The following is a 57,671-nucleotide window of genomic DNA, read 5'->3' as shown; positions in this document are numbered from 1 at the left end:
ACTAAAGGTGTACGATAATAGAGAAAACACGGAACCGATTTGCAGTAATCCAGTAGATCGACTCAAAAAAATTTATGCGCTACGAAGGAGTAACCAGAATGACAGATTTAGTTAAAACAGATTTTTATGATCATGTAAATGGCGAATGGGTCAAAACGGCTGAAATTCCTGCCGATAAACCAGCTACCGGCGGTTTTCAGGATCTGGTCCAAGACATCGAACAATTATTGATGGCAGAATTTGCCGAAATGGCTGTAGGAACCAAAGAAATCCCTGCCGGACGTATGAAAGATGCGATTGAATTTTATAAACTTGCCAACGATTATGAGACCCGTAACAAATTAGGCGTTGAACCAGTCAAACCGTTATTGGCAAAAGTTGCTGCATTAAATTCACTTGAGGAATTAAATCAGCAATTTCCAGAATGGGTACTGGAAGGAATGCCGTTGCCTTTTGCTTTGGACGTTGACCAAGATATGAAAGATACACAAACCAACGTGGTTTACGCATATCCAGCATCCACGTTCTTACCTGACAAAACCTATTATGAAGAAAATCATCCCCAAGGACCTGAATTATTAAAAGTCTTTTCTGAAATGACCGTCAGTATTCTAGAAAAATTTGGCAAAACCAACGAAGAAGCAGCTGCAATCGTTGCTGATGCTTTGGCCTTTGACCGTTCAATTGTTCCCCATGTCCGCAGCTCGGAAGAAAATGCCGATTACAGCAAAAATTATAATCCAAAAAGTATTGCCGAATTTGCTGCCTATTCGAAAGAACTTGATTTAAAAAAATTAGTCAATGACCTCGTTCACGACACACCTGGAGAAATCATTGTCACCGAACCAGAATACTTTGCTGCATTTCAACAAATCGTTAATCCCGAAACCTTTGCTTTGATGAAAAATTGGCTTTTGGTTCAAGTCAGCCTTTCTTATACCAGCATTTTAAGCGAAGACTTACGTCAGCTTGGCAGTACTTACAGCCGCTATCTTTCAGGAATCGATGAAGCGGCCCCTCAACAAAAAGCGGCGTATTATTTAGCTACCAATCGCTTTAGCCAAGTAGTAGGTGACTATTACGGCAAAAAATATTTTGGAGAAAAGGCGAAGCAAGATGTGGAACACATGGTAGAAGCCATGATTGCAATCTATCAAAATCGGTTGAAAAACAATACTTGGCTAAGTGAAAATACACGGGAAAAAGCGGTGGTTAAACTGGGGACATTGGGAATCCAAGTTGGCTATCCGGAACGAATTCCTGAACTTTACGATGCCTTTATCACAAAACCGGCAGAAGACGGCGGTACGTTAGTGGAAAATGCGCGCTTTTTCAGCCGTTTGGTCAGAGAAGACAATTTCAGCCGTTTCCATAAACCAGTAGATCGCAAAGAATGGGAAATGAGCGCTGCAACAGTCAATGCGTATTACCATCCCTTCAAAAATATTATCGTCTTTCCAGCAGCAATCCTGCAAGCACCATTTTATAGCTTGGAGCAATCCTCCAGTGCCAACTATGGTGGAATCGGTGCGGTAATCGCCCATGAAATTTCCCACGCCTTTGATAATAATGGCGCAAAATTTGACGAATTCGGAAATTTGAATAATTGGTGGACAAAAGAAGATTTGACCCACTTTGAAGATCTATCCAAAGCCATGATTGCTGAATTTGACGGCATCTCTTTTGCTGGGGGTAAAGTCAATGGAACCTTGACCGTTTCAGAAAATATTGCAGATGCGGGCGGTCTAAGCTGTGCATTAGAAGCTGCAAAAAAAGAAGCGGATGTTTCTTTGGAAGATTTCTTTACCAATTGGGCAAAAATTTGGCGGACCAAAGCACGGGAACAATACCAACAATTGTTGTTGTCCATTGATGTCCATGCACCAGCCAAATTACGGGCCAACGTTCAAGTGAAAAATTTGGATGACTTTTACACTACCTTCAATATTACAGAAGAGGATGCCATGTATCTGTCTCCAGAAAAACGGGTCCACATCTGGTAAACCATTGCTTTACAAAAAAGTGCTGCAGGAAATTCCAACATTTCCTGCAGCACTTTTTTATTATTGTTTCATCGCCTTTTTGATCATCTCTGCCAATGAAGAAAATTGCGAATGGTCGTTGACCACTTGATCCGCTTCTTCCTTTTTCTTAGGGTTTTGCAAAAAAGCAGGTAGTTGACTCGCATGTTGAATGCCAAGTTTTCCTAATAAATCATCCAATTGACTAAAATCTGTGTACTTTTTCAAAAAATTATTGTTCAGTAAATTTCCTAAATCAATGTTTTCCTTTTGCAAGTCAGAAATAATCCCGGTGATATCGGACATATCAAAGCCATCTTTTAAGCGATCAAGAATACTCATTTTGATTCCCCCTTTTCTTTTAAGTATACGGGAGAAAAACGATTTTCTCGAAAATAATGCTTAGACTAATCAATGATCTCAGCGCCAAGAGTTTGCGCAAAATGCCGCAAAGCCCACTCATGACCGACTGGATCAAAGCTGGCAACCGCCTCTTTAAAAATATGCAGTTGATAACCTAAGTTATAGGCGTCCACGGCAGTATGCAGCACACAAATATCTGTACAAACACCGGTTAAATAAAGATCGGTAATGCCCCGTTCCCGCAAGCGAATATCTAAATCCGTCCCGCTGAAAGCAGAATAATGCCGTTTATCGATCCAATAAACCTGTTCCTTGTTTTCTTCATAAACCTCAGCCAATTTCCCATAAAGTTGCCGTCCACTTGTGCCAATCACATTGTGTGGCGGAAACAAATGGTTTTCAGGATGATACTTGTCTGTAGGATCATGGGCATCGATGGCAAAAACAACAAACGCCTGCTGGCGGATAAATTCTTGGGTTCGAGCAACGAGGGTGGCTTCGATTGCCTGCCCAGCAGCTCCGGTGGTCAATTTTCCATCTGTCGCAACAAAATCATAGGTATAATCAATCGAAAGTAACGCCTTCATTGCAATTCCTCCTAAAAAATTTTTTCGTCTTGTTTCTTGCCCCACTGGTTACATTTTTTTGTTAAATTATTTCAACTGCTTTACAAAGTCAATCACTAATTCGGCAGAACGTTTGCCGGCTTCTTCAATAAATTCATCAAAACTTTGAGTGGCTTCGTGATCGGCGGTATCGCTGATTGCCCGCAACACTAAAAAGGGAATATTAAATTGCTGTGCCGTTTGAGCGATCGCAGCCCCTTCCATTTCACACGCCAATGCATCTGGAAAGATCGATAAAATCTGCTTGATTTTCTCTGGATGATCCACAAAACTGTCTCCTGTCACAATCAGTCCTTTTTTTACCCGCTGCTGTCTTGCCTCTGCAACTTTAGTCATTTCAGCAATCAAATAGCGGCTGGCTTCAAAATACAGAGGCATTCCGCCTGGCAGTTGCCCAAGCTCATACCCAAATCCAGTGACATCGACATCAAAGTAAGCCAATTTTTCAGAAACAACTAAATCTCCTACGGCTAATCCTTGACCGATTCCGCCGGCAGAGCCTGTGTTGATTACCATATTTACTCCGTACTGCTGAATCAGCAGGCTGGTGGTGATTGATGCAGCCACCTTGCCGATGCCGGAGCGAACAACGATCACTTCATGAGGTCCTAAGGTTCCTGAAATAAACAAAGCATTCGCCCGTTCCCAAAAGATTGGTGCCTCCAATTTTTCCCGTAGTCCCTTGATTTCCTCTTCCATTGCTCCGATAATCCCGATTTTCATTCTGTCCTTCTCCTCCGTCTTCTCGATTTTCCTAAAATAAAAAGACCAGCAACATGACAACTACCAATAGTAAAAAAACAATGATGATAGCTTTCATCAAAAAATTGTTCCATTCACGGGATTTTTGTTTTTCCCCCGTTCGTGTTTTGGTAACTGGTTTATTTTTTTTGTTTTCCTTGCGATAAAAATTTGAGATTTCCTTCTCTTCTTTTTTGTACTCTTTTGCCGCCTGTTTGCTGGTTTTTTGTGGCTGAGGTGTTTCCTCTGTTTCCAGTTCCCGTCGTTTGCGTAATTCCGTGCGGGTAATCAAGGGCTCTTTTGGCATCGTTTTATTTCCCCCTTAATTGTTCAAGTTCCCAGTATTGAACAGCAAAAAGTGTTTTGGCATCACAAATTTGTTCCTCGGCAATCGCCTGCTTGGCTTCATCCAAAGTCAAAAAGTATAATTCCAGCACTTCATCTTCATCTTGCGGTAAAGGATTCGCAATCTTTGTTAAACCTTGTGCGTGATAAAGATGCAGCAGCTCATCGGCAAATCCCGGTGATACATACATCGCCGCCACAGGTACCATTTTTTCCGCACGATAGCCGGTCTCTTCTTCCAATTCCCGTCTTCCAGTCTCTTCAGGATGAGCGCCTTCTCCCGGATCAATTTTCCCAGCCGGAATTTCCAGAATCACCCGTTCCAGCGGTTTACGGAATTGTTTGACAAAAAGCATTTTCTCGTCAATGATGGCAATGATTCCTACGCCGCCGGGATGAAAAACCAATTCCCGCTTTGCTGTCTCGCCATTGGGAAGTTGCACCTCGTCCACCGCAACATCGATAATTTTGCCGTTAAAAATTTCTGTTCGCTTGATCGTTTTTTCTTCAAAATCTTCAAAGGAAAGCATTCTTTTCCCTACTTTCTATTGTTTCGCTTGCTTGTAGTATACCTAATTTTTCCGTTCATTGCGTTACATTTTACCATAAAGGTTATGATTTTCCTAAATTGAAAAAATCAATCCCTAGTCTGATTTTTTTCTTTCAGCTTACATGCTAAAATGAGAATGTAAAGTTGATAAGAGAGAAACTACTCAACTATTGTTTAGGAGGGTTAGAGAATGAGAAAAAGAATACTTAGTGTATTCGCTGTAATCGGTATCGTGATCGGTATTCGTTTTATCTTTCGTGCCACAGATGGCGGGATCGGCTTTTTCCCAGGTATTTTGATCATCGCCGGAATTTTATTGATTCTTTTCGGTTTAAGAGGAAAACATAAAGTGGTGAAAAAAGAAGAATTGCCTGTGCTTTCTAAAGAAAAGGAAGCTCATTACCTTAAAAATGGCATGAGCGAAAGCGAGATCGCTTTTTTCCGGGAAACAATGAATCAATCCAAACAGCAGATCGAACAGTTGCAAGTCAACCTCAACAACAATGCCAAGTTAAAGGCAATCGATCTGCGGCATGACACATTGCGGGCGGCAAAGGCGCTTTTCAAAGAATTAGTAAAGGAACCACAAAAACTGCATTCAGCCAGTCACTTCCTTTACACGCATTTGCCAAACATGGTGGATCTTACCAATAAATTTATCGAGATTAACGGCCATGAAATCAAAAGCAAAGAAACCTACGACAAAATCGAGGAAAGTTCCCAGATTATCGATCAGATGGCAGCCTTGATTAGTCAAGACTACCAACAGTTTGTCGCTGATGACTTAGATGACATCGATGTCGAGCTTTCGATTGCCAAACAAAGCCTAAAACGAGATAATAGTTAAAAGCAAAAAATCTAGCGGTTTGCTAGATTTTTTTCGAATGAAAAATAAAAAACTAAAAAAATTCTAACACTCTTAGGAGGAGAAGTAATGACTGAACAATTACCACAGACAAAAGATGTCGATACAACCCTAGATGATTTACTGAACAATCCCTTTTCCACTCCAATCGGCACCTTGACAGAAACCCAACAAACTGAAATCAACGCCTTAAAAGAGCAGCAAAAAGCCAATCGTCTGATTGATAAATTGCCGCCAGAACGACAAGCACAGGCACAGGAATTAGCCACAAAGATTGATGCAACAGATCAACAGGCTGTGATTACTTACGGCGCTGTTGCCCAAGAAAAGCTCAGCTCCTTTTCACAGTCTATGCTAAACCACGTTCAGGCCTCTGATATTGGTCCTGTGGGGGATTCATTGACTGAGTTGATGTATCGACTACAAGAAGCCAATCCGGACGAATTGCGCGCAGGAGAAGGCAATATTTTCCAACGGGTGTTTGGCAAGGTCAAGCAATCCATTTATGAAATCACAGCAAAATACCAAAAAATCGGTGCCCAAATTGATAAAATCGCCGTAAAATTAGAAAAAGAAAAAGACGGCCTCTTAAAGGATAATCTGATGTTGGAACAGCTTTACCATAAAAACAAAGATTATTTCGACGCTTTGAATATTTATATTGCCGCCGGTGAATTGAAACTGGAAGAACTGCAAACCAAAATTATTCCTGAAGCGATGCAAAAGGCCCGAGAATCCGGAGATCAAATGGATGCGCAAATCGCCAACGATTATACGCAGTTTCTTGATCGTTTAGATAAACGGACCCATGATTTGCGGCTGGCTCGTCAAGTAACAATCCAGCAAGCACCGCAAATCCGTCTAATCCAAAATACCAATCAGGCTTTAGCAGAAAAAATTCAGGCATCCATCAATACAGCCATTCCTTTGTGGAAAAACCAAGTAGTCATCGCCTTGACCTTGCTTCGTCAAAAAGATGCCGTGACGGCTCAACGACAAGTTTCAGAAACGACAAATGACTTATTGAAGAAAAATTCTGAAATGTTGAAGGTTTCTGCCATTGAAACGGCCAAAGAAAACGAACGGGGATTGGTCGACATTGAAACCTTACAAAAAACGCAAAATGACCTTGTAGAAACCATCCAAGAAACCCTGCGTATCCAAAAAGAAGGAAAAGAAAAACGCCGGGCAGCTGAAATTGAGCTTGGCAATATGGAAGAAGATTTAAAACAAAAATTACTCGACATGACTTCAAACCACAATTAACCGCAAAAAAAGGATCGGTTTCTCTTTCAATAGAGAAACCGATCCTTTTTTTATTTATTCAACGAACTATTTTTATAACCATACAAGAAATAAATCAGCAGGCCGATCACAGTGGTAATACCGAAGATCAACCAAGTCGTGCTATTCAATCGAGACATCAGAAAAAGACACGTCAGAATCGACAAGATTGGCAACAGCGGAACCAGCGGCATTTTGAATTCCCCCGGTTTGGGCTGTCCCATCATTTTCCGCAATTTTAAAATTCCCAACGAAACCATAATCAAATAGGCCAAGGCAACGATGTTCGTCAATTCAGCTAAAATTTGCAAAGGAAATGCCGCAGCAAAAAATAATGCGACCACTCCAGCAGCCATCGTCGCATTTTTAGGCGTCCGATGTTTTGGATCAATTTTTTGCATGAATTTTGGCAGCAAGCCATCTTTACTGATGGCATAAAGCAATCGTGCCAGTGAATACATCATAGAAATCGTCACTGTCAACAAGGTCAAGATGGCTCCCACTGAAATCACCGAACCAACAAAGCCATGATCCACATAGCGCATCGCAAATGCAACCGGGTCTTTGATTCCCAATTCAGTATAAGGAACGATCCCTGTCAAAATCAGCGTTACAACGATGTATAACAATGTGGCAATCGCAATCGAACCGATAATACCTTTTGGTACATCTTTTTGCGGGTCTTTTACTTCTTCAGCCGCCATCGCCACCGCATCAAAACCCAAAAAGGCAAAAAATACTAAGGCTGCACCGTCAAATACCCCGGAAAAACCAAATGGCATAAAGGGCTGCCAATTTTCCGGCTGAACAAAGAACACACCAAACCCGACGAATAACGCAATAATACCAAATTTGACATAAACCATCAGATTATTTAAACGCAGAGCTTTTTTCGCTTCTTGACTGACCCAAAAAGTCACAAAAACAATAACCAGTGCCGCAATTAAATCGATATAAGTGCCATTTTCAGCGTTGTAGCCTGCAGTCAAGGCTTGGGGCAATTCGACTCCAAAGCTGGCGAGAAAGCCCTGCACATAGCCGGACCAACCGGATGCTACCGAGGAAACTGCCAGCAAAAATTCACACATTAAAAACCAGCCGGTCATCCACGCTGCGAACTCCCCAAATACCACGTAAATATACGCATAGGGTCCACCTAAGACCGGGACTCGTGAAGCAAATTCAGCAAAACTCAGACCAGATAAGCCAACAACGATTGCTGCTAACACAAACGAAAGCGTCAATGCGGGGCCAGCCATATCTGACGAAGCAACACCTGTTACGACAAAAATTCCGGTACCGATGATCGCACCGATTCCCAACATGATCAAATCCTTGATTTTAAGGTTCCGTTTCATGTGGCTCTGCTGTTCGATTTTGATTTCCTTTTTTCTGAAAAGATCCATAGCACCCTCCAATTAAGTAAGGCGAACTTTTTTAAGACGCCTTCATGTATCCTAAAAGAATACCACCAAAAATAACAAAAAGGCAACCTAAAACTACATAAATCATTTCTTTTTTGGTCTTTCGTTCTCCCAGCAAGAAAATCCCACCTAAAGTAGAGATAATAATTCCCATTTGAGATAAGGAGAAGCCGACAGCCAATCCAACAACTTGGACCGTCATCAGCATGCATACGTTTCCGATTCCCCACAGCAAGCCAGAAGTCGTATTACGCCAAACAAATTTATCGTATTGGATTTTACGAAGCGTGAATAACACAGCCCCCAATAACATTCCGATACTTTGCGGTAAAATGATCGCAATTGGATCAATCTTCGCCCAAGTAATCAAAATCGTGTACAATCCGAAACCAATTGTTGAAATAACTAAAACACGAAATCCTTTCCCAAAATCCAGCATCTTATTACTGCTTTGGATTTGACTATTGGGGTCACGACGGGAAGTCAGGTACGCCCCAATCACTAAGAAAGCCAGCGCGATCACTCCAAGAATATAATCCCGAGTTTGTGTCCATTCTCTAAAGAATACCGCTCCAGCGATTGTGTTCAGCATCAATTGCATACCGGTGGACAATGGTAGTCCTACCGAAACACCCATATACTGCATCGCATGAAACTGTCCGTTTTGTCCGACACACCAGAATAGACCGGATAAAATACCAATAAAAAAGATCCAAAGTGATACTGTCGGTTGATTGATTGCAAAAATGACTAACGCAAAAACAAAGGCACCAATGGTCATTCCCAACGTTTGCTGGTTAGCATTGCCCCCCATTTTTCCACTGACCAAACCGATACTTCCCCATGCAAACATAGGGATCAAAGCGATAATTAGTTCCATAATATTCTCCTTTTTTAAAAGATACCCCGCTAGTGTATCAGCGAAAACGTTTGCTAGACAAGAAAAAAATCATGCCGCCGCATGATTTTTTATTTTTGCTCCTGAAAAAAGGATAACACCGGAAAAAACAAGTTCATGGTCGTGCCTTGCCCAACCGTAGAAGTGGCTGTTAATTCCACACCCAATTGTTCCGCCAAATTTTTTGCCAAATACAGACCCAACCCTGTTGAATGAGTCTCGCTATATCGTCCATTGCTGCCAGTAAAGCCTTTATCAAAAATCCGCCGCAAATCTTCCTCAGGGATGCCGATACCATTGTCCTTCATCTGCAACGTGATGCCCTGCTGTTCCTTTTTCAACAAAATAAGCACTTTTCCATTTGTTGGTGTGTATTTCAACGCATTGGTCAAAAGTTGGCGAAAAATAAAGCCGATCCACTTTGCATCTGTCAAAACGGTCTGATCTTCCCCTTCCACAGAAAAATGGATATTTTTTTGAATAAAGTAATTCGCCTGACTGCGGATGATCGGCTGAATAATTTCCTTTAACGACGATTCCTGAATCAGATAATCCTTGGAAAAACTGTCTAATCGGGCATAGTACAAGACTTGTTCCACATATTCATCGATTTTTGCCAATTCATTTTCCAATTGCATGTATTTGTCATCAGGGATATCAAATTCAATCGACCGCAACAAAAGTTGAGATGCTGCCAAAGGTACCTTGATTTCATGGACCCAGGAATCAATGTAATCTTTTTGTTCCTGCTGATTGACAACGACCTGCTGCATCGCTTCTTGATGCTCCCGAATCAGTTGGTTGATGTAACGCTGTTGCACTTTTTCTTCTTCGGTGCGGGCACCCGTCAAATAATTTTGCATGGTGCTTTCTCCATCTGCACTTTGCAGTTTTTTCCACCAGCGTTTCTTATACAAATAATCCCCCACCAAAAAAGAAGTTAAAACCAAGGCTTCTAACAATGCCAGATAAAGGAGCGTACCCCAATCCACTTGCAAATCAGGTGCCAACCATAAAACAAAAGCAGTCAATAAAACGAAGACCACCCAGCCGACAAATAGCAGCCAGCGATCTTTTAGATAGTTTTTTATATGCATAAGTCACCTCTACGGAACAATATAGCCTTGCCCAACCTTTGTTTCAATATATCCAGCAACTCCAGCTTGTTCGATTTTCCGCCGCAAGCGATTGATATTCACCGTCAGGGTATTATCATCCACAAAGCGCTCGTCATCCCATAAAGCCCGCAATAATTTTTCTCGGGAAAGAATCTTGCCGTGATTTTTCATCAGGATATACAACAAACGGTATTCATTTTTACTCAAATCGATCACTTCTTCATTGACAGTCACACTGCTGTTGTCGACATTCAGCGTCAACTCCTTATGAATCAGCGTTTCACTGCTGTTTTGAGCATAATTGTAGGATCGGCGCAATAACGCATTGATTTTGGCAATCAACACATCAATCTCAAAGGGTTTAGTAACAAAATCATCTGCCCCCATGTTCATCGCCATAATCATATCCATGTTGGTATTGCGGCTGGAAATAAAAATAATCGGTACTTTTGACACTTCACGGATCTTTTGACACCAGTAATAGCCATCAAAAATCGGTAAATTAATGTCTAACAAGATCAGCTGTGGCTCTTCCGCTTCAAAATCTGTAAAGACTTTTTCAAAATCTGTCGTTCCAAAGGTTTCAAACTGCCATTTTCCCAATTCTTCCATAATAAGCTGACGAATAACGCTCTCGTCTTCCACGATCATGATTTTTGCCATTTTTTCGACTCTCCTTGCCATTTGTTTAAGGGTAACAAATTTTTTTGAAGAACACCAATCTCTGCTTGCTTTTTTATAAAAAGTTCAAAAAAAGCGCCTACAATCCTGCAGACGCTTGTACTAAGATTTTATTCTATCACCAAGATGCCTTCTTCAAAAATCTTTCCCAAGAATAAAAAGACACCATCTGCCAGCAGTAAGCTCATATTTACCCCAAAGTAAATCGATAACCGCTCCAGCCAATCCCGCTTTGGACGATACTTCAAATAGAGAAAGACCAAAAAATTTACCCCATACGTAAAAATCGTCAAACCAATAATCACATCAACAATCATCTAACCACCTGTTTCTACACTTGTTATTCTTATCATGCACCTTAATGCAAACGATGTCAATTTAATTTTGAAAGCAGTTTCTCCTGATCTACTTCTGGAAATTGTTCCAGAAATTCCTGCAATTTTCGCAAGATAAGCGACAGCTTTCCTGCAACATCATTTTCCACTTGCAGTACCAATAAAGGCTCATGCAAACTCATTCGTAAAAGAAACCAGCCATTGCCAAATGGTTCGCCGAAACGAATCCGAATCCCTTCTTCATTTTCTGAATCAATGTGCCAGCCAGATTGCTTCCAACTTCCTAATTGTTCGATAACTTTTTCTCCCAATTGATGATAATCTACGGCTTTTAATGGAAAACGGACCTCCACGGTTTCAGCTGGCTGCTGCAATTCTTGAATCAAAGTGTCCAGTGTTTGTCCTTGATTTTTTAAATCAGGAAGCAGCATCAATAGTTTAGCAATCACGTAAGCACCGTCATCTAAAAAATAGTTTTCTTTAAATGCTGCGTGTCCACTAGTTTCAATTGCTAATTGGGAGTCGATTCCCTGTTCATTTAATTGAATCGCTTTATTGATTACGTTACGGTAACCGGAAATATAGCGCACTTGCTTGCCACCTGCGTTTTCGATAAACCTTCGTAAATGATCGGAAGTGGGGGAATTAGTGACGATACTGGTTCCCGGATGCTCTTTTAAAATAATTTTGCTTAACACTGCAATCAAATTGTTGCGGTTTAGCGCCTGCCCGCTGGCGGTCACTACCGCCGCACGATCCACATCCGTATCAAAAATAATTCCTAAATCTGCTTGATTTGCTAAAACAGCTTCCTTGATGCTGGCCATTGCCTCAGCATTATCCGGATTGGGAATATGATTCGGAAACATTCCATCTGGCGTTAGAAACTGTGAGCCCGTTGTATCCGCTCCCAATTCTTGTAAAATCTTCACAAAAAAACCGCCAGCACCATTTCCGGCATCTACCACAATTTTCCAGCCAAGCAATGGTTGTTTCTCCCCAATGCTCCGCCGAATTTTTTCAAGCAGATCTGCCGAATATTTTGGCAGTAAGTGTGCTTGTTTGACGGTTCCCACCTGTCCGTTTTCGTTGACCTGCGGATGAGTCAAAATCACTTGAATGTCTTCTTTTTCTGCGCCTCCCGATCTTGTAAATAGCTTTACGCCGTTATAATAAAAAGGCAAATGACTGGCTGTCAGCATGATTGCAGCATCACAATCAAATTCAGGGTAGCGGGTACTCATAAACATCGCCGGCGTAGTCGCCAGCTGAAAATCAATGACTTGGATTCCCTGCAAAACCAATTGCTGCACCAAAGCTGCCTTCAAATCATCCCCACTGATTCGACTGTCTTGTCCGATACCAAGCATCAGCTTTCCAGCTAGGTATTTTTCTTCATCGTTTTTTCGCAGCCAATAAACGATTCCATTGGCAATTTGAGTCATTGCCTCAGGTGTCAAAGTTGCTGGAAATTCTTCCGTGGCAATGGCAACGCCGCGAATATCCGATCCATTTCTCAAAACTGTCAATGCTTCTTCCATTTTATCGCCCCAATTCTCATTTGTTGTAATCGCTTTATATGAAGTATAACAAACTACTTCCCAAAAAGCAGTCCTTTTTAAGTATTTTTTACTTAAAAGAGCTGAAAAAAAATCCCTCACACAAGAGGGACTTCGATTATTTATTGTTTCGGGCGTAATTGATCTGCAGCGGCAGCAGGCGTGTCCTCTAAGACATCTTCCAACATCGACTTATCCTCTATTTCTTCGTCTAAATTCAGCTCTTTCTCCATCTCATCAATTTTATCAAACGGGTCTTCTTTTTTAGCTTGTTTGGCTAATCTTTCCAACTTATCATCTAAATCTTTTGGCATAGCGAAAGCGCCTCCTTTCCTTTATGATTTAAGCTTATCATGCTTCGCCAAAAGAAGCGAACCAGACACACTTTTCAAAAGGAGAAACTTATTTTGTAACGTCTACCCGCAAAATTGTTTTTAGTTTTTCTGGTGCGGTTTTTCGCGGGTCGCTCAAATAGATTTCTTTGTGGTCCTTTGAAAGTCGTTGATGACCAGATGCCGCAATAAATTCTTCCAATTGAGCGAAAGTTGCAGGTTCATCATCATAACTGCCGAGATGAAGGATTTGTGCCACTTCTTTTTCAGGAATCGTTTCAAAACGAATCAGCGGAAATAATTCCTCCGGGATTTTCGTTTTTGCCCGTGCTAACGCTTCTGCGGCAATTTCTGACGTCACGAATGCCGGTTGTTTAATCATCATCGTGTAAGCAAAATGATCTTTCACCAACTGGGTTTCTCCATAATATTTTTCTTGGATCGTCCAGTGACCTTCCAAAGGATACACAGTGAAAAGCTGAAAATCAGGAATCTGCCAAGCATTTTTTTGACTCATGCGAATCGTATAAGCAACTGGATAAAGTGCGGCTACTCGTTGTTGAAAATCTTCTTTATTGGGATCACCGATGCCATCGATCATAAAATAATTTTGTGGGGGCAAGGTCAAAAGCTCTGGTTTTTTCTTTGCTTTATACCAAGGCTCTTTGCGCCATTCTAATTTTTCATCCATTTCTTCTTCCTCCAGTTGCCCTATCCTTGCCACGACAATCGATTAATTTTGCTGCAATGTTTCCAGCTCCATGATCAAATGTTGAATCAACAATGACGTTTCTTCCGGCAAGGCATTATAGCCTTCATTGGCTTCTTTTTGCGCCAAAATAAAGTCTAAGCGGCTTTCCATTCGTTTTTTCAATTGACTAATATAGTCCTTGTTTTCCAAGTCTACCTCATAACCTTCGATCGGTAAATAACACATCGCCGTCATTGGACCAAAATCACGAAAATCTGCAGTGCCTTCCACAATTTTTTCAATTGCTCCCAATGTAACCTGCGGTGTGACTTTTTTCGTACCAAAAAATCCGGTATTCAAAATATAGCAGGCAGTATCTTTTTTCGCAAACAAATCACGAAAATCTGCATAATCCTGCCCCAACGGATAACAGCGGAAAGGATTGGCAAACGGTTCGATTACCAATTGATCCAAGTTTACTTTGCCAACGATATTTTCTGCCGTTGAGCGTTTTGTCGCCAAGGTCAATCCAAAAACAGCAGCCAATACTGGATCGTCGATCTTCACAACAGGCGGTAAACTGTCATCCTTCATAATCCAAAAGATTGCGTCGATTTTTTCCGACAAATGATCCACCCGATTTGGCGTCACGTAGCGGGATTTTACCGTTCGTCCATTACCATTACGAATATCTTGGGTCACGATGACTTTTTTATTTTCTTCATCGACTGTCACTCCAACGTTTTGACAAGTCAAGAAATAATCGACTGCCTCATTGGTCAACGGATAATCTTGGGTTTTATCAAAATAAGCCGGCTCCAGCGCCGTGGTAGTGCCGCCCTCTTTACTAATGACAAACGCATCATCATGCAGCACATCTACCTTGTATTTGTCCCCATGTTTGGCAAGAGTAATGGTCGATTTCCCTGATCCTGATAAACCAAACGCCGCCATCGTATATTGTTTGTCTTCCAAATGGTACTGCTTCATCCCACCATGACAAGCGACAAAGCCATTGCGGTGGGCCGTTGCCCATGCCATTGTCAAGGTCGCTTTTTTTAATTCGCCAAAATAGCGCAACCCTAAAATCGCCGCTACATTATGTTCAGGATCAAATAGCGCCAACCCGTTTGGAAAATCTGGATGGGTCCAGTAAGGATCTGCGTAAAGATAAAGATCGTTTTCAGGATAAACATAAGAATTTTGGTAGACATCCATGATTTCCTTGGTAGCGATTTGAAAGTTCAACAAATAAGAATAGAAATTCATTTCAAAGCCTTCAGGGACCATCAAGTGACTTTGAACCATAAACTCAGGATCCAATCCTACCACCACGTTACTGGCATAAAATTTCCGATGCGTACCTTGATACAGCGCTTCTCGTAAAATTCCCTGATAATAGGTCGCATCAATTCCCGGTTGACCGATGATGCGGCGAGCCGCCGCTGTTCGTCCAACGATCTTTCCATCATTTGCCACTAACACTTTTGCATCTGTTGGCAAACCCAATTCTTTCGTGTGCAGAACCGGCATATCGGTAACGACCGTCCCCGGCGCTTGGCTTGCAAGCTGATACGCTTCTTGCAACTCACTGATTGTTTGCACATTATTGCCGTAAAAAGCCGATTCGATCATTGTCTTAAAACTTGAGAATAATGGATTTTCCGGTGAAATGCTTGGTCTTGAAAATGTTTTGACAGTTGCCATGGTGTAGCCTCCAATCAAATAGTTTATTAAAATAAAAGCGCTTACTTAATGCATTCATTATAATACAATTGGAGAATTCTGTCTTGTATTCTCTCGAGCTACTCTTTGATTGTCGTTACTCCTTCATGGGCTAACAGACGTTTTTTCAGGGGAATTCCGCCACGATACCCAGTGAAGGTGCCGTTTTTTCCAACGATTCGATGACAAGGAACAACCACCATCAGCGGATTGCGCCCCACTGCATTCGCCACCGCCCGCACTCCTTTTTCATTGCCGACTTTTTTTGCCAACTCGCTGTAGGTTTCCACTTTTCCAAAAGGGACCTGTACTAATTCCCGCCACACTTTTTGTTGAAAAGGTGTACCGACAAAGTCGTAAATCAAATCAAAATTTTGGCGCTCTCCAGCAAAATACTCCGTTAATTGCTGAATTGCTGCTTGGCTGTGCCCCGCTTCTGGAATTGCTTGATAGCCTTTGAAAAATTGAGCCAATTCTGCGATATCTTCTTCCAGTCCAAGATAGGCTACGCCTTTTTCGGTGGAGGCCACGAGATAGTTTGTTTCCTCAATTGGAAATATTTCGTAAAATAATTTATTCATCCTGCTCTCCTTCTTCTATTGCCATCCGCTTTTTCTAAGAGGATAATTTTCTTCAATGTGCTTGATTGATTCCATTATTATATACGAAAAAAGAAGAAATTCGATTGAAAAGAGTACAAAAAAAACCGACAATCGCCGGTTTTTCAGATTTCTTAGTAACGATTGATCGATTTTTCCTTCAAAAAGAGTTGTTTCATTTCATCAATTGCTGACTTATCAAGAAAACTTAGGGAAACTTTTTCCGGTGCGGTTCCCGTTTTCAACCAGAAACTGACATGCCCGATTTTTTTCCGATACAGCCAACGAGTGGTTCGTTCGGAAAAGGCTTGGATTTTTCTTCGTTCCACAAAGGTTTGGATTTTTGAAAAACCAGTAAAGGTCTGCACACACAAGCGAGTATCGGTTTGCAGCGCGTACCCTTGATAGTGGGCTTCCAGCCAAGCAATCAACAATAAAAATATTGCAATCACTGTTCCTCCTACCGCAAACCAGCGATTAAAGTAGCTGCCGATTCCAATCGCCGGCACTGCCACCAATAAAATCCAGCGCCAAAAGTACCTTATTTTTCTACGGGAAACATACTGAATCTTTGGTGGGTTAAAAGCCCATTCCGGCAATAAGAAATCAAGACTGTCATACAGTTGTGCATCAGAAACAATCGGTAAGAAATAAAGTTTTTTACTGACATTGTTTTCCTCTTCCTGACCACCGGCCAACAACAATTCCACCGAGGAAATACCAAACAATCGCCGTAAAATTTGCTGCCGGATTTTGATTCCTTGGATTTTTTGCAAAGGAATTTTTTGAATCCGCCGCTCCAATAAGCCGCTTTCAATCGTCAGAGTCTTTCCCTGTCTGCTGACTTTAAAGTTGTAATACTGCAAAAAATTCTTGGCAATAGAAACCGCCGCCAACAACAATAAAAGAATCAGTGCCACTGCCAACAGTAAAATCCAGCCAGCCCGCAATAAACTTTCGGAGGTGGATACAGCTTGATTGATCCAATCATCAGGAATAAAATCATCCAGAAAAACAATCAAGGTTGCCGCTGCTGCTAAAATACTCAAATCAGTTAAACCGAACAAAAGGATTTGTCCATTGGTGATTTGATAGACGTAAGAAGGTGCCGGTTCTGCATTAACACTTGTTGGTTTTTCCCCTTCCGAAACGGAACCATCTCCTGCTTTTTCTCGAATACGATAGCCTTCGATTACGTGAACCAAGGATTCATTAACTGCCGGTAAGGAAGCTTCCGCTTTGCCGGCTTCTCCTCCCGCGGTTTCGATCAGCAGTTGAACTACATGAAAGGGCTGGAAAAAGAACCATTGCCGTTGCTTGACGGTTTGGATTCGATCATAGGGAATATCAATTTCGTGTTTCCGAAAAATTCCCTGATAAATAATGATTTTTTCCGAGGAGATTTGATAGGCTTGAGAAAAATAATTTGCCACAGCCGACCCAACGATCAACACCACCATTGCTGCTGCCGCCAATTTTCCATAAAGAGTAGAAATACCGCCGTTGATGACCAGCAAAACCAGTAAAAAGAACCACGTCCGGATTCCCTGCAACAAAAAAATCAGCAATGCCAGCGGATGAAATCTTTTTTTCTCAGACATCCTCTTTCGCCGCCTTTACTAACTCAATGATTTGCTGCCGCAAAGCCATTGCCTCCTCCACGTCCAAACCAGCGATATGATGGCTGGTTGCCGCCGTATGAATTACAATTTCCATTAGATTTTCCTGTCTCAAAAAAGGCCCCTGTTCAGTCTCCACATGTTGGATTCGATTCATAGGAACATAGGTGATTGAACGGAAAATAAATCCATTTTGAAAGGCAATGTCCTCTGTGGTGATCTCGTAGCGATGAAATGTATAACGATAAGGAATCAGCGCCATCAATAACGCAAAAATCAGTGCAAGGATAACAAAATAACCAAGGAGAATCCATCCGCCAACGCCTTTTAATTGATCAAACCAGACCAAAGCTGCAGCTCCTGCAATCCCCACGAAGAAAAAAATTCCCATTGTTACATAATTGCTTTTACGCCATACCGCTTTGATTCGCTGCGGCATTTGTTTCGGTAATAAAGGATAATCCATCGTTTTTCCCACATTTCTTTTTTTCATTTTTATACTAATTTTCCCTTTGTTCATAGTACCGCGAAAAGGTTCCCATCGTCTACTCCCAAAAACAGAAAATGGAACCTCAAATGAAGTTCCATCGTTTTTTTCTATTCCTTTGTGTCAATGATGATCGTCACCGGACCGTCATTGACCAATGCGACTTGCATGTCGCCACCGAATACCCCTGTAGAAATTGGGATACCCGCAGCGGCGATTCCTTGATTGAAGCGTTCGTATAACGGGATTGCCTGTTCTGGTCGTGCTGCCTGAATAAAGCTGGGGCGGTTGCCTTTTTTCGTTTCAGCAAACAGCGTAAATTGGGAGATACTCAAGACACTTCCTTGAGCTGCAGCAAGGTTCCGGTTCATTTTTCCTTCCCCATCCTCAAAGACCCTCAGCAAGGAAATTTTACGCACGAGATAATCTACATCGGCTTCGGTATCCGTTTCGTGAATGCCCAACAAAATAACGAATCCCTTTTTGATTTCGCCAACCACCTTCTCTTCAATACTTACACTGGCTTGGTTGACCCGTTGAATAACTGCTCGCACGTTTCTCTACCCCTTCATTCGTCGGACACTGTAAACTTCCGGTACTTGTTTGATTTTATCGACGATTGTTTTTAAGTGTTTGACATTTTGAATTCCAACCGTCAAACGAATCGTTGCCATTTTGTCTTTATTGGTTTTAGCTTCGACACTTTGCAGTTTTTTTGTCATGGAATTGACCGTTTGCAGCACATCGTTCAACAAACCGGAACGATCGTAGCCGTAGATTTCCAAATCAGCATCGTATTCCTTCGATGAATTGGAAGTATCTTCCCATTCCACTTCAATCAACCGTTTTTCAGCATCCTCCGATTGAACATTTGGACAATCACTGCGGTGGATGGAAATCCCACGTCCTTTGGTAATATACCCAACAATTTTATCTCCGGGAATCGGATTACAGCAACGGCTGATGCGGATCAACAGGTTGTCCACCCCTTCGATCACAATTCCACCTTCATGACGAACCTTCATTTTTTCTTCTTTTTTCGGTTGGTTCATCAATTCTTTCACTTGCTGCTTTTGTTTTTCTAATTGTTTCTCTCGACGTTCTTCTTCTGTTAAACGATTTGCAACAGTCGTTGGACTGACTTCGCCAAAACCTACTGCTGCGTACAAATCATCTTCTGTTTGATAATTAAACCGTTCCAGTACCTCCGTCAATTTGTTCTTCGTCAAAATATCTTTTGGAACAAAATCCATCTCCTGCAAACATTTATAAACAGAATCATGGCCTTTGTTGATATTTTCTTCCCGGTCTTGGGATTTAAAGAACCGTTTGATTTTATTTTTTGCTTTGCTGGTGGCCACCAGCTTCAACCAGTCACGGCTAGGTCCAAACGAATTTGGTGAGGTCATAATCTCAACGATATCGCCATTTTTTAATTTGTAATCCAGCTGTACCATTTTGCCGTTTATTTTAGCACCGGTTGTTTTATTTCCTACATCGGTATGGATACTATAAGCAAAATCTAGCGGTCCGGATCCTTGCGGCAGTTCGGTAACATCGCCTTTTGGGGTAAAAACATACACTTTGTCGCTGAAAATATCCCCTTTAACGCCTTCCATAAATTCGGAGGCATCATAGCTATCGTCCTGCAATTCTAAAATTTCTTTGAACCAGCCTACTTGTTGGGTCATCTTATCTGGTTTGACTTTTTCCGTCTTACCTTCTTTATAAGCCCAGTGTGCTGCAACCCCGAATTCGGCAATTTCATGCATTTCATGGGTCCGAATTTGAATTTCCACAGGATTGCCATAAGGGCCAATTACAGTAGTGTGCAGGGATTGGTACATATTGGCTTTAGGCATGGCGATATAATCTTTAAAGCGACCAGGCATGGGTTTCCATTTGGTATGGATCGTTCCCAAAACCGCATAACAATCTTTGATAGAATCCACCAGCACTCGGATTGCCAGCAAATCATAAATTTCATTGAATTGTTTTTTTTGATCCTTCATTTTGCGGTAGATAGAATAAATATGTTTGGGGCGTCCATAGATTTCCGCAAAAATATCCAATTCTTCAGTAGCTAAACGAATTTCTTCTACTGCCGTTGAGATATAAGCTTCTCGCTCTTCCCGTTTAGACTGCATCAAATGAACGATACGGTAATATTGTTGCGGATTCAAATAACGCAATGCCGTGTCTTCCAGTTCCCACTTCACGCGACTGATCCCTAAACGATGGGCAAGAGGGGCATAGATTTCCAGCGTTTCTTTGGCGATACGGCGTTGCTTGTCTTCTCGCAGATGTTTCAATGTCCGCATATTGTGAAGACGATCTGCCAATTTAACCATGATTACCCGCAGATCCTGTGCCATTGCCAACAGCATTTTCCGGTGGTTTTCTGCTAATTGCTCTTCATGGGATTTGTATTTGATTTTTCCTAATTTTGTCACGCCATCTACCAGCATGGCCACGTCGCCGCCGAATTCTTCACTAAGATCCGCTAAGGTGACCTCCGTATCTTCCACAACATCATGCAAAAAACCCGTGGCAACAGTGTGCGGGTCCATGCGCAATTCAGCTAAAATCCCAGCAACTTGAATGGGATGGATAATATACGGCTCACCAGATTTTCGAAACTGGTCTTTGTGGGCCTCGGTTGCATAATCCAACGCTTTTTTTACAAATGCCACATGTTCGTCACTCATATAATGTCCGACCAATTTGATTACACCTGGTCCTGACATAATTACTTCTTTTGACATCCTGTAAGCCCCCTTTTGACAAGAAAAATAAAAGTACCACTAATCAGCGGTACTGCGCAAATTATTATCGTCATTATACAATAGTTTTACTTCATTTTTCAATGTTCCTCTGCTTTTTGAATGGCTAAAGACAAATCTGCTAAATCCACTTGGCGAACCCCGAAATAATCGATTCCTTGTTGAACTAATTCTGTGATTATCGCCGGATCTGCTTTTTCTACATTGATTTGAAGAATCAGTTGTTTGCCGCCATCGTATTCAAAAATTGTAGCATTATGCACCGCTTCTTCTATCGTGGAAGCTTCGCCAAGTACCACATACCGCCAGCCTAATTTCTTGATTCGTTGTGCACATTCAATCTTCGTCAATTCTTTCATTCCTGTCGTATCCAATTGCAGGCGAATTTCACCCCATGCTACGGCAAGTGCCCGCAACGCGTCAGACAATTCTTCCGCTTCTGCTCCCAATAAAATGACGGGGCTGATGGTCAATTCCAAAAAATCTGCACCATCCCGAAAAGCTTGCCCCACTTCAAAGGCTTTTTTGCCGGTCGTCCCGACACCAAGCGGGTAATCAATCACGGTACCGATTTTTATATCCGTAAAGGACAGCAATTGTTTGGCACGTCGCAAATAACTTGGCAAAACAACGATTTCTTTGATTTTTTCTTCCGAAAGCTGTAAAAGATAGTCTTTAAAATCCCAGTCGGTCATTGCAGCATCAAGAATCCGCAAGCTGATTCGTTCCCGTAAAAGCATTTTTTTCACTCCCTTGATAATAGTTCCAATTGATAACTGGCTGCACTCAATAAATACAATGGCGCTGTTTCGGTTCGTAAAATTCTCGGACCTAACCCACAAAGAATCCCGCCGGCTTCCGTTAATCTTTCAATTTCTTTCGGTAAAATTCCGCCTTCCGGTCCGAATACCGCTAACAATTGTTGTCCGGTTTTCATTTTTTGCAGCACTTGTGCCAAATGGGCTAGCTCGCCTTCTTTTGCGGCTTCTTCATAGGCAATCACGAGCACATCATACTCTCCAAGTGTAGCAAAAAAAGAGGACCGATCCATCAGCTCAACGCTTGGCAGAACTTGTCGTTGCGACTGCTCGGCGGCTTCTTGGGCAATCTTTTCTAAACGTTGCTGTTTTTTTTCACGTTTTTTTTGATCCCATTTCACCACAGAGGCTTCTGCGGGAAAACCGATAAATCCGGCTGCACCCAATTCTGTTCCTTTTTGAACGATCCATTCCAACTTATCTCCCTTCGGAAATCCGCTGGCGATGGTGATTGCAATGGGCAATTCTTTTTGCTGTTCTTCTTTGTGTTTTTCCTCAAGAAAAACCGAATTCTCGGTGATCTCGCTGATTTCAGCAACGATTGTCACTTGATTGCGAAAAACCAGATACACTTGATCTCCTGCCTGCATCCGCATCACCCGAACGATATGATGGTAGGGTTCCCCAGTCAATTCGATGGTAGCCATTGGGTACGTTTCATCTAAAATATATCGTTGCATGGCTATTCCTCGGTCTTCTTCAAGAGAATTGCATACCAATCTTTTTGAGAAAAGATTTGATCGACAAAAAAGCCGGCTTCCGTCATTTTATCAATCACTAATTGCTTCTTCTCTTCGATAATTCCAGAAACAATCAAGGTTCCATCTGGTTTCAATAACCGATAAGCATCTGGGATCAACAGTAAAATAATATCGGCTAAAATATTGGCGACAATCACATCTGCCGACACAGTGATTCCTGCCAACAAGTTATTGGCGGACACAGTGACATCTGCTGCAATCGGATTTAATGCCATATTTTCCTTCGCAGAACGGACAGCTACTTCATCCAAATCAAAAGCTTGAACCGTTTTTGCGCCGAAATGTTTACTGGCGATACTTAATACCCCCGAACCAGTTCCCACATCCAAGACGGTTTCTCCGCCTCGCAGTGCAACTTCCAACGCTTGCAACGTCAAGCGGGTCGTTGGGTGGGTTCCTGTTCCAAATGCCATTCCCGGATCAAGAGTGATAATTTTTTCATCCTTATGAACCGGTTGATATGTTTCCCAACTAGGCACAATCGTCAGATATCGGCTGATTCTCACTGGATGATAATATTTTTTCCAGGCAGTCGCCCAGTCTGTATCTGAAACTTCGCTGACCGTCACCTTATTTTTACCAATAGCCAACCCATAATTTGGGAGTTGACGGATGGTTTCCTTGATAGCGGGCAGAATCTCCGGTAAAAAAGTGGTCTCTGGAAAATATGCCTTTACCAGTGCCCCTTCCTCTAAACTCGTGTAGGTAGCCGGATCAAGAATTTCACCGTATGGATCGCTTTGAAAATTTGCGACGTCTAAGGCATCTTCAATGGCTACTCCGCTGGCACCAGCTTCCATTAGACAGTTGGCAACTGCCTCTACCGCCTCACTGGCAGTTTCCACTTTTACTTCATTCCATTTCATCGGTTTGCTCCCTTGTTCGTATTTAGTCTGCTTCTCATTTTTTTGTTAATAGCTAGGATAAGGAACGTATAGGGCTTGCTCCTGTGGGTATTTTTCGATTGCTTCAAGAAATTTTTCCTGCTCCCAAACCAATTCAAAAACCTCCTGGTCTTCGTCCGTTAAAAAGTCCAACAAATCACTTTGTCCTTGATCCAATACATCCTTCAAATAGGCAACCATTCCTTTTAATTGAGCCTTTGACGCACCTTTTTTCCCTTCATAAGGAATCACTGTCAAATACTCTTCCTCATCAACAATTGATTTTTTTGGATCATACAGTAAAATACCGTCTTCAAATTCAATGATTGCTTCTTCTGACGCCACGCCTTCTGCATCATCAATCGTCAAATGAGCAGGGTTTTCCGCAAAAAGCCGAATTACTAACTCAATCGTATGGTTTTTCATATCCCAATCCAGTGCCACCTCATAGTCATTCAAGTGTTTCGTCAACTGTTCGTTTAAATAATCCAACATAGTCAGTTTAGCCATTTTTCCATCCCCAATCCGTTTCGATTTGTGCTTTCTTTTGTTGTGAGATAAACGGATTGCCCTTGACGGCAAAACGCAGCGGCATCTCCGTCCAAATTCCTTTATTGGGAATCCCGATCCGAGGCAACGCCAAAATCTCTTTTGGTTCTTTTTTCTTTTCTGGTAAAAGATGTAAATCACTGGTAAAAATAGAACGTCCATAAAAATCGGGCGTGATTCCTAATGCCGCCACTAATTTCCCGGGACCGTTAGCAAGCTCTGCCCCTTGCCGTCCGCCTCGATTCTCACTCATTTGGAGCAACCCTTCGGCTGGTTCTAATCCTCGGATCATCACTCCTTGAGGTGTTCCTTCCGGTTGTGTAATCATGTTCAAAATTAAATGGGTGTGCATCGTATATAAATAAATCGTGCCGGGCTTTTCATACATCGCTCGAACTCGCGGTGTTCGACGCATGCCAAAACTATGGGCAGCTTGATCGTCTGGTCCAAGATAGGCTTCACAATCAACGATGTAGCCGCCGATTTTTCCTTGTGGCGTATCATGTTCCAAATACATCCCTAGCAAATAGCGGGCGATTTCCGGCGTTGAGTTTGTATTAAACAGTTCAATCGTTTTTTTCATTTTCCTCACCCCATCTATTTTACACAATTGTAGCGGCAGTTGCTACGTCTGGCGCCTAATGTTAAGAAATAAGCACTCTTTTTTTGGCAATTGTGCTATGCTTGGTATAATGAAAACAAAAAACAATAGGAATTTTTAATCCATTAAACGAGGAGAAAAAACATGCAAAAACCACTTGCCTATCGTATGCGGCCACGAAATTTAGATGAAGTGGTCGGACAACAGCATTTAGTTGGACCAGGAAAAATCATTCGGCGAATGGTCGAAGCAAAAATGTTGTCCTCAATGATTCTTTACGGTCCACCGGGCACTGGAAAAACCAGTATCGCCAGTGCGATCGCCGGCTCTACAAAATATGCCTTTCGAATGCTGAATGCCGCAACCGATACAAAAAAAGATTTGCAGATTGTTGCCGAAGAAGCCAAAATGAGCGGTACCGTTATTTTATTATTGGATGAAGTCCATCGTCTGGATAAAACAAAACAAGATTTTTTGCTGCCCCACTTGGAAAGCGGCAGAATCATTTTGATTGGTGCCACCACCGAAAATCCCTACATCACCATCAGTCCTGCCATCCGCAGTCGAACCCAAATTTTTGAAGTAAAGCCGTTGGATGAAGACGATATTTTGCACGCCATCGACTCTGCGTTAGCTGACAAAGAACGGGGATTAGGGGATAAACAAGTTGTCATCGATGAGAATGCCCGACTGCACCTTTCTCGAGCCACCAACGGAGATTTGCGCAGTGCCTTGAATGGGTTGGAATTGGCGGTTCGTTCCACCCCAAATGAGGATGGCGTGACTCACCTTACCCTGTCAATTATCGAAGAGTGCATCCAACGAAAAGCGCTGACCCATGACAAGGATGGCGATGCCCACTATGATGTAATCTCTGCCTTTCAAAAATCAATTCGCGGCAGTGACGTGGATGCAGCCTTACATTATTTAGGAAGATTAGTGGAAGCCGGAGATTTAGCAATTATTTGCCGTCGATTGATGGTGATTGGCTATGAAGACATTGGCTTGGCGAATCCTCCCGCAGCCGCTCGAACGGTGGATGCTGTACTGGCGGCAGAACGCTTAGGTTTGCCGGAAGCCCGTATTCCTTTAGCAAATTCTGTGGTGGATTTGTGTCTTTCGCCGAAATCTAATTCTGCGATGATGGCGCTGGATGATGCAATTGCTGATATCCGCAGCGGAAAAACCGGTGATGTGCCGGATCATCTGCGAGACAGCCATTACAAAGGCGCTGCTGCATTGAATCGCGGTGTCGGCTATCAGTACCCCCACAACTTTGAACATGCGTGGGTAGACCAACAATATTTGCCGGATAAAATCAAACATGCTTCCTACTATCATCCAAAAGGAACCGGAAAATATGAACAAGCGTTAGGACAACAGTATCAACGAATCCAAGACTGGAAAAAGCAAGGCGGCAAGACACCAAAAATCGAGAAATAGCCGAGTGAGATAGCGGTTTCAAAAACGCAATCATTCTTGTTGCTACTTTTTCTGTCACGTGCTATTATTGAGATGGGAATTCTGTGATGTACGAGTTATCCCTTTTGTGTGTTGACCGAACATTTTTATTGATATCTTGGGATCCGTCCTGTGTCAAAGTTGGTAACAAGCCTTTTCTTTTGGTAGTTCGAGACTTAGACCATGGAACCCACCTGCTAGAATTTGCGGGATCAATACTACGGGACGAATAACGGCATCGACGGATATTACCCCATTCTTCTTTTAGAATGTGCAACCTGTCTTTTGACAGGTTGTTTTTTTATGTTCTAAAAGAACTTTTCCGAGAAGCGTTTGCTATTATGACTCCCTTTCCTTATACTTTAGTTAGAAAAAAATGTAAGGAGCGTTTTTAATGATCACTGGATTGGTTCTCGTTGTTTCTTTGGTTTTATTTGCCGTCAGCTATTTTTTATTGAAAAAGCAGGAGGTCTTCTTTGCTTTAATCGAAGAAAAGGAAGAAAATCAAAGCTTTTTTCAAAGTTTTGGTCTGGCATACGGCTTTTTAGGATTGTTAGGGGTTTTTATCGCCTTTTTCAATCATACATTCGTTACGCTGATGTTTTTGTTAGTGATGCTGCTTTTGGCGGCAGTGTTTGGCATTGCTCTTGCGAAAAAGATGAAGTAGTCCTTGCCTAAATCCTTTCCCTTTTTTTCGAAGTGTTCTACAATAAAGAAAAGGGCAAGGAGAGTGATTTGTATGTTACAACAATATAAGACGATTATGGTTGCCGTTGATGGCTCTAGTGAAGCAGAACTGGCATTTAAAAAAGCGGTAAACGTCGCCAAACGTAACCAGGCAAAATTAGTGATCGCCCACGTTATCGACACGCGTGCCTTCCAAACCGTCTCATCCTTTGACGGTATGCTGGCAGAACAAGCAACAGAAATGGCTAAGAAAACACTGGATGATTACGTTAATTTCGCTAAAGGGCAAGATTGTACCGATATTGACACAGTCATCGAATACGGTTCGCCAAAACCGATCATTGCCAAACAGTTGCCAAAAGAACACCATGTTGATTTAATTTTACTCGGTGCCACCGGCTTGAATGCTGTGGAACGATTATTCATCGGTTCCGTTTCCGAATACGTAATTCGCAATGCGGCGTGTGATGTATTGGTGGTACGGACAGATTTAAACAATAAGGTAGTAAAAGAAGACGAATAAAAGAAACCTAGTCGTCTCTGTCAAATAAACAAAAAATAAAAGCGGATGGATTATTAAAAGTAATCTAACCGCTTTTTTGTGTGCCTATGTTTGTACAAAAGGCATATGCTATAATTTAAAATAAAAAAATAAATATATGGAGTTAGACATGGAAACCGAACGTTTATTAATAAGACGATTTACACCTGATGACTGGCAGGATTTATACGCATATTTATCACAAGAAGTAGTAGTGAAATACGAGCCATATGAAGTCTTCACAGAAGCTTCCAGCAAGCAGGAAGCAATAAAACGGTCTGAAGATAACAACTTTTGGGCGGTATGTCTGAAGGATACCGAAAAACTGATTGGCAATCTATATTTATCCAACCAGAAATTTGATACATGGGAACTAGGCTATGTTTTCAATGCAGATTATCATGGAAAAGGTTATGCTGCGGAAGCTACGCGAGCAGTTGTTAATGATATCTTTAAAAATCATAACGCACGCCGAGTTATCGCCATGTGTAATCCTCTAAACAAAGCTTCATGGAAGTTGCTTGAAGGATTAGGAATGCGCAGGGAAGGACATTTGCACCAGAATATTTATTTCAAGAAAGATTCCGCTGGATGCCCTATCTGGCAGGACACATATGAATACGGCATATTAGCCGAAGAATGGTTTAAATAATTATGAACGCAAAACTATCTAAAAATCAGGGGGCTTAACTTACAAGAAAAAATATAGTTATGAAATGGCTATCGGTAGGTGTCCATTTCTTTTGAATTATTTGTGTCGCTGATTGCCATTAAGCACGAGTTTCCAACGAAGTAAAACCGACCAATACGGGACTGTTGTCTGAAATCTTCCTGATTATTATATCTTTTTCCTTTCGAACTGATTGCTTGATTTTTGTAGCATAAATAGGGTCCTCTTAAAGTAAACAGTTTTTTTATTTCCACTGTCTACTCTAAGAGGACCCTATCAAAATTTTAAAGATGCTTCTTTTTATTAATGAATATTTCCGATCAAACGACGGATCGGTTTTTTTGCGCTGTAAAGTAAAATCCCTACGACGACTGCGATGCCGCCGACAACAGCAAAATACATGCCTTCTGTGGAAGGTGTATAGAAACGTGCGATCTGGGCATTGATGGCTTGAGAAGATGCATCTGCCAATAACCAAATTGCTAAGGTTTGGGCTTCAAACGCTTTCGGTGCCAATTTAGTGGTGACCGATAAGCCCACCGGTGACAGACACATTTCTCCGGCAATCATGATGAAAAAGCTTGCCACTAACCAAATCGGGCTGACTTTTTGTCCGACACCAAACAACAGACTTGGAAACATCAATAAGATAAAGGACAAGCCTGCTAAAACTAAACCAATAGCGAATTTTACTTCTGTCTTAGGCTGACGGGGTCCTAATTTAGTCCATAAACCCACAAAGACCGGTGTCAAAATCACGACAAATAACGGATTCAATGATTGGTACAAGCTGGCAGGAATCGTCAATCCAAATAAAGTGGATTGTGTTCGTTCTGCTGCAAACAAGGCTAAAATTGAAGAACCCTGCTCCTCCAATGACCAAAAAACGATACCGGCAAGAAAAAGTGGAATATAAGCCAATACTTTTTTCTTTTCATCCGGTGTAACATCTTTTGATCGCAACATTTTGGTAAAGTAATACACTGGCAATAAAATTCCTAAAACACTGATACTATTGATAAAGAAATTGACAGTCAGTTGATTCAAAACAGCGGCTCCGCCAAACAAGACGATCACAAAAATCAGACTTAATGTGATGCCGCGGAAAAATTTCTTTTTCTCAGCACCAACTAACGGATGCGTCGGTGCCTGACCGATATGTGCCAAGGTCGTTTTTCCTTGAATAACATATTGGACCAAACCGATAAACATCCCGATTGCCGCAATCGAAAAACCTAAGTGGTAATTGACATTTTGACCAAGCATTCCGACAATGATTGGTGCTAACAGCCCACCGATATTGATTCCCATATAAAAAATAGAGAAACCGGCGTCTCGCCGCAAATCTTCCGGTGCATACAAATGCCCTACCATTCCGGAAGCATTTGATTTTAACATCCCTGTTCCAATCACAATTAATATCATTGAAAGAAACAATGCCGGCAACCCAAGAGGTGTCGCCAACACGATATGTCCGATCATGATGAATACCCCGCCATAAAAAACGGTTTTGTGGGAACCCAACAGGCGGTCAGAAATCCAACCACCAACGATGCTGGACATATAGACCAGTGAACCATAAATCGACATAATTGCTACGGCAGTAGGTTTTGATAAGCCCAATCCGCCATTCGTAACGGTATCATACATAAAGTATAAAAGAATCGCCCGCATACCATAATAACTAAATCGTTCCCACATTTCTGTAAAGAACAAAGTGGCTAACCCTCTTGGCTGCCCCATGAATGGTTTTTCTTGATTCATACAAGACTCCTTTGCTAAAAAAACTGAAAAATTTTCTGAAAATTCACAAAGGATAGTTTATTCTTATTTATTAGGAAATTCAAGAAAAAATCTCTGTGAGAAATATAATTATTAAAATCTATTTTTAATGTACTCTTTTAAAAACACTGCTTATTTTCTAACGAAATCCCTCCCTTTTCTAGTCTTTGATAGCCTGGATACGAAAAACCTATTTAACGGTTTTCCTTAGAAAATTTGGTTATTTCTGAGCCTTCTTTCATTTTATAGGAAATAAAAAAACTGGCGTTTCCAGACGAACAGCACCAGCTTTTGTTGTAAGAATTAATTTTGAAGGGGGTATTGCTCATCAATTTTTTTCGTCAAAGTTTCCAAAAAGGCTTCTTCCCCAAAGGTATTCACTTTGAAAATCAAGGCTTCACTGCCGCCAGAAGTAATCGCCGTTAGAAAAATCCGATCTTCTTCACCTACCAGTGTCAGATTCAAACTGACACGATTGCCGCCAAAAGCACTGTACCGTTCATAAACCCGCACTGCGACGTTGATCGTACCAGCAGAAAAATCACTGCCGTCTTCATAACTGGCAGACATACTTCCCTCCATGATTGCTTTTTCGCAACTTTTCAATACCTCTTTAAATTCACCAATCAAATGCCGTTCATACTTTGCCATCTTCCATCCCACCTTTTTTTGATTATCATACCACGAAATTATTTTCTAAAATACCAGCTTTTTTCAAACGAGGAGTATAAATAGTTGCCGTCACCATGTTGCCATTGTACTATAAGCTAAAGCAGAGTGATTCGCTTACAAAAGGATGTTTGTTCCATTTATACCACGGAACATAAAGGAGGAAATAAAATGAAAGTTGTTGTTATCGGTGCAGTCGCTGGCGGTCCGTCTTTTGCGACCCGCTTGCGGCGTTTGGATGAAAATGCTGAAATTTTAATGATCGAACGGGGAGAAAATATTTCTTATGCCAGTTGCGCATTACCCTATTATTTGGGAGATGTGATTACTGATTTGGATTCTCTTATTGAGCGCACCCCAGCGATTTTGAAAAATAAAAATAATATCGATGTCCGCGTTCGTCATGAGGTAACTGCGATTGATCCTACGAATAAAGAAGTGACAATCAAAAATCTTGAAACACAGGAAAGTTACCAAGCACCCTATGATGTGCTGGTGATTTCATCCGGCTCGCACGCTGTTTTACCTCCTATTAAAGGAATTAAAACAGCCAAAAATGGGTTTGTTTTACGCAATGTGACTGATGCAGCCGAAATCAAAGACTTCCTGATTGCCAAAGAACCGCAAAAAGCCACGATTATCGGGGCAGGAGTTGCCGGTTTGGAAATTGCTGAAAATCTGCGTCACCGCAAGATTGATGTGACAGTCATTGACCAGTTACCAGAAGTTGCGTTTCCATATGATTCGGAGATTGCTGAAATTATCCATCAACATCTGGAAAAAAACGGTGTCCATCTATTATTGGAGGAAACGGTTACTGAAATTCAGCAAGAAGGTAAACTCTTAGTTTTGGCAGACGGTTCTACACTAGAAACGGATCTGCTGATTTTTGCGGCTGGTGTCAAACCAAACAATGAATTAGCTGCCGCAGCAGGAATCCAATTAGCAGAAGATCAACATATTCTCGTGGATGAGCACTTAGCTACCAATGTACCTGATATTTATGCAATCGGGGATGTGATCGAGACGACAAGCTGGATCACCGGTTTATCTACCCCTAGCATGCTTTCCAGTGGAGCAAATCGTCAAGGGCATCTGCTAGCCGATATCATCAACGGAAATCCATTGACTTACCGCGGCTTTATTGGAGCGGGAGTTGCCAAAATTTTCGATTTGACAGCTAGTTTTGTCGGCTACACTGAACATACGCTGAAAGCTGCTGGAATCACGAATTACAAAACGATTTTCATTACGCCATTTGATCATGCGTATTTTTATCCTGATGCCAAACGATTGAATCTAAAACTGATTTTTGAAGAAACTACCGGAAAAATTTTAGGTGGACAAGCAGTTGGCGAAAATGGTGTGGATAAACGGATTGGTGAACTTTCCGTTGCGATTACCGGCAACCTGACGGTATTTGATTTGCCGGATTTGGAGTTGCCTTATTCTCCTCCTTACTCAACTACTCGTGATCCGCTGAATACGGCTGGTTATGTTGCTATCAATCAGTTGAACAGCACTATCGTCACGATTAAACGGGAAGACATCCCAAAAGAAGATTTCGAAACCGCCTTTTTCCTTGATGTTCGTGAAGCCGACAAGCCACTTTCAGGAACCGTTCCGGCGACAAAAAACATTCCCCTCAGCGTGTTGCGGGAACGTTTAGCAGAAGTCCCTACCAATCAAAAAGTGTATATCACTTTCCGTAAAGGATTGAATCCTTATAATGCAGCACGAATTCTAGCTGGCAAAGGCATCCAAGCCCTGTTAATTGAAGAGTAGGAAACAAAAACGTCTTCTTTTTAGCACCTGCAATCAAATTTATTGCAATTTTCTCAGCCCTTCTCTACCATTAAAGATAACATCAGAGGAGGCGAAAAAATGAGCAAAGTAGCAGTAATTATGACCGATTTAGTTGAAGACATTGAGGTAACTTCACCAAAGGAAGCCCTTGAAAATGCCGGACATGACATGGTGATTATCAGTGAAAAAGACACAGTGACTGGTAAAAAAGGCACAAAATTTCCGGTAGACACTTCTATTGACGGCATTTCTTGGCAAGATTTTGACGCATTACTGATTCCCGGTGGTTTTTCTCCAGATCAACTACGAACCGATGAACGCTATGTTCAACTGACCAAAGATTTTTTAGAATCTCATCGACCAGTGTTCGCTATCTGTCATGGGCCACAGATTTTTATTCAAACTGAACTGCTCCCTAATCTTACGTTGACCGGCTACGAATCCATTTTGCCTGATTTGATGTATGCCGGTGCTACTGTCAGAGATCAACCTGTAGTCATTGATCACAATTTAATCACCAGCCGCAATCCCGGAGATTTAGAGGCCTTCAATGCCGCTATCGTCAATGCACTAAATGAACCAACCTAATACTGTAAAAAATTTTTACTGGCAAGCCACTGTGGTTTGCCTTTTTTAGTGACAAATTCTTTTTTCTGCATTATTTTCAGAAAATATGTGGTAACATAGCTTCAGTATATAGATAAGTTGGTGACTACTGTGAAACAATCTTTTCATGAGGACCGCTTTGTTGGACTGCTCCTCACTTTTATCGGAGGTGCAATGGACGCCTACACATACATCCATTATGGCGCATTTGCTTCAGCACAAACCGGTAATATCGTTTTGGCGATTATTCAGGCCTTTGACGGCGATTGGTCCAACGTTGGTAAGAAAATCCTTTCAACATCTTTTTTCTTTTTGGGCATTTTGTTGACTAAGTTTTTGATCGATTATTTTCGAAAAAAAGAACTGCATTTTTGGCGATTATTTGTTTTATATTATGAAGCTTTGATTTTCTTTTTGGTCAGCTTTTCCGGGATCAATCATTCCCCTGCCCTTGTGACCATCCTGATTGCTTTTACTGCGGCGATTCAATGGATTGCTTTTGATAAAATTGATGGTCGTGCTTATACGAACTTGTTTACGACCGGTAATTTAAAGGGTGTGGCTACTAATCTTTATGACTATCTAAAAACCAAAGATACTCACGATTGGGACAATTTCATGCATTTTCTAAGAGTGGTGCTTGCCTTTATCGGTGGCGGAATCGTCTCTGTCGCTTTTTTCCACTGGTTTGGCTACAAATCCGTCCTGCTGATTACCGTCCTATTCCTTTTTTTAGCGATTTACGAATCAATTATGATTGCTCGGTTTTACCGGGACAACCGCTTTTTACCCCGCAAATAATTAAAAACTCGAAGGAATCGCTGACTAAAAGCTGTTCCTTCGAGTTTTTTCTATAGAATACGTTTCATTCTCCCACTTTTTCAATGGTGGCACTTGTATGGGTAACCGATACCTGATATTTTTCCCCTTTAAAATAGGTTGAAAAATGAATTTCTTTGATTTTTTCTGGCAGATTAGGGGTGACTTTTAACTGGTCCTCTTCAATAGTTAAATGACAGAAACCATAGACGATGGTCATGAAAGTTCCCCCCATAGACGCTGTATGAATGCCATCTTTTGTGTTGTTATGTGTATTATCCAAATCGATGCGCGCATTTTCTAAAAAGTACTCATAGGCTTTTTTAAGATTGCCTAGCCGACTGTAAACAATCGAAAATGCGGAGTAGGAAAGAGAAGAATCATGGGTAGTTACGCGATCATAATAAGCGATACTTTTTTCAATCGTCGTTTTCTCAAATTCTTTTTCAAACAACATCAAGGCTAAAACGGCATCTGCTTGTTTGCTTATTTGATACCGATAAATCATAAGAGGATGATAATTCAACAGCAATGGGTAATGTGTTTCTTCTTTTGATAATGGCCAAAATTCCTTATTTAAAAAGTCTCTGTCTTGAGCAATGATTTCTAATTCTTCATTAAAAGGCAATGCCATAGACTCTCCATAACACCGATAGGCTTCAAGTTCATCATCTGTTAAACCTAATTGCCCACATAACTTTTGCCAACGCTCAGCGTCTTCTTCAGCGAATAAATCAGCAAAACGACCGATCCATTTAAACTGGTGGGCAACAATTTTATTCGTATAATAATTGTCATTGACCAATACCGTGTATTCATCTGGTCCGGTTACTTTATCGATGTGGAACACACCCTTTTTAAGATAACCGATTTCTTTAAATACTCGAGCTGTTTCAAGTAATACCTCAAATCCTTGTTCAAACATGAACTTCAGATCACGGGTATACTGATAATAGGAGATGAAGGCGTAAGCAATGTCTGCGTTGATGTGATGCTGCGCTGAGCCTGCTTCAAAAAAGGCAGAGGACTCACTGCCGGAAATCGTTCGCCACGGATAAAGAGCCCCGGTTTGATAACCAAATAAAGACCGATTTTCTTTTGCTTTTTCTAGCAGGTGGTATCTAAATTCCAAAATTTTCTTTGCGATGGTTGGTTGCAGATGAAGAAAGACTGGGAAAATGTACATTTCCGTATCCCAAAAATAATGGCCTTCATAGCCGCTGCCACTTAATCCTTTTGCTGCCACGCTGCTTTGCCCGTCAATTCCAGCAGACTGCAACAAAGCAAATGTACTATAATTGACGCTTTCTTCCAATCCATCATCGCTGACGATCTCTACCTTTGCATCTTGCCAAAATTCGGTTAGATAGTTCTCCTGTTCCTGCGCTAATTCAGAAAAGGAAAGGTCTAACCCTTCATGCCTGTATCCCCGAGCAGTATAACTTAACGTCTTTGTGTAGGTTGTTCCTTGAAGCGTCGTGGAAAGAATAATACGCTCTTTTTCAATTTTTCCACTCACCGATTCTCCTTCGATTTTCCAGCGCAATTCACCCGTCAGTTTTGATTTTTCTGTGGAAAAGGTATAAAAATTGTGAGGCAAATCAATGTGATTAATTACTAATTGGTGGGTGTCATGACTAATTCTAGGGTCATTTTTATCAACGGTTCGAATTGGATTAAAGTTCAAATGAGTCTCAATTTCGATTGGCAAGTCATGATTGATCTTTTCAAATTCAAATTGCATTGAAAAAAGATTTTTAAAGGAAAAAGACGCCAAGCGGGAAATGGTGATTTTCGTTATTTTTCCTTTTGGTGATTCCCATTGCAGTTCTCGAACCGTTATTCCTTTCTCCAAGTCAATATAGTGTTTCGAGTGGCTGATTTTTCCTGATTCGATAGTAAATCGTTCCCCACCAATCGTGATTAGCGTCGTTTGACCATCGATTACACTGACCATTGATTCCCCAATCGGAGTAAAGCCGTGCATTTTTTCTGGGTAATGAATTGCTTTTGTTTCATAAAAACCATTGATATAGGTTTCACGATTCGTAGAAAAATGATCATAATAATCTTCTTCTAAATTTCCTCTGACTCCTAGAAAGCCATTTCCGTTGAAGAATAAGCTTTCTGCTTTTTCTAATGTTTCTTTAGCATAATCATTTAAAAAAATCTTCATCCTGTTCCCTCACTATTCTTTATGATGAAAAATTGTAGAACGGATTCCCGTCCTACAATTTTAATTAGGCTTTAACTAGATTTGCAGTGGAATCTTCTTCTGTAACTGCTGGATTTTCCTTTTGTAAGAACCAGGTCAGAATAAAAGAGAGAACGACGGAAGCCAGCATCATTGTTACACCTGCTATCACATTTGCAGTTCCTTTGTCACCAGAAAAGCCAAGGATTGCCATTAAACTATTTTGCGGCACGTACAATGTGACATGCATCAATCCAGCGAAACAACCAGCAATGCCGGCACTGATACAAGCCGCAATCAGTGGTTTTTTATATTTCATGGTCACCCCATACAATGCCGGTTCTGTGATCCCCATGATGGCTGAGACTCCAGCTGCCGTTGCCAACGATTTTACATTTCTGTCTTTTGATTTCAAAGCAACGGCTAATGTTGCTCCCCCTTGTGCGAGGTTCGCACAAACTTGCGCAACCAAGATTAGGGACTCTGTACCAGTAGCTGCAAATGAAGCAACAAAGATTGGTGTCAAGGCATGGTGCATTCCTGTCATTACGATGAATGGCATTGCTGCAGCCAATAGAGCAACCATAATAAATCCTAATTTTCCTTCAAGTAAGTTAATGACCCAAGCTAATCCTTGACCTGCATAATTTCCTAAAGGACCGATAACAATCAATGCTAATGGAGCCGTTATCAATAAAACCAAGGTTGGATTCAAAATAATTTTAAGTGCTTTTGGAGTAATTCGATCAACTAATTTTTCAATGTATGACATCATCCAAACAGTCAATAAAGCTGGAATAACTGATGCTGCATAGCTGACGCCTTGAATCGGTAAGCCGATAAAGGAAATGGGATCACCGGATGTGACCCAACTAGTAAAGTTTGGATGTAGAAAAACACCGACAACAATAATAGCAATAGACGTATTGACTTTAAATTTATTTGCTGCAAAAACCGCTAACAAAATCGGCATGAAATAAAATGCACCATCGCCAATGAAATCTAATACACGGTAAGTAGCAGATTCATTTGACAACCAGTGAAAGGTCGTTGAAAGTGACAAGATAACCTTGATCATCCCAGCAGCTGTCAATGCTGGAATCATTGGGGTCATACAGCCGGTGATCGTGTCGATGATTTTATCAAAAACACTCGCCTGCTTGTCATTTTTTACCTCAACTTCTTTTCCTTCTGTGTCTCCATTGATAACGCCTTGTTTCACAACTTCATCAAAAACGTCTGCTACATGGCTGCCAATAATTACTTGAAATTGAGTTGGTGTCGGATTGATACCAACAACGCCTTGAACTTTTTCAAGTTGTTGTTCATTGACTGCTTTAGGATCTTTCAAATTGAAGCGCAGACGAGTCGCACAGTGGACGGCGAAATTAATATTTTCTTTGCCTCCAAGTTCTTTTATGATTGCTTTAGATAATTCTTCGTAATTACTCATGTTTTCTCCCTCTTTCTTTCTAAGATCTATTCAAAGACATAGGTGCCATTTGATGCAATGACTTTTTGATAAAAATTAAAACTATCTTTCTTATATCGATTATGGGTTCCTTCATTCACATCATTTTGATCCACATAGATAACGCCGTAGCGTTTACTTATTTTTCCTTCACTAACGCTTGGCAAATCAATGATGCCCCAAATTAAATACCCCATCAGATCAACGCCATCTTCCTCAATAGCTAAAAGCATATTTTTAAGATGCTCCTTTAAATAATCAATACGATAGGAATCTGAAATTTTTCCATTCTTAAACTCATCTTGAACACCCAAACCGTTTTCAACAATAAACAGCGGTTTTTTGTAACGTTCATAAAGCTGATTTAGGGTGATTCGCAACCCTAATGGATCGATTTGCCAAACACTCTGACTTTTTGGTAAATATGGATTTCGCAAGGTCGTATAGCCATTTGTCGCCGTTCGATCGATTCCCGCTTCATTTTCTGCAGTACAAGCACTTGAATAATAGCTGAATGAAACAAAATCGACGGTATTCTCTTTCAAAATTTCATTGTCTTGATCCGTAGTTACTAAGGAAATATTTTTTTCCTTTAGATAATTTTTGAAAAAGTGGGGATATTCGCCGAAGACCTGAACGTCAGAAAACATGAGGTTCTCCCGATCTTGTTTCAACGCCGCAAATACATCTTTGGGATTGCAAGTATAAGCATAGGTCTTTCCGGCTGCCAGCATCGCACCAAATTCCATTTCAGGATTGATTTCCTTCCCTAATTGGACAGTCAGCGCATTGGCCAACAATTGATGATGCCCCGCTTGAAACTGAATGGACAGATTATCCTTCTTTTCTTCAAACAGTACTCCACCGCCAATGTAAGGAATATGCAAGACCATATTCATTTCATTAAAAGGAATCCAATATTTCACTCGTTTCGAAAATCTTGTCATGACTGCCTTCGCATAATTTAAAAAGAGCCCGATAACCTTTCGATTTTCCCACCCATTATATTTTTCCACAAGAGTGATTGGGATTTCAAAATGACTCAATGTCACGATGGGTTCAATCTTTGCTTCTTCTAATTTCGTCAGCAGATCGTCGTAAAACTGTAAGCCTTCTTCGTTGGGTTCTTCCTCTTCCCCAGTTGGAAAAATTCTTGACCAAGAGATAGAAAAACGAAAACTATTAACACCTAGTTCCTTCAGTAGTTCGATATCATCTTCGTAATGCTGAAAAAAACCGTTTCCAAATCTGCTTGGATAAATATCTTTCGTTGTTGAATGCAACAATGATTCTGAATCATTCTTATATACTGCTTTTAAACGGCGATCGTCCAACGGTAAAAAATCAAAATTTGACGGTAACCGTCCCTTTTCTAAATAAGCGCCTTCACTTTGGGCAGCAGAGATTGCGCCTCCCCATAAAAACCGATTTCTCATATAAAAATACTCCTCTTTGTTCCTCAAATTATTTTCTTTGCTATCGATTACATTGGCATTATAAAACATCGGGGATCGCTTTCACTCCCCAAGAATTGCTTTTTTATTCTCAAATATTGTGCTAAAAAAACAAGCTTCTTTTATCCAACTGAAGCTTGTCCCTTGATCTTTATAATTTCATCTTGTTTCGATAATCCAACGGCGGCATTTTCATTGTCTTTTTAAATAGACGATAAAATGTTTTATCACTTTCAAAACCGGTTTCGGAAATAATTTCAGAAACTGGATAATCACTGTTGATTAGCAACCATTTTGCTTTATCAATTCGATAATCATTTAGAAACGTCAAAAAAGTTTTCCCTGTATTTTTTTTAAAAAATTTGGTGAAATAAAAGGTGCTGTATCCAGAAATATCTGCGATTTTTTGCAGTGAAATCGGCTCCTTATAGTATTTCTCCACGTAACGAAAAATACCATCCAGCCGCTCCAACACCTCTTCATTATTTGTTGGATTTATTTTCTTTGCCTTTCTTTCTTTTTTAGGGATTTCTCTTATCAAAATGGTGATCAAGCGATAAATAGCGGCTTTTACTGCAAATTGATAGCCCGGTTCAGAAGTGCTCATCTCTTTATCGATTGATTCCAACAACTTTTGAATTTCGATTTCTGTTTGTTTGGACCAATCCGTGCTCACCGGTTGCAATTTTGAAAATATTTCCATTACATCAATATTTTCTTTATTTAAAGCAGTAAAGTAAGACAAATCAAATTGGTAAACCTGCCGCTCGCTTCCAGGAGAAGCCAAAACATAGTGGATCACCCCGCTACTGATAAACGCGATTTCTCCCTGCGATAATTTATAGGGTACATCATCCACCCCTAAAGAAATTTTACCTTTAGTGACATAGATTAATTCAATTTCTCTGTGCCAATGAGGGGTCGTTAGAATATTCCCGTCGTTGACCAACGTTCGAAACGGAAAATCCTTATTCAAATTTGGCATCTCCAAATATATCGCCATCGTAATCTCCTTCTCGTTTATTTCTAAGGATAGCAAATTATCGACAAAACAAAAACCAGCTAAACTGGTTTTTGTTTCAAACGATTCTATTCATCGCGTCTCCAACTCATGTAAAAACAAGCCGCTTAATAATTTTGGTTCGAACCATGTGGACTTTGGCGGCATAATTTCATTGGCATCTGCCACAGCCAATAAATCTTTCATCGCAGTGGGATAAAGAGAAAAAGCCAAATTCCACTCCTCCTGTTTAACTAAGCGTTCCAATTCCTCACTGCCACGAATGCCTCCAATAAAATCGATGCGGGGATCGGTACGAACATCCTGAATCCCAAAAATATTTTCAAAGACGTAGGTTTGCAACAAAGAAACATCCAAACTTTCGACTACGGAAGCTGGGATTTTTTCAGGCTTGATGGCTAGACGATACCATTCACTCTCCCAAAATAGTTGAAATTCTCCCGGTTTCTCCGGTTTTACTTTTTCGCTTTTTTCAACGACAAAATTTTCTTGAAGCTGTGAAAGAAAATCATCCGGGATGGTTACCTTCAATACCCGATTGTACTCCCAGATTGCCAGTTGATCATCCGGAAAAATAATCGATAAAAAAACATCACTTTCTGGGCTGCTGCCCTTTTTTTCTTTTCCAACTTTAACTGCCGACTCTGTCCGATGATGCCCATCAGCGATATAAAGTGCTGGCACATCCGCAAACAGACCCACCAATTCGTCGATGGTTTTCTGATCATCCATTGACCAAACTGTATGAGTTACCTCATGGAAGCTGGTAAAGTCATAAAGAGGCGCATGAGCAGCTTGCCACTGATCAATGATCGATTGAATAGCGGTTTCTTTGCGGTAGCTTAAAAAAATCGGACTGGTATTGGCGTCACAGGCTTCAATATGACGAATGCGGTCCAGTTCTTTTTCTGGTCGGGTATATTCATGTTTTTTGATTTTTTTTGCCAAATAATCTTCAATTGACGTGCAGACCACCAATCCTGTTTGACTACGGGTCCCCATGGTTAATTGATAAAGATAAAAGACAGGCTGTTCTTCTTTTATCAGCCAGTTTTTTCTTCGAAAGTCGGCAAAATTTTCGGCTGCTTTTTGATAAACTTGCTCGTCATAGGGATCAATGGTTTCCGGCAAATCAATTTCAGCTTTGTCGATATGAAAAAAACTGTAGGGATTCTCGGCAGCTAATTGCTCTGCCTCTTGACTGTTGACCACGTCATATGGCAATGCCGCAACTTTTTCTGCTAATTCAGCAGGCGGACGAACGCCGCGAAAGGGACGAATTTGAACCATCAGTATCCTCCTTCCGGTTGTTTAATAACGCGAACCCGCAAAATATCCGGATTTTCCCGTAATTTTCCAGCAACCTTTTCTGCTTTTTCTGGATTCGTTTCTTGAATATCGATCAGGGTATAGGCATAGTCTTCCTGTCCACGGTTGACCATGTTATCAATATTGATACCCATTTCAGCAATCGTCGAAGAAATTTGACCAAGCATATTCGGTACATTGCGATTGATCACCGTTATCCGATAGGGAGATTGAAACGCCATTTCCACTGAAGGAAAATTCACTGAGCGTTTGATTGTTCCGGTTTCTAAAAATCGTTTCAATGTTCGAGCTGCCATTTTGGCACAGTTGACCTCGGCTTCTTCTGTTGAGGCACCTAAATGGGGCAGTACCAAAACTTTTTTATGATTCAATAATTTTTCATCGGCAAAATCTGTCGTAAAACCGGCAAGCTCACCTGCATCCAATGCTGTCAAAACAGCCGTGGTATCCACGATTTCTCCTCTAGAAAAATTAAACAGTTTAGCAGTAGGCTTCATTTGTGCCAGTTCTGCCGTGCTGATCAGATGATGGGTATTTTCCATCAAAGGTACATGAAGCGTGATAAAATCACAATTTTTGAAAATCTCGAACAAATCTGCCGCCCGTTTGACCCGTCTGGAAATGCTCCATGCTGTATCAACCGAAACGTAAGGATCGTAGCCCATGACTTCCATTCCTAAACGATAGGCATCGTTGGCAACCATCGCACCGATTGCCCCCAAGCCAATGATTCCTAATCGCTTTCCTTCCAATTCCGTACCGGCAAACTGACTTTTTTGTGCTTCGGCCTGTTCTTCAACATTTGGACCGGATAACGTTTGGACCCACTGAGCCCCTTGCAAAATAGGGCGCACGGAAAGCAGTAAGCTGGCAATCACCAATTCCTTGACTGCGTTGGCATTGGCACCGGGTGTATTAAATACCACGATTCCTTGCTGTGTGCAACGATCAACAGGAATGTTATTGGTGCCGGCTCCGGCTCTTGCAACACCCACTACCGACTCAGGAAAGGCATAGTCGTGAAGTTTTTGACTGCGTAAAATAATTCCATCCGGATTTTCACTTTCGTTAATCAAATAATTTTCGTCAAAACGGCTCATACCTTCTGGGGCAATCGCATTAAATGTTTTAATCTGGAACATTGGCTTGTCTCCCTTCAAATTCTTTCATGCATTCAATCAACTTCAATACACCTGCTTCAGGAAAAGCATTGTATAAACTTGCCCGCATTCCCCCAACGGAACGGTGTCCTTTCAAATTGATCAAACCAGCTTCTTCTGCAAATCGAACAAACTGTTGATCCAAATCAGTGTTCCCCGTCACAAAAGGAATATTTGTGATCGAACGGCTCTCTTTTTCAACTGGACTAGAAAAGAGGGCTGAGTGTTCAATGGCTTCGTAAAGAAGGGCTGCTTTTTTACGATCTGCTTCTAAAATTGCTGGTACGCCCCTTTTTTCCTTCAACCACTCAAAAACTAGCTTGGCAATATAGATACTGTAGGTTGGTGGTGTATTATACAATGAAGCGTTATCTACCTGTAATTTGTAATCCAGCATGGGGGCAAACACCTTTTGCTCCAACAAATCTTCCCGAACAATCACCACGGTCAAACCGGCTGGACCAATATTTTTTTGCGCTCCTGCATAAATCAGTCCAAAATCTTCTACATTGTAGTCATTCGCCAAAATATTTGAAGACATATCTGCTACAATTGGAACTTTTCCAGCATTTGGAATTGTTTGATAGGCTGTTCCGGCAATCGTATTATTGGTGGTAATATGCAAATAGGCTGCACGCTGATCGATTTGATCAATTGTTATTTCAGGAATGTAGCTGAAATTTCGATCTTCGCTGGAAGCGATGACTTCCACATCAACCTTTTCAATTGCTTTTGCGGCAGCGATTGCTTTTTTTGACCACACACCGGTATTGACATACAGGGCTTTTTTTCCTTGCGCAAGATTTAACGGTACCATTGTAAATTGCAGACTAGCGCCCCCTTGTAAAAATAAAACACGATAATTAGCAGGAATCGCCATCAATTCCCGTAAATTTTTTTCGGCAGTTTTAATAATCTGATCAAATAAGGAGGAACGATGACTCAACTCCATCACAGACATCCCGCTCATTTGATAATCTAGAAATTCGGATTGCGCTTTTGCCAGCACTTCTTTGGGTAATACGGCTGGGCCGGCTGAAAAGTTATAAATCGTCATACACTTCTGCTCCTTTTTAAAAATATTTTAAAAACCATTGTAGCAGATACCACCCTCAGACAAAAGCATAAACCGCAAAATGTTTTGTGAATTTTTTGACTATTCTGATTAAAATAACAAATATTTTTTGAAATACACAAAAAAACGAACAGGAAAAAATCCCTGTTCGTTGTTTATTCTTTTGGTGGTAATTGAAACCCGTCAAAGGTCTCTCCATCGTAATATTTTAAAAGTTGGTCATAAGAAAGCAAAGAGGAGGTCATTTCTTCCGTTGGATTTTCTGCTTCTTGCATTTTTTTAGCCTCTAGATAGGCTTGATAGCCTTCTGCCAATTGCCGATACATCGCCTGTCGAGAAGTTCCTTCTCCATTGATCAGAGGTAACTCCCGTAAAAAACCGCGATAAACGGGTACATCATTTTCGATTTCAATCGGTAGTTCCACGACCGTCAAATTAACTTCTTCAAAAATATCCATCCCTTCATCTCCTCCTATTCTTCTCCCAGATTAATCACACGATCCACAAAAGGTTCATAAAATCCCTGCTCATGTGAAACAACAATTACGGTTCCCGCAAAGTTTTGAAAACTTTGTTGCAGATTTTCCTTCGTTTCTTGATCGATATGATTCGTCGGTTCATCCAAAATCAAAAAATTACTTTCCTTCATCGTCATTTGCGCAAATTTGACCTTTGCCTGTTCGCCACCACTCAATAAACGCAACGGTTCCTGTGCCAACTGATTGGCTAAGCCCGCCCGCGATAATTGCCGCCGCAATTCCTTTACTGTCGCTTTTGGAAACAGGTCGCTTAAATAATGCAGCGGAGTTTCCAAGGGGTTTTCCCAAAGAAGTTCCTGAGAAAAATAATTGAGCGTCGTATTTTCAGGAAAATGAAAAGTTCCGGATAAAGGCGTTCGTTCCCCCATCAATGTTTTTAACAAGGTTGATTTCCCGATCCCGTTGAAACCACGAATCGCAACTTTTTCTCCATAGCGAATCGTCAAATTGATTGGTGACAACAATGGACGATCATAGCCGATCACTAATTGATCTGTTTCCAGTGCAAAGGTCGTGACAATCTCCCGATATGGAAAGACGATATGCGGTTTTGCCGTCCCTGTCGGTGGAGTCAAACGCTCCACTTTATCCAGTTGTTTTTGCCGACTTTTTGCTATCGTAGAACGGGAACCGGCTTTGTATTTTCGAATGTAGGCTTCTGTTTTTTCAATCTGCCTTTTTTGGACGGCGTATTGCCGCAAATAAGATTCTCGATTGACTTCTTTTTGCTTCAATGCTTGGGTCAAATTACCCGTATATTTCGTTAATTTTCCAAACTCAATATCGGCAATGTGGGTCGTGATTTCATTCAAAAATTGCCGATCATGGGAAATCACTAAAAATGTGCCAGTGAATTCCTGTAAAAATTGCGTCAACCATTGAACATGGGTATCATCCAAATGGTTGGTGGGTTCATCCAAAACCAGCATCTCAGGCTTTTCCAGCAATAATTTTGCCAAAATTACTTTTGAACGTTGACCCCCACTAAGATTTTTCAGCAAAGTATCCAGTCCAAGCACATCGAGCCCTAATCCGGTCGCCATTTCTTGAATCAAGGTTTCCATTTGATAAAATTCTCCTTGGTCCAATTCCGTTTGCAGACGTCCGGCTTTTTCCAATAATTGATCCTGCAATGTTTCTGCATATTCCGTGTATAAAGCTGTAATTTTTTGTTCCTTATCCAGATCTTCTTGAAAAGCGGTTTTTAAAAAGGCAAAGATTGTCAATTCCTCATCCACCCGAACATACTGATCCAAATAACCGATCTTACTGTTTTTCGGATAGTCTACTCGTCCATCATCTGGCAAAATCTCACCGGTGATGATTTTGATCAAGGTACTTTTTCCTGCACCGTTTTGTCCAATCAAGCCCACGTGTTCGCCACGGTTAATCTGTAAATTTAATTGTTCATACAATACTTTGTCCCCAAATTGTTGGGTGATATTTGTTAATTGCAGCATTTTTTTCACTTCCTTTATAAATTAAAAAGGCTGTAGACAACATCGTCTACAGCCAACTATGCCATCGAGACCATCTTTTAGCCATGCCAAAAAAGCCTGTCTATTAGACGGTTTCGATGAAGAATGAGCCTATGCTCAATAGTATCGCTTCTAACAATGCTTCATCTAGTTCATTTGTCAGAAGCTGTGTCTCTAATAAATTTTAAATAATAGTTGAAAATCATCACTCTCAGCCTTTCCTAAGCGCTACAAAGTGTACCATCATAGGAAACAAATGTCAAAATTGATCCCTTATCTTACAGTTGTTCATCCGTGTCGATTTCTGCACGATACTCTGCATTGCCATAGCAAAGGCGGGTGGAAATCGTTGCTTCTTGATCTTCCGAGTATAATTCCTTCGTAAAAGGAAAGACAACTTCTTTTCCAGTCAATGACGCAGCTGGAGATAATCGAAAATAAAGGGAAGGTTTGCTTTTTGCCAACTGATCATTTAGCTGTTCCATGACTTCTGCCACGATTTCTTTTTCTGCTTTTGGATTTTTTGCTGCCTTTTTATAATCCGCTAAAAATACTGCCTGTCCTTCAAATAATTCCATTTTCTTCGCCTCCTAAATAGGTTAAAAATACTTTCACTCAATGGATTTTTTCAACTTTTTTTTCAGGGATAAACCACAGCAACAGCATCACGCCATTTACCACCAGTACACTGACAGGATGAATCAGCCAACCAGCTAAAAGAGCCACGACATTCAATCCCAGCGTGATATACATTTTTGAATAGTTCGCAAATAATCGTCCCACTGGTGAATCTTTGCCATTGACCCGAACCAAGGTTAACCCAACGACCAAATAGGCAAGATCCGTTCCCAAAAGAATCAGTCCATACAATAATTGCGGTGCCAACGAGGTGGGATGATCTCCTACCCAAGCTGTGGCAAAAGGGAACAAGGTCATCATCAAAATCAATAAATTATTCGCCCATAAGACCCAACCATCCACGCGACGAACGATATGAAACATGTGGTGATGGTTATTCCAGTAAATCGCCAGTGAAATGAAACTCATCAGATAAATCACGAATTGATGCCATGTTCCTTCAAAAGCAGCCCAAGTGTCGCCTTCCGGGGTATGCAGTTCCAAAACTAAAATCGTCATTACAATGGCAATCACCGCATCCGTAAAGGCTTCGATCCGTGTTTTCGGCATGACTTTTTTCCTCCAATTTAAATAAGTAGTGAAGGTATTATCGTACGTTTTAGAGACTTTCGTCAATTGATTTGTCTCTTCCTTCTCCTTTAGTGAAGTGCCAGTCCGCCCGTAACATTTTTTAAGCTACCCGGTATCAGTTCTCTCCCCAAAACAAATTGGTCGGGAACTTCGCTGTGGTTTTCTAAACCGAACATTTTTACCTGTTGAAAACCGTGTCGTGCATAGTATTCAGAATTTCCTACTAGAAAAACTGCCTGCTTTTCTAATTGGACCGCTTGATCCAGTGCTGTTGCCAATAATTTTCCACCAATGCCTTGGTTGCGATAGGCAAAAGCCACACACAAAGGCGCTAACAATAACCCACTGACATCCTCTTGGTCAACTGACTGCTCTGTCAGCATGACATGCCCGATCAATTCTCCATTTTCTTCTGCGACAAATTCCAACTCTGGAAGAAATGTATCCCGTTGTCGCAATTCTGTAACGAAATCTTGTTCCTTCCCATCAGAAACTTGTGCGGTTTTAAACGCTTGCTTTACCAATGCATAAATTTCCGGATAATCCTCCGTGGTCGCTTGCCGAATCATCATTTTTCTTCATTCCTCTTTTCTGATTCCAGTATACCAGATTCTGCAGAATTTCTCGTTTTTCAACTGGAGGTCCTGACTTCCATCGCTTTTCACAGACTTTGTTTTTTTCTTATAATTTTTTTCATTCGTTGACTTGCCTTCTGCCTTCCAGTACAGTCGTATACAACCCTTGGAATGATTGGAGGTTTTCTTATGAAAACAACTACCTGGAGCAAAATTTTCGTCGTAGGTTATCTTCTTGTTTTGATTTGGATTTTATTATTTAAATTCTCTCTTTCTTTTGAAAGTCTTCTTCAGGAATCGGATATCCTGAAACGCAACATCAACTTGATTCCTTTTGGTCAGTCAACGATTATCAATGGACAAGTAGATTTTAAAGAAGCCATCTATAACGGAGTGATTTTTCTTCCCTTTGGCGTTTTTTTGGGAATTGCGTTCAAAAAACATTTTTTTGCCAACAGCCTTTTTCTTTTGCTGTTCAGTGTGAGCATCGAGGGCTTGCAGTACTTGCTGGCCTTGGGGGCAACTGATATTACCGATGTAATTATGAACACCGGTGGCGGGATTGCGGGTCTGTTGCTGTACCAGCTACTCCACAAAATTTTTCCTGAGAAAAAATTGGATACATTACTGTTGTCACTAGGAACGATTATGCTGCTGCTTTCCCTTTCCTTCATCCTGTTTATGCTTCTCAGCGGAAGAGTTCGTTATTCGGTGTAGCACTAAAAATGAACAGATGGAATAAAAATGAGACCTCCAGCTTGTTGGAGGTCTTTTCTTCAATGACCTTGCTAGGCATATAATTTCAAGTAAGGGCGGTTTTCTCGTATAATAATTCTGTAATCAAATAAGAGAGGATGATTTAAATGGTTAAAAAATTATCAGTAGCAACAGTGGTCAATGAAGGCGGACGTGAAGGCGAAAGCAAATCCGTTACAGGTTACCTGAACGTTAAAACAACAATGACTAAAAAAGAAGGATACACCAATCCTGAAGAATTGTTCGCTGCTGGCTTCTCTGCTTGCTTCAACGGCGCTATGTCCTTCCCATTGGAACGTGACGGCTTAGGCGACAAATCCCGCAGTGTTCGGGCAGAAGTAAGCTTGCTTGGTGACATGAGCGATACAACCAGCCTGCATATCGCAGTAAATATTATTGGACATATCGATGGCCTTTCAAAAGAAGACATCGAAAAATATATGGAAGAAACATCTCACATCTGCCCTTATTCAAAAGCAGTTGATGGCAATATCGATGTCACTTACCAAGCAGAATAAACACCAGATACAACGCAAAAAAGCAGCTCGCGCTGCTTTTTTTGTATTTATATGGAAAATTTTTTCGACTAGTTTAAAAAATCAGAAAGTCAAACCCTCGTCTACTTCATACCAACTTTTCCAGCTTCTGCCAAATATTGTTCTACTTGCGGTTGGTAGCCATGAGCTTTTAAGAAATCTATGATCTCTTGCAGTTCATTTGCTGCAAATGCCGTTTTTTGACAATACACAACATTTCGAAAAGGGAACCCCTTTTTTCGTGTTTGATAGACATAACAAAGTTCGCTTGCTACTTCGATAGGAACGACTTTCTCACAGTTCCCCTCCACAAGCGCAAAAAGCGTCTGCCAATCCAATTTCTACACTTCCTTTTTCATCAATTAGAGATGATTATAGTCGAAGCAGAGAGAAAAGACCAGCAACTTCTTCTTAGTTAAGAAATTATTTAGAATCCTCTCTTCTGCTCATCACTCGTGTAAAAAAAGTGGGTTACTTTTTTCGAAATCAGCAGCTTACTCCGCCGTTTTTTTGACCGCCACCCAAATTTCACTGTAGGTATTTTCCCGCGGGTCACCATACCGGGTAAAAGAAATTCCCGGTGCTTCGATCAACTCATAGCCTGAAGACGGCAACCATTCACTGTAGATTGCGGCCCAGGTTCCTTGCAGGGTTTCTGGAAAAGGTCCTTGATTTGGAAAAATGGCCCATGTCAATGAGGGAACAGCCAACTGTTCCAAATCTTCATAAGGATTTTCTTTCGAAGTAGCAAAGCCGATAAATTGTGTTAACTCGCCTTTTTCCTGCAACCAGCCTTCGTCAAAATCGTAGGATACTTGCAGGACCTGTTGTGGATACAAGTCTCCTAAGCTGTGCATCTCTTCCCGTTGTTGGGGCGTGATACTTTGTGCCAACTCAGCAATTGCCGGATTTTCTCCTTCAAATTGGATAGGCACGCGTTTGCTGACCCCAACCAAATGAAAAGCGTCTTTTTGTTCAATTTTAAATTCCATCGATGTTCCTCCTTTTATTGTGAGAGCAAAGGTAAATTTAGGAAATGATTTTTGAATCGCATTTTTCGCTACAGCAGACGGTGAAAACCCGCTCCATTCTTTAAAGGCGCGGGAAAAACCTTCCACCGATTGGTACCCGAACGTAAAAGCAACCTCCGTCACGGAACTTCCAGTCACCAACGCTTGATTCGCCAGTGATAGTCGTCGATTTTTGATGTACTCATTTAGCGGCATGCCAGCCAGATAAGCAAACATACGGCGAAACTGATAGGCAGAAACACCGGCTCGTTTCGCAATTTCTTCATCATTGATCGTATCTGTCAACTGTTCATCAATATAATTCATGACCTGATTAAATGCATGGATCATCATTTCTCACCTCTCGTCCCTTACTTTACGCAAAAAAAGGCATTCGGACTTGATAATCGGCAGTCGCCTTTCATCAATTCACTCAAAATATGTGGGATAAATCTGCTCGTACTGCTGTTTTGCTGCCTCATCACCACTGATTTTTTTCATTTTAGCAGGTTTGACTTCTTCTGGGTAGAGCAAATAATACAGCCCAAAAATCGGCTCGTTTGCATCGGCTAGCCAGCAATCTGCCGCTAAAATTTCCGCGGTGAGCTGTTGCAAAATCTCCGTCTTGAAAAATCCGCCGCTGATGGAAAGCTTTGTTCCGATACCGACTGTTTTGGCTAGAAGTTTGAGATTCATCAGTGTTCCCTCAATGATTCCCCGTAAAATATCCGCTTTCGTGTGATGAATGGACAGATATTTCAATTCTGCGGTTTGGTCGTTCCGCCAATAAGGCGCTCGTTCGCCATTAATATAGGGATGGAATCGTATCCCATTTCCACCAATCGGCGATTCTTGGATCATCGTCAATTGTTCCAGAAGTTTTTCATCAGCAAACAATTGATTTTTTGCCCACTCCAGCACACACCCACCGTTATTTGAAGGCGCGCCGACCACATAAAATTCCTCATTTAAGTAATAACAAAAATTTTGCTTTTCACTATCAACGTAAGGTGTTTGCGTGATTCTTCGGATTGCGGCGCTGGTACCGATCGTCAAACTGTCGGGAATCCCAGTAGTCAAATAGCTGGCATACGCAGCGAGACAACCATCACTGGCGCCGGCAAGCACCTTGATGTTTTTTGGCAGCGCTAATTCTTTGGCAAGAGAGCTCAAAATCGGAAACGACTCTGTGGGTTCAACGACTTTTGCTAATTGCTTCTCAGTGATTCCCAAAAAATGGAGAATTTCTTGGTCCCAGACCAACTCTTGGCTGTGAAAAAGTCCCGTTGCCGATGCGGTCGAACGATCGATCAAAAATTCTCCGACAAATTGTTGCAGCACCAATTCCTTTAAACCGTAATAAACTGTTTCAGGCGGATACTCTCCTGTTTCTTGAAAATGCAAAATTTTCGCAAATGGTGACATTGCATGAATCGGCGTTCCAGTCTTTTGATAAAAACGTTTGGCTTCCGGTGTTTCTCGAAAGGCTTCAATCGTTTCCTCCGCCTGATTGTCTGACCAGATAAATATGCGATCATAGGTTTCTTCAACGACGGGCAAGCAACTGTGCATAGCTGTGCTAAAGCCGATATACTGCAATTCTTTCCGTAATGAGTGAGGAATTACCCGAACCCCGTCAGCAATACTTGCCAGAATTTCTTCTGCCTTTTGATATTTTTGCTTGTCTTCATAATAAGTTGTTACAGGTACACTGGTTTTAAACAGCAGTTTTCCCTGTTCAATCACACCAAATTTGATGGCGGTCGTCCCAACGTCGATCCCCAAAAATAAATTTTTCATCTTCTCGCATCCTTTTCTCGCAACATTCACCTAAAAAAGGGCAGGGCACCGATCATCGATTCAGCCCCGCCCTTCATGACTATCTATTGAATTGTTCGTCTGGCGTTTCCAATACCCGTTCATCTATCAGAGAACGATACCAGTAAGCCGATTTTTTCAATGAACGTGTCCGTTCTTCATTTAATTCGATTCGTACCAAGCCATAGCGATTCTTGAAGGCATTCATCGGTGAAACACAATCAGTAAAGGCCCAAAGCATGTAGCCTTCACAATTGGCACCCTCAGCAACTGCTTGGAGCAAGTAACGTAAGTGTTGACCAATGAAATTAACCCGATAGCTGTCATTAACGACACCTTGATCATCTTGATAAGCTTCTTCATTTTCACGTCCCATGCCGTTTTCAGTAACCAGCCAAGGAATATTGCCATAATTATTTTTCAGGTACATTGCCATATCGTACATGATTTTTGGATAAATTTCCCAACCGCGGGAATTGTTCATTTGTTTTCCTGGCAAATCAAAGACTTCGTAAAACATTTCCGGATGAAACGGTGTTTGTTCGTTCCATTGGTATCGGGGAGCCTTAACCCGTTTTGGATAATATTGGTTCACTCCTAAAAAATCTACCGTATTGGCTTTGATGATGGCTAATTCTTCTGGTGTAGCATCAAAAGAAATATCGTGTTGTTCGCAAAGTGCCAATAATTCTTGTGGATATTCCCCTTTTACCATCGGATCGAAATACACCCGGTTAAAGAATAAATCATACATTGCTGCTGCTTTTAAATCTTCTGCTGAATTTGAACGAGGATAAACCATTTCCGGATTCAAGACACAACCGATTCGACCGCCATAATTTCCTTCATGGTAGGCAGCAATCGCTTTGGCTGTTGCTAAAACTTTATGGTAGTTCCAAAGCATCCATTTTTTCGTGTTTTGCTCATGAGGCCAGCGAACGGCATCCAAATAGCAACGTGTTTGCACAACAATTGGTTCATTGAAAGTAAACCAGTGTTTTACCCGGTCACCATAACGTTCAAACGCGATTTTTGCGTATTCTGTATATAATTCAACCACTTTTTTGGAAGACCAGCCGTCGTATTTTTCCATCAGATAGGTCGGCACTTCATAATGCTCTAAGCAAAGCATCGGTTCTACTCCCGCTTCAATCAACGCATCCACCACATCACTGATATGTCGCGCATAGTCTTCGTCCACTACTAAATTGTCATAATCGGTGAAAAAACGCGACCAGTTGATGGATGTCCGATAATGAGTCAAATGGATTTCTTTCATTAAATCGACATCTTCTTGGTACTGTTCCATAAAATTCGTGGCAACTGCTGGACCATATCCATTATGCCAAACGAAGGATTCTTCTTTGTACCAACTATCTAAAAAGGAATCTTGTCCTTCTTTTTTTCCTTTCCAGCCTTCTGTTTGCCATGCTGACGATGCAGCACCAATAATAAAATCTTTAGGAATTTGGGTTTTCATTATTTTCTCCTTTTCATAAATCAACTTTTCTTAAACAAAGGGTGCCTGTCGTTTTATTAAGCCACTTCATTGCGGGTCCGGTTCATTACTTTTACAAATGGCAAGTAAATCAAAATGGAAACCGCGATACAAACGATTTGAGTGATAACTGCGCCGATGTCTCCGGCTGTTGCTAAATACGCATTAACGATTGGTGGCATTGGCCATGGAACCATCACAACTGCTTTTGCCGCAAACCCAAGAGTGGTTGCAACATAGCCGATTGTACCGGTAACCAATGGTGTCAAGATAAAAGGAATCGCAAGAATTGGGTTCAACATGATTGGCATACCGAAAATCACTGGTTCATTGATATTAAAGATTCCGGGTGCTAAAGATAATTTTGTGATTTGGCGCATATCTTCTCGTTTGCCCACCAATAAAATGGCAATCAACAAACCAATTGTAACACCAGATCCACCCATACTCATATACATATCCCAAAACGGCATTGTAATAATGTTAGGAATTTCTTTTCCAGCTTCAAACGCTTCTGTATTAACCGCAATCGCAGCCAACAACAAAGGTTCGCGAATTGGTTTGATCATTTGATTTCCGTGAATCCCGATAACCCAGAAAACTTGAGAAATAAACATCAACAATAGAATACCTGGTAAGCCTTGAACAACACCTTCCAGTGGACGTTGCACAACGTTGTAAATAATATCATAAGCATACAAGCCAGTGATTGCTTTGATAGCAAATCCGGCTGTTGCAATAATGGTAACGGTTAAAATGGTTGGAAACAAAGCAGAAAAACTAGATGCTACGTTGGTTGGTACCGTATCCGGCATTTTTAACTGCAATTTTTCTTGGCGACCTAACCAGCAGTACAGTTCAATAGAAATAATGGCAACGAACATTCCTAGGAATAATCCTTTTGTATCCGTGTATTGTTTTGCCAAAACATTTTCTGCAATAACTGCTTTGTCATCGCTTAAAAATTCAAAGACCGTTGGATTCACCGACAGATAAGACATGACTGCGATAATCCCTGGAAAAATTCCTTTGACATTGTTTAACTTGGCTAATTCGATCCCAATCAAGAATACTGCGTAGATCGTTAAAAAGCTTAAGGTGACATAACTGATGGCCGAAGAAATCGGTTTTAATTCCGCTAAGAAACCTAATCCGTTGATCTGTGCCAATCCATTTTCATTGTCAAAAACCATCGCTGAAAACAACGTACCAAACGCCCCAGTGATGATTACTGGAATCAAGGCTGCAAAAGCATTCTTGATGACTTTGATATAGCGTAGGTTATTGATTTTCATTGCGACACTACCTAAAACATTTGCTAATTTATCCATGAAACTTGTTCCCATTTACTTTTCCTCCTTTTGACCTAAACAACATCCATTTTCCGAAAAGTTCTCCTAGTTGAGAATTTTTCTACAGCGCTTACAACTTGTTTTGCAAAAAAAAGAATGAAATAAGTGCAAGAAGACTGCGTTGTCACCAACAAGCGAATCTTCACGAGATTTCTTTTTACAAAGACAAGTCATCTGATGTATTCATTCTAAAATACATCAGACGACTTGTCAATATTTTTGTTGTAATCGGTCTCATTTTTTTTGATGGACGATGGCTTTCAGTTCTTTACGGTTATTCGCCATGTGGATAGTCATGGCATCCAGCGCTGCAATCTCATCGCGATTTTCAATTGCTTCGGTGATATCCTTGTGCATGTCGATCGTTTCGATCTTCAAATGCTTGATATTGTAATTTTTATTGAACAGCCCAATGGATTCATTAATGATTGGAATAATATGAAACAGGGCTACGTTGCCGCTTGCCGCCGCAATCGTCGTGTGAAAATCAATGTCCAGTGTGACGTGACGAGAATCATTTTTATAAAAAGAATCCTCGATTTCCACCCGCAGACGATTCAGTTTATCGATTTGTTCTTGTGTTGCGTATTTAGCTGCCAACGCTGCCATCTTCGGCTCCAGCAAATACCGCAATTCAAACAAATCCTGAATCATTTTGTCTTGGTCCTTCACCAGCGAAAAACCTAGCGGATCATTGGCGATTCCCCGTTTATCACTGATAAACGTTCCTGCTCCTTGGCGAACTTCCAGCACATTACGAGAAGTTAGCGCTCGTACTGCTTCCCGCAAGGTACTGCGGCCAACGTCCAGCTGTTGGGACAATTCGTACTCATTCGGTAGCTTCATGCCAATTTCCAACTCATTTTTCGTGATGTAGTCTAAAATTTTATCGGTGGTCCGTTCCACCAATGTCTGATTTTCCATGATACTACTCCTTTCATTAATCATCTGATGTATTTAACTATAATCGGTCCATGTACAAAACACAATCAGCAGATGACTTTAGAAAATAAGACAACCAACAATGGCTGCGTTATTTCTACAAAAATTTCTTTACGACACTTGCCAATAATTGGAAATCTTGTTTCATTGAAATATCTCTTTATACACCAAGCAGTCCTCTTCCTTCAACTCTTCTTTCATAATACAAAAGAAAATTTGCAATTTCCAATGTTTCTCGCAATGTCTTCTGGAAAAATGCAGATATTTTTTCTTTAGAAAAAAGCAAACTGTTAAACGAATAATTTTTATTGATATTCGATAAATATCATGCTACACTTTTTTTATCCTTTAAGAAAGTGAGTAGTAAATGATGAAAACAAAAACCTTATTTCTAAAAGCATCTTTACTTTTTATCAGTTTGTTGGTTTTACTTTTTAGTTTGTTTATCTTTCCAAAATTCCCTCACGCGATGCAGCAGGAATATCCGCGAATCACTTATGAGAACTGGGTCTTTATTGGTGGACTTTATCTCTCGGAGCTCTGTTTCTATTTTGCTGTTTTTCAAGCCTTTCGCGTACTGCGGCAGGTGGATCACAATCAAGCTTTCTCCCAAGAAACGCTACTGGCCGTCACCCGTTTAAAACAGGGATTGTTTGGCATGGGAGGCAGTTATCTGACCTTTTTGCCGTTTCTCTATGTAATGGCAGATGTGGAAGATGCTCCAGGACTGATTTTTGTCGGCTTAGGAGTGATTGCCGTTCCCTTTATCGCGGCCGTCTTTGTGGCGATTTTACAAAAACTGCTGGAAAATGTTCTTTTGATAAAAACAGAAAATGAATTGACAATTTGAGGTGAGAAAATGGCAATAATCGTAAACATTGATGTCATGCTGGCAAAACGCAAAATGTCTGTTACCGAATTGACCGAAAAAGTCGGAATCACAATGGCTAATCTTTCGATTTTAAAAAACGGAAAAGCCAAGGCGATTCGCTTCTCCACCTTAGAAAAAATTTGCGAGGCTTTGGATTGCCAACCGGGAGACATTTTAGCCTTTCAGTCCGATCAGGAAAATTAAATCGACAAAAAAACTGGTCGCCTTTTCGGAGCGACCAGTTTTTCTTTAATTTTCTGGATTTGGTTGACGATCCAAAGCCTTCATGAATGGGAACCAGATTACTGCCACGATCACAAAGTCGATAACCTGCAGTAGTCCTCCCAACCAAGAATTCGTAGCTAAAATTCCGCTAGCGATAATCGGCACCGTCCATGGCACAGACACACCGGTTGGCGCTGGAACAATTCCGGCGGCCATCACTAAGTAGTTCAACGTTGTAACAACTAATGGTGCAAGCACCCAAGGAATCAAAATTGTTGCGTTCAAAACGATTGGCAGACCAAAGATTACGGGTTCGTTCACATTGAATAGACCAGGTCCTAAAGCCAAACGACCAATATCTTTGTATTGTTTTTTCTTCATGAAGAAAACCAGGATAACAACAACGGCCAAGGTCATACCAGAACCGCCAAGACCTACCGTGAAGGTTTCCATAAATGGTTTCGTAATGATATGAGGTAATTTTTCTCCTGCTTTATAAGCATCCAAATTGTCCAGCATCAACGTGTTCCAAATAGGGTCCATCACTGAATTGACAATGATTTGTCCATGTAAACCAAAGAACCATAAGAATTGAACAAAGAACAAAGCAATCAAGGTTGCCGGCAAGCTGCTGCCTAAACCAGTTAAAGGTTTTTGAATCACGTCATAAATCACATCATGCAAGTTGACATCAAACACACCAGTTACGATTGCATTGATGAATAAGAACACACTTAACGTAATGATTGCTGGAATCAATGCAGCAAATGATTTGGTTACTGCTGGTGGTACACCATCAGGCATTTTGATTTGCCAGCCGCGTTTTGTCACACGACAATAAATTTCTCCTGCTAAAAAGGCTGCGATCATACCGATAAACATCCCTTTTGCACCTAGGCGATCCAAACTCAGCACATTGCTGACTGTTTCGCCGCCTTCAGTTACGGTAAAGAATGGTGTTAAAATCAAAAAGCTGGCAAAGGAGACAGCTCCACCAAAAATACCTTCTACATCATAAGATTTAGATAAATAATAGCCAATACCAAATGTTACAAACACAGTCATGATACTCATTGTGGCATTTTGTCCACTACCAAACAATGTTCCCAAGGTTCCTTTTGTGTCATCGCTGAAAAATGGCAAGTTATTAATAACGACAACAATTGATCCAAACATCGTTAACGGAAACGCTAACATAAATGCGTCACGTAAAACCGTCAGATACCGATTTTGTCCCAGCCAATTCGCAAGGGGCATAATCTTTTCACTGATTTTATCCATCATAAAAATCATTCCTCATTCCTTTTTAGTAATCGATTACAAAACCTATCTTAGCACGACTTCTAAAATAAGTCTATACTTTATTTGAAAAAGTATATTTCTATAACTGTCGTTAACTAGCCTACACAACGAATTTGCAGAATAGTCGAGCTACCTTCTGTTTTCTTATGGATTTAC

General features: G+C 41.0%; 59 protein-coding genes and 1 other RNA gene. 15 read left to right on the top strand and 45 right to left on the bottom strand.

What is annotated here, in order from left to right:
- Positions 1–98: 98 nt before the first annotated feature.
- Entirely contained in the window at positions 99–2,003 is a 1,905-nt protein-coding gene (locus tag BN1875_RS05330) for a M13 family metallopeptidase (protein WP_048603819.1), read from the top strand.
- Between the two features lie 60 nt (positions 2,004–2,063).
- Here BN1875_RS05330 and BN1875_RS05325 read toward each other — a convergent pair whose 3' ends face one another.
- From BN1875_RS05325 to BN1875_RS05305, 5 genes are all read right to left on the bottom strand, one after another.
- Positions 2,064–2,363, bottom strand: coding sequence for a hypothetical protein (locus BN1875_RS05325; RefSeq protein ID WP_048603818.1), 300 nt, complete (start codon positions 2,361–2,363; stop codon positions 2,064–2,066).
- A gap of 65 nt (positions 2,364–2,428) precedes the next feature.
- A complete protein-coding gene (locus BN1875_RS05320) occupies positions 2,429–2,971 on the bottom strand; it encodes a cysteine hydrolase family protein (protein ID WP_048603817.1) in 543 nt (180 codons plus the stop codon).
- Positions 2,972–3,037: 66 nt separating this feature from the next.
- Positions 3,038–3,733, bottom strand: a complete 696-nt coding sequence (locus BN1875_RS05315; protein ID WP_048603816.1) for a 5'-methylthioadenosine/adenosylhomocysteine nucleosidase — start codon at positions 3,731–3,733, stop codon at positions 3,038–3,040.
- 31 nt (positions 3,734–3,764) lie between these two features.
- Complete coding sequence (macP, locus tag BN1875_RS05310; RefSeq protein ID WP_048603815.1) at positions 3,765–4,058, bottom strand: cell wall synthase accessory phosphoprotein MacP; 294 nt, start codon at positions 4,056–4,058, stop codon at positions 3,765–3,767.
- Between the two features lie 4 nt (positions 4,059–4,062).
- Positions 4,063–4,626 carry an NUDIX hydrolase gene (locus BN1875_RS05305; RefSeq protein ID WP_048603814.1) on the bottom strand — a complete coding sequence of 188 codons (564 nt, stop codon included), beginning with the start codon at positions 4,624–4,626 and terminating at the stop codon, positions 4,063–4,065.
- Positions 4,627–4,836: 210 nt separating this feature from the next.
- On the opposite strand from BN1875_RS05305, the gene BN1875_RS05300 reads away from it, so the two are divergent.
- A complete protein-coding gene (locus tag BN1875_RS05300) occupies positions 4,837–5,493 on the top strand; it encodes a 5-bromo-4-chloroindolyl phosphate hydrolysis family protein (protein WP_048603813.1) in 657 nt (218 codons plus the stop codon).
- A gap of 87 nt (positions 5,494–5,580) precedes the next feature.
- Positions 5,581–6,777, top strand: coding sequence for a toxic anion resistance protein (locus BN1875_RS05295; protein ID WP_048603812.1), 1,197 nt, complete (start codon positions 5,581–5,583; stop codon positions 6,775–6,777).
- Positions 6,778–6,827: 50 nt separating this feature from the next.
- Here BN1875_RS05295 and BN1875_RS05290 read toward each other — a convergent pair whose 3' ends face one another.
- The 19 genes from BN1875_RS05290 to BN1875_RS05200 form a co-directional block, all read right to left on the bottom strand.
- Positions 6,828–8,201, bottom strand: coding sequence for an amino acid permease (locus tag BN1875_RS05290; RefSeq protein ID WP_048603811.1), 1,374 nt, complete (start codon positions 8,199–8,201; stop codon positions 6,828–6,830).
- Positions 8,202–8,232: 31 nt separating this feature from the next.
- Complete coding sequence (locus BN1875_RS05285) at positions 8,233–9,099, bottom strand: GRP family sugar transporter (protein ID WP_048603810.1); 867 nt, start codon at positions 9,097–9,099, stop codon at positions 8,233–8,235.
- A gap of 89 nt (positions 9,100–9,188) precedes the next feature.
- Entirely contained in the window at positions 9,189–10,214 is a 1,026-nt protein-coding gene (sapS, locus tag BN1875_RS05280) for a two-component system sensor histidine kinase SapS (protein ID WP_048603809.1), read from the bottom strand.
- 9 nt (positions 10,215–10,223) lie between these two features.
- Positions 10,224–10,898 (bottom strand): two-component system response regulator SapR, encoded by a 675-nt coding sequence (gene sapR, locus BN1875_RS05275; RefSeq protein WP_048603808.1) that lies wholly within the window; start codon positions 10,896–10,898, stop codon positions 10,224–10,226.
- Between the two features lie 128 nt (positions 10,899–11,026).
- On the bottom strand, positions 11,027–11,233 hold the full coding sequence (locus tag BN1875_RS05270) for a hypothetical protein (RefSeq protein ID WP_048603807.1): 207 nt from the start codon (positions 11,231–11,233) through the stop codon (positions 11,027–11,029).
- A gap of 56 nt (positions 11,234–11,289) precedes the next feature.
- The gene (locus BN1875_RS05265) at positions 11,290–12,792 is read right to left on the bottom strand and encodes a phosphohexomutase domain-containing protein (protein ID WP_048603806.1); all 1,503 of its coding nucleotides are present in this window, start codon (positions 12,790–12,792) and stop codon (positions 11,290–11,292) included.
- A gap of 140 nt (positions 12,793–12,932) precedes the next feature.
- A complete protein-coding gene (locus BN1875_RS05260; protein ID WP_048603805.1) occupies positions 12,933–13,124 on the bottom strand; it encodes a hypothetical protein in 192 nt (63 codons plus the stop codon).
- Positions 13,125–13,212: 88 nt separating this feature from the next.
- On the bottom strand, positions 13,213–13,833 hold the full coding sequence (locus tag BN1875_RS05255; protein WP_048603804.1) for a GyrI-like domain-containing protein: 621 nt from the start codon (positions 13,831–13,833) through the stop codon (positions 13,213–13,215).
- Between the two features lie 42 nt (positions 13,834–13,875).
- The gene (locus tag BN1875_RS05250; RefSeq protein ID WP_048603803.1) at positions 13,876–15,540 is read right to left on the bottom strand and encodes a phosphoenolpyruvate carboxykinase (ATP); all 1,665 of its coding nucleotides are present in this window, start codon (positions 15,538–15,540) and stop codon (positions 13,876–13,878) included.
- Between the two features lie 98 nt (positions 15,541–15,638).
- On the bottom strand, positions 15,639–16,139 hold the full coding sequence (locus BN1875_RS05245; RefSeq protein WP_048603802.1) for a methylated-DNA--[protein]-cysteine S-methyltransferase: 501 nt from the start codon (positions 16,137–16,139) through the stop codon (positions 15,639–15,641).
- 152 nt (positions 16,140–16,291) lie between these two features.
- Positions 16,292–17,758, bottom strand: a complete 1,467-nt coding sequence (locus BN1875_RS05240) for a PH domain-containing protein (RefSeq protein ID WP_048603801.1) — start codon at positions 17,756–17,758, stop codon at positions 16,292–16,294.
- Positions 17,751–18,242 (bottom strand): PH domain-containing protein, encoded by a 492-nt coding sequence (locus tag BN1875_RS05235; protein WP_048604178.1) that lies wholly within the window; start codon positions 18,240–18,242, stop codon positions 17,751–17,753. Before BN1875_RS05235 ends, BN1875_RS05240 begins: the two co-directional genes overlap by 8 nt.
- 131 nt (positions 18,243–18,373) lie before the next feature.
- Positions 18,374–18,817 (bottom strand): D-aminoacyl-tRNA deacylase, encoded by a 444-nt coding sequence (gene dtd / locus BN1875_RS05230; RefSeq protein WP_048603800.1) that lies wholly within the window; start codon positions 18,815–18,817, stop codon positions 18,374–18,376.
- Between the two features lie 6 nt (positions 18,818–18,823).
- The gene (locus tag BN1875_RS05225) at positions 18,824–21,028 is read right to left on the bottom strand and encodes a RelA/SpoT family protein (protein WP_048603799.1); all 2,205 of its coding nucleotides are present in this window, start codon (positions 21,026–21,028) and stop codon (positions 18,824–18,826) included.
- Between the two features lie 98 nt (positions 21,029–21,126).
- A complete protein-coding gene (locus BN1875_RS05220; protein ID WP_048603798.1) occupies positions 21,127–21,786 on the bottom strand; it encodes a beta/alpha barrel domain-containing protein in 660 nt (219 codons plus the stop codon).
- A 5-nt stretch (positions 21,787–21,791) separates the two neighbouring features.
- Positions 21,792–22,544, bottom strand: coding sequence for a 16S rRNA (uracil(1498)-N(3))-methyltransferase (locus tag BN1875_RS05215; RefSeq protein WP_048603797.1), 753 nt, complete (start codon positions 22,542–22,544; stop codon positions 21,792–21,794).
- Between the two features lie 2 nt (positions 22,545–22,546).
- The gene (prmA, locus tag BN1875_RS05210) at positions 22,547–23,491 is read right to left on the bottom strand and encodes a 50S ribosomal protein L11 methyltransferase (protein WP_048603796.1); all 945 of its coding nucleotides are present in this window, start codon (positions 23,489–23,491) and stop codon (positions 22,547–22,549) included.
- Positions 23,492–23,536: 45 nt separating this feature from the next.
- Positions 23,537–24,019: a DUF3013 family protein gene (locus BN1875_RS05205; protein WP_048603795.1), complete on the bottom strand. Its 483-nt coding sequence runs from the start codon at positions 24,017–24,019 to the stop codon at positions 23,537–23,539.
- Complete coding sequence (locus tag BN1875_RS05200) at positions 24,012–24,641, bottom strand: DNA-3-methyladenine glycosylase (protein WP_048603794.1); 630 nt, start codon at positions 24,639–24,641, stop codon at positions 24,012–24,014. The genes BN1875_RS05205 and BN1875_RS05200 overlap by 8 nt, the downstream gene beginning before the upstream one ends.
- A 162-nt stretch (positions 24,642–24,803) precedes the next feature.
- Here BN1875_RS05200 and BN1875_RS05195 point away from each other — a divergent pair, with 162 nt between their 5' ends.
- The 5 genes from BN1875_RS05195 (at position 24,804) to BN1875_RS05180 (ending at position 28,000) form a co-directional block, all read left to right on the top strand.
- Positions 24,804–26,102, top strand: coding sequence for a replication-associated recombination protein A (locus tag BN1875_RS05195; RefSeq protein WP_048603793.1), 1,299 nt, complete (start codon positions 24,804–24,806; stop codon positions 26,100–26,102).
- Between the two features lie 75 nt (positions 26,103–26,177).
- A non-coding RNA gene (gene ssrS / locus BN1875_RS13375) (6S RNA) lies at positions 26,178–26,372 on the top strand.
- A gap of 142 nt (positions 26,373–26,514) precedes the next feature.
- Positions 26,515–26,787, top strand: a complete 273-nt coding sequence (locus tag BN1875_RS05190; protein WP_048603792.1) for a hypothetical protein — start codon at positions 26,515–26,517, stop codon at positions 26,785–26,787.
- A 72-nt stretch (positions 26,788–26,859) separates the two neighbouring features.
- Positions 26,860–27,330, top strand: a complete 471-nt coding sequence (locus tag BN1875_RS05185) for a universal stress protein (protein ID WP_048603791.1) — start codon at positions 26,860–26,862, stop codon at positions 27,328–27,330.
- A 148-nt stretch (positions 27,331–27,478) separates the two neighbouring features.
- A complete protein-coding gene (locus BN1875_RS05180) occupies positions 27,479–28,000 on the top strand; it encodes a GNAT family N-acetyltransferase (protein WP_048603790.1) in 522 nt (173 codons plus the stop codon).
- Between the two features lie 321 nt (positions 28,001–28,321).
- Here BN1875_RS05180 and BN1875_RS05175 read toward each other — a convergent pair whose 3' ends face one another.
- Entirely contained in the window at positions 28,322–29,782 is a 1,461-nt protein-coding gene (locus BN1875_RS05175; protein ID WP_048603789.1) for a peptide MFS transporter, read from the bottom strand.
- 321 nt (positions 29,783–30,103) lie between these two features.
- Positions 30,104–30,451 carry a DUF6054 family protein gene (locus BN1875_RS05170; RefSeq protein WP_048603788.1) on the bottom strand — a complete coding sequence of 116 codons (348 nt, stop codon included), beginning with the start codon at positions 30,449–30,451 and terminating at the stop codon, positions 30,104–30,106.
- Positions 30,452–30,640: 189 nt separating this feature from the next.
- Here BN1875_RS05170 and BN1875_RS05165 point away from each other — a divergent pair, with 189 nt between their 5' ends.
- From BN1875_RS05165 to BN1875_RS05155, 3 genes are all read left to right on the top strand, one after another.
- A complete protein-coding gene (locus BN1875_RS05165) occupies positions 30,641–32,254 on the top strand; it encodes an FAD-dependent oxidoreductase (protein ID WP_048603787.1) in 1,614 nt (537 codons plus the stop codon).
- 99 nt (positions 32,255–32,353) lie between these two features.
- Positions 32,354–32,863 carry a type 1 glutamine amidotransferase domain-containing protein gene (locus tag BN1875_RS05160; RefSeq protein WP_048603786.1) on the top strand — a complete coding sequence of 170 codons (510 nt, stop codon included), beginning with the start codon at positions 32,354–32,356 and terminating at the stop codon, positions 32,861–32,863.
- A gap of 129 nt (positions 32,864–32,992) precedes the next feature.
- Positions 32,993–33,682: a YoaK family protein gene (locus tag BN1875_RS05155; RefSeq protein ID WP_048603785.1), complete on the top strand. Its 690-nt coding sequence runs from the start codon at positions 32,993–32,995 to the stop codon at positions 33,680–33,682.
- 64 nt (positions 33,683–33,746) lie between these two features.
- On the opposite strand, the gene BN1875_RS05150 is transcribed toward BN1875_RS05155, so the two are convergent.
- The 12 genes from BN1875_RS05150 to BN1875_RS05095 form a co-directional block, all read right to left on the bottom strand.
- Positions 33,747–35,876, bottom strand: a complete 2,130-nt coding sequence (locus BN1875_RS05150; RefSeq protein WP_048603784.1) for a glycoside hydrolase family 65 protein — start codon at positions 35,874–35,876, stop codon at positions 33,747–33,749.
- 64 nt (positions 35,877–35,940) lie between these two features.
- Entirely contained in the window at positions 35,941–37,347 is a 1,407-nt protein-coding gene (locus BN1875_RS05145; RefSeq protein WP_048603783.1) for a PTS transporter subunit EIIC, read from the bottom strand.
- Positions 37,348–37,373: 26 nt separating this feature from the next.
- Complete coding sequence (locus tag BN1875_RS05140; protein WP_048603782.1) at positions 37,374–38,801, bottom strand: glycoside hydrolase family 1 protein; 1,428 nt, start codon at positions 38,799–38,801, stop codon at positions 37,374–37,376.
- Between the two features lie 169 nt (positions 38,802–38,970).
- The gene (locus BN1875_RS05135; RefSeq protein WP_048603781.1) at positions 38,971–39,822 is read right to left on the bottom strand and encodes a helix-turn-helix domain-containing protein; all 852 of its coding nucleotides are present in this window, start codon (positions 39,820–39,822) and stop codon (positions 38,971–38,973) included.
- A gap of 90 nt (positions 39,823–39,912) precedes the next feature.
- Positions 39,913–41,130, bottom strand: coding sequence for a DUF1015 domain-containing protein (locus BN1875_RS05130; RefSeq protein WP_048603780.1), 1,218 nt, complete (start codon positions 41,128–41,130; stop codon positions 39,913–39,915).
- The gene (locus BN1875_RS05125) at positions 41,130–42,311 is read right to left on the bottom strand and encodes a phosphoglycerate dehydrogenase (protein ID WP_048603779.1); all 1,182 of its coding nucleotides are present in this window, start codon (positions 42,309–42,311) and stop codon (positions 41,130–41,132) included. The genes BN1875_RS05130 and BN1875_RS05125 overlap by 1 nt, the downstream gene beginning before the upstream one ends.
- Positions 42,298–43,386, bottom strand: coding sequence for a 3-phosphoserine/phosphohydroxythreonine transaminase (serC, locus tag BN1875_RS05120; RefSeq protein WP_048603778.1), 1,089 nt, complete (start codon positions 43,384–43,386; stop codon positions 42,298–42,300). Before serC ends, BN1875_RS05125 begins: the two co-directional genes overlap by 14 nt.
- A gap of 173 nt (positions 43,387–43,559) precedes the next feature.
- On the bottom strand, positions 43,560–43,862 hold the full coding sequence (locus tag BN1875_RS05115) for a hypothetical protein (protein WP_048603777.1): 303 nt from the start codon (positions 43,860–43,862) through the stop codon (positions 43,560–43,562).
- A 14-nt stretch (positions 43,863–43,876) separates the two neighbouring features.
- Complete coding sequence (locus BN1875_RS05110; protein ID WP_048603776.1) at positions 43,877–45,403, bottom strand: ABC-F family ATP-binding cassette domain-containing protein; 1,527 nt, start codon at positions 45,401–45,403, stop codon at positions 43,877–43,879.
- Positions 45,404–45,699: 296 nt separating this feature from the next.
- Positions 45,700–45,999, bottom strand: a complete 300-nt coding sequence (locus BN1875_RS05105) for a hypothetical protein (RefSeq protein ID WP_048603775.1) — start codon at positions 45,997–45,999, stop codon at positions 45,700–45,702.
- A gap of 37 nt (positions 46,000–46,036) precedes the next feature.
- The gene (locus BN1875_RS05100; protein ID WP_048603774.1) at positions 46,037–46,609 is read right to left on the bottom strand and encodes a TMEM175 family protein; all 573 of its coding nucleotides are present in this window, start codon (positions 46,607–46,609) and stop codon (positions 46,037–46,039) included.
- A gap of 89 nt (positions 46,610–46,698) precedes the next feature.
- On the bottom strand, positions 46,699–47,202 hold the full coding sequence (locus BN1875_RS05095) for a GNAT family N-acetyltransferase (protein ID WP_048603773.1): 504 nt from the start codon (positions 47,200–47,202) through the stop codon (positions 46,699–46,701).
- 192 nt (positions 47,203–47,394) lie between these two features.
- Between BN1875_RS05095 and BN1875_RS05090 the strand changes: the two genes are divergently transcribed.
- Positions 47,395–47,922 carry a VanZ family protein gene (locus BN1875_RS05090; protein WP_048603772.1) on the top strand — a complete coding sequence of 176 codons (528 nt, stop codon included), beginning with the start codon at positions 47,395–47,397 and terminating at the stop codon, positions 47,920–47,922.
- A 146-nt stretch (positions 47,923–48,068) separates the two neighbouring features.
- Entirely contained in the window at positions 48,069–48,479 is a 411-nt protein-coding gene (locus BN1875_RS05085; RefSeq protein ID WP_048603771.1) for an Ohr family peroxiredoxin, read from the top strand.
- A 101-nt stretch (positions 48,480–48,580) separates the two neighbouring features.
- Here BN1875_RS05085 and BN1875_RS05080 read toward each other — a convergent pair whose 3' ends face one another.
- The 6 genes from BN1875_RS05080 to BN1875_RS05055 all read right to left on the bottom strand — a co-directional run bounded on the left by BN1875_RS05080 (position 48,581) and on the right by BN1875_RS05055 (position 55,102).
- Positions 48,581–48,835, bottom strand: coding sequence for a hypothetical protein (locus tag BN1875_RS05080; protein ID WP_048603770.1), 255 nt, complete (start codon positions 48,833–48,835; stop codon positions 48,581–48,583).
- A 156-nt stretch (positions 48,836–48,991) separates the two neighbouring features.
- The gene (locus tag BN1875_RS05075) at positions 48,992–49,858 is read right to left on the bottom strand and encodes an AraC family transcriptional regulator (protein ID WP_048604177.1); all 867 of its coding nucleotides are present in this window, start codon (positions 49,856–49,858) and stop codon (positions 48,992–48,994) included.
- Positions 49,859–49,936: 78 nt separating this feature from the next.
- Positions 49,937–51,307, bottom strand: a complete 1,371-nt coding sequence (locus BN1875_RS05070) for a gluconokinase (RefSeq protein WP_048603769.1) — start codon at positions 51,305–51,307, stop codon at positions 49,937–49,939.
- A gap of 79 nt (positions 51,308–51,386) precedes the next feature.
- The gene (locus BN1875_RS05065) at positions 51,387–52,805 is read right to left on the bottom strand and encodes a glycoside hydrolase family 1 protein (protein ID WP_048603768.1); all 1,419 of its coding nucleotides are present in this window, start codon (positions 52,803–52,805) and stop codon (positions 51,387–51,389) included.
- A gap of 56 nt (positions 52,806–52,861) precedes the next feature.
- Positions 52,862–54,169, bottom strand: a complete 1,308-nt coding sequence (locus BN1875_RS05060) for a PTS sugar transporter subunit IIC (RefSeq protein ID WP_048603767.1) — start codon at positions 54,167–54,169, stop codon at positions 52,862–52,864.
- 240 nt (positions 54,170–54,409) lie between these two features.
- A complete protein-coding gene (locus BN1875_RS05055) occupies positions 54,410–55,102 on the bottom strand; it encodes a FadR/GntR family transcriptional regulator (RefSeq protein WP_082147256.1) in 693 nt (230 codons plus the stop codon).
- 382 nt (positions 55,103–55,484) lie between these two features.
- Here BN1875_RS05055 and BN1875_RS05050 point away from each other — a divergent pair, with 382 nt between their 5' ends.
- Both BN1875_RS05050 and BN1875_RS05045 read left to right on the top strand, forming a co-directional pair.
- Positions 55,485–55,967, top strand: a complete 483-nt coding sequence (locus BN1875_RS05050) for a DUF2975 domain-containing protein (protein ID WP_048603765.1) — start codon at positions 55,485–55,487, stop codon at positions 55,965–55,967.
- Between the two features lie 9 nt (positions 55,968–55,976).
- Positions 55,977–56,192 (top strand): helix-turn-helix domain-containing protein, encoded by a 216-nt coding sequence (locus BN1875_RS05045; protein WP_048603764.1) that lies wholly within the window; start codon positions 55,977–55,979, stop codon positions 56,190–56,192.
- A 45-nt stretch (positions 56,193–56,237) separates the two neighbouring features.
- Here the strand turns inward: BN1875_RS05045 and celB are convergent, their stop codons facing one another.
- Complete coding sequence (gene celB / locus BN1875_RS05040) at positions 56,238–57,494, bottom strand: PTS cellobiose transporter subunit IIC (RefSeq protein WP_371851515.1); 1,257 nt, start codon at positions 57,492–57,494, stop codon at positions 56,238–56,240.
- Between the last annotated feature and the right edge of the window lie 177 nt (positions 57,495–57,671).

This window comes from Enterococcus massiliensis, assembly GCF_001050095.1.
GTDB classification, from domain to species: domain Bacteria; phylum Bacillota; class Bacilli; order Lactobacillales; family Enterococcaceae; genus Enterococcus_C; species Enterococcus_C songbeiensis.
This window is presented reverse-complemented; position numbering and strand designations above follow the sequence as displayed.

Bases quoted from the DNA above. Each gene is read 5' to 3' on its own strand.
- BN1875_RS05330 (WP_048603819.1), top strand. From the start codon at position 99: ATGACAGATTTAGTTAAAACAGATTTTTATGATCATGTAAATGGCGAA.
- BN1875_RS05325 (WP_048603818.1), bottom strand. From the start codon at position 2,363: ATGAGTATTCTTGATCGCTTAAAAGATGGCTTTGATATGTCCGATATC.
- BN1875_RS05320 (WP_048603817.1), bottom strand. From the start codon at position 2,971: ATGAAGGCGTTACTTTCGATTGATTATACCTATGATTTTGTTGCGACA.
- BN1875_RS05315 (WP_048603816.1), bottom strand. From the start codon at position 3,733: ATGAAAATCGGGATTATCGGAGCAATGGAAGAGGAAATCAAGGGACTA.
- macP (WP_048603815.1), bottom strand. From the start codon at position 4,058: ATGCCAAAAGAGCCCTTGATTACCCGCACGGAATTACGCAAACGACGG.
- BN1875_RS05305 (WP_048603814.1), bottom strand. From the start codon at position 4,626: ATGCTTTCCTTTGAAGATTTTGAAGAAAAAACGATCAAGCGAACAGAA.
- BN1875_RS05300 (WP_048603813.1), top strand. From the start codon at position 4,837: ATGAGAAAAAGAATACTTAGTGTATTCGCTGTAATCGGTATCGTGATC.
- BN1875_RS05295 (WP_048603812.1), top strand. From the start codon at position 5,581: ATGACTGAACAATTACCACAGACAAAAGATGTCGATACAACCCTAGAT.
- BN1875_RS05290 (WP_048603811.1), bottom strand. From the start codon at position 8,201: ATGGATCTTTTCAGAAAAAAGGAAATCAAAATCGAACAGCAGAGCCAC.
- BN1875_RS05285 (WP_048603810.1), bottom strand. From the start codon at position 9,099: ATGGAACTAATTATCGCTTTGATCCCTATGTTTGCATGGGGAAGTATC.
- sapS (WP_048603809.1), bottom strand. From the start codon at position 10,214: ATGCATATAAAAAACTATCTAAAAGATCGCTGGCTGCTATTTGTCGGC.
- sapR (WP_048603808.1), bottom strand. From the start codon at position 10,898: ATGGCAAAAATCATGATCGTGGAAGACGAGAGCGTTATTCGTCAGCTT.
- BN1875_RS05270 (WP_048603807.1), bottom strand. From the start codon at position 11,233: ATGATTGTTGATGTGATTATTGGTTTGACGATTTTTACGTATGGGGTA.
- BN1875_RS05265 (WP_048603806.1), bottom strand. From the start codon at position 12,792: ATGGAAGAAGCATTGACAGTTTTGAGAAATGGATCGGATATTCGCGGC.
- BN1875_RS05260 (WP_048603805.1), bottom strand. From the start codon at position 13,124: ATGCCAAAAGATTTAGATGATAAGTTGGAAAGATTAGCCAAACAAGCT.
- BN1875_RS05255 (WP_048603804.1), bottom strand. From the start codon at position 13,833: ATGGATGAAAAATTAGAATGGCGCAAAGAGCCTTGGTATAAAGCAAAG.
- BN1875_RS05250 (WP_048603803.1), bottom strand. From the start codon at position 15,540: ATGGCAACTGTCAAAACATTTTCAAGACCAAGCATTTCACCGGAAAAT.
- BN1875_RS05245 (WP_048603802.1), bottom strand. From the start codon at position 16,139: ATGAATAAATTATTTTACGAAATATTTCCAATTGAGGAAACAAACTAT.
- BN1875_RS05240 (WP_048603801.1), bottom strand. From the start codon at position 17,758: ATGTCTGAGAAAAAAAGATTTCATCCGCTGGCATTGCTGATTTTTTTG.
- BN1875_RS05235 (WP_048604178.1), bottom strand. From the start codon at position 18,242: ATGGATTATCCTTTATTACCGAAACAAATGCCGCAGCGAATCAAAGCG.
- BN1875_RS05225 (WP_048603799.1), bottom strand. From the start codon at position 21,028: ATGTCAAAAGAAGTAATTATGTCAGGACCAGGTGTAATCAAATTGGTC.
- BN1875_RS05220 (WP_048603798.1), bottom strand. From the start codon at position 21,786: ATGCTTTTACGGGAACGAATCAGCTTGCGGATTCTTGATGCTGCAATG.
- BN1875_RS05215 (WP_048603797.1), bottom strand. From the start codon at position 22,544: ATGCAACGATATATTTTAGATGAAACGTACCCAATGGCTACCATCGAA.
- prmA (WP_048603796.1), bottom strand. From the start codon at position 23,491: ATGAAATGGAATGAAGTAAAAGTGGAAACTGCCAGTGAGGCGGTAGAG.
- BN1875_RS05205 (WP_048603795.1), bottom strand. From the start codon at position 24,019: ATGGCTAAACTGACTATGTTGGATTATTTAAACGAACAGTTGACGAAA.
- BN1875_RS05200 (WP_048603794.1), bottom strand. From the start codon at position 24,641: ATGAAAAAAACGATTGAACTGTTTAATACAAACTCAACGCCGGAAATC.
- BN1875_RS05195 (WP_048603793.1), top strand. From the start codon at position 24,804: ATGCAAAAACCACTTGCCTATCGTATGCGGCCACGAAATTTAGATGAA.
- BN1875_RS05190 (WP_048603792.1), top strand. From the start codon at position 26,515: ATGATCACTGGATTGGTTCTCGTTGTTTCTTTGGTTTTATTTGCCGTC.
- BN1875_RS05185 (WP_048603791.1), top strand. From the start codon at position 26,860: ATGTTACAACAATATAAGACGATTATGGTTGCCGTTGATGGCTCTAGT.
- BN1875_RS05180 (WP_048603790.1), top strand. From the start codon at position 27,479: ATGGAAACCGAACGTTTATTAATAAGACGATTTACACCTGATGACTGG.
- BN1875_RS05175 (WP_048603789.1), bottom strand. From the start codon at position 29,782: ATGAATCAAGAAAAACCATTCATGGGGCAGCCAAGAGGGTTAGCCACT.
- BN1875_RS05170 (WP_048603788.1), bottom strand. From the start codon at position 30,451: ATGGCAAAGTATGAACGGCATTTGATTGGTGAATTTAAAGAGGTATTG.
- BN1875_RS05165 (WP_048603787.1), top strand. From the start codon at position 30,641: ATGAAAGTTGTTGTTATCGGTGCAGTCGCTGGCGGTCCGTCTTTTGCG.
- BN1875_RS05160 (WP_048603786.1), top strand. From the start codon at position 32,354: ATGAGCAAAGTAGCAGTAATTATGACCGATTTAGTTGAAGACATTGAG.
- BN1875_RS05150 (WP_048603784.1), bottom strand. From the start codon at position 35,876: ATGAAGATTTTTTTAAATGATTATGCTAAAGAAACATTAGAAAAAGCA.
- BN1875_RS05145 (WP_048603783.1), bottom strand. From the start codon at position 37,347: ATGAGTAATTACGAAGAATTATCTAAAGCAATCATAAAAGAACTTGGA.
- BN1875_RS05140 (WP_048603782.1), bottom strand. From the start codon at position 38,801: ATGAGAAATCGGTTTTTATGGGGAGGCGCAATCTCTGCTGCCCAAAGT.
- BN1875_RS05135 (WP_048603781.1), bottom strand. From the start codon at position 39,822: ATGGCGATATATTTGGAGATGCCAAATTTGAATAAGGATTTTCCGTTT.
- BN1875_RS05130 (WP_048603780.1), bottom strand. From the start codon at position 41,130: ATGGTTCAAATTCGTCCCTTTCGCGGCGTTCGTCCGCCTGCTGAATTA.
- BN1875_RS05125 (WP_048603779.1), bottom strand. From the start codon at position 42,311: ATGTTCCAGATTAAAACATTTAATGCGATTGCCCCAGAAGGTATGAGC.
- serC (WP_048603778.1), bottom strand. From the start codon at position 43,386: ATGACGATTTATAACTTTTCAGCCGGCCCAGCCGTATTACCCAAAGAA.
- BN1875_RS05115 (WP_048603777.1), bottom strand. From the start codon at position 43,862: ATGGATATTTTTGAAGAAGTTAATTTGACGGTCGTGGAACTACCGATT.
- BN1875_RS05110 (WP_048603776.1), bottom strand. From the start codon at position 45,403: ATGCTGCAATTAACAAATATCACCCAACAATTTGGGGACAAAGTATTG.
- BN1875_RS05105 (WP_048603775.1), bottom strand. From the start codon at position 45,999: ATGGAATTATTTGAAGGACAGGCAGTATTTTTAGCGGATTATAAAAAG.
- BN1875_RS05100 (WP_048603774.1), bottom strand. From the start codon at position 46,609: ATGCCGAAAACACGGATCGAAGCCTTTACGGATGCGGTGATTGCCATT.
- BN1875_RS05095 (WP_048603773.1), bottom strand. From the start codon at position 47,202: ATGATGATTCGGCAAGCGACCACGGAGGATTATCCGGAAATTTATGCA.
- BN1875_RS05090 (WP_048603772.1), top strand. From the start codon at position 47,395: ATGAAAACAACTACCTGGAGCAAAATTTTCGTCGTAGGTTATCTTCTT.
- BN1875_RS05085 (WP_048603771.1), top strand. From the start codon at position 48,069: ATGGTTAAAAAATTATCAGTAGCAACAGTGGTCAATGAAGGCGGACGT.
- BN1875_RS05075 (WP_048604177.1), bottom strand. From the start codon at position 49,858: ATGATCCATGCATTTAATCAGGTCATGAATTATATTGATGAACAGTTG.
- BN1875_RS05070 (WP_048603769.1), bottom strand. From the start codon at position 51,307: ATGAAAAATTTATTTTTGGGGATCGACGTTGGGACGACCGCCATCAAA.
- BN1875_RS05065 (WP_048603768.1), bottom strand. From the start codon at position 52,805: ATGAAAACCCAAATTCCTAAAGATTTTATTATTGGTGCTGCATCGTCA.
- BN1875_RS05060 (WP_048603767.1), bottom strand. From the start codon at position 54,169: ATGGGAACAAGTTTCATGGATAAATTAGCAAATGTTTTAGGTAGTGTC.
- BN1875_RS05050 (WP_048603765.1), top strand. From the start codon at position 55,485: ATGATGAAAACAAAAACCTTATTTCTAAAAGCATCTTTACTTTTTATC.
- BN1875_RS05045 (WP_048603764.1), top strand. From the start codon at position 55,977: ATGGCAATAATCGTAAACATTGATGTCATGCTGGCAAAACGCAAAATG.
- celB (WP_371851515.1), bottom strand. From the start codon at position 57,494: ATGGATAAAATCAGTGAAAAGATTATGCCCCTTGCGAATTGGCTGGGA.